Here is a 57,671-nt window from a genome sequence, read left to right as displayed (position 1 = left end):
CTTTCTGCAAGATCGTCACGCAACGCAAACGCGTTTCATCCGACAGGCATTTAAAAAATTGTACCGGGGTCATAGGCTATGGGTAATGTATATGCGCATAAGCATATATAAAAAGACGGATTGAGACAACCGTTTTTCTCATGCAATCCGCAATTTTTCGAGAGAGGCAAATACGGCTTGGCTGCTAATGTCGGGTGTAATCACCAATTCGAGCACGGTGACATCGGCAAGCGCCAAAGCGTGTTCTTCCGTCTCGATTGTGCTTCCATCCGGACTGAAATTCCATTGCTGACGCACGATCTCTTGAAATGTTTGGCCGTGATCTATAGACCAGCGCAGGACATACTCTTGCGTCCTTACGACTGCGGATTCCAAAAAACCGAGCTGAATTTTATGAATATTGTGCGGTTGTTTAAAAAGCAGCCGAATCGTCTGCGTTCCCGGTTTACCGGCCCGCCAGCCATGCCCCCTGTTGGGTAACAAAGCCGCCTCTATCGGATAGTCGCTATCTTCGGAGCTTATTTCTACGTCTGCAAGCGCCTCCAAATCCAACCAACTTGAAGTCGAGCTTTTGTTGCCGGGCAAAATATCATCAATCATTCGTTTTTTCATCTCAGCAGAGTACCACGAATAATTTGATTAATACTAAATCATTTTCTTAGGTTGTTGTAATAGCTTAGTGACTTCAATCATGATTTTTTCTTCCCTGTCCAACCACGCGCCGGATTGTTTTTTCATATGAGTGGATTACCCCGGAATTAACTTTAAATTTTGAGACGGAAAGTTGAATTTAGCCACACCGGACAGGGTCGTATTTATGCCCGTAAAGAGGCATCAATAAGCACTATTAGGAGAAGATCGATGATTTCAGAAATAGACTTGCTGAGAGACGACATCCCGAGGCTAGAGAGGAAATTTGGGCCGGGCGACCCCTTTGTTCAGGTTTTGAAAGCGCATTTAGCGGCTTTGCAAAATAAACAGCAGCAATTGCCGTCAAGGAAAAAATCTCATTTGGGTTTTGTAAACTTTAAAAAGTCTCAAATCCAGAAAAGCAGTGAAACTCCAAACAATCGGATGTAATGTTGGAATTGCTCGTATGCCTGGAGGCACCCCGTGTGCAGCCCTTTGAGCAGCCTATAACTATGCTTCACGCTTCTTGGGTAGCAAAACCCAGAGCACAGCTGCGATTAAAAATAGCGCAGGGACGTCACCGATAAGGTTTGCTCGTTCGTTTTCGTCCGCAATAGCGTGCACCAGCATGATTCCGCCATGCACGATACTTGAGCAGATGGTGAACCAAATCAGACTCAGGTGTTCCATGGGGTTTCTTGCGGCAAGAATCAGGAACACACCCAACGTGGCATATATCCCCATAATCATCTGTTCATATTCCGGCTGACGAGGCTCCCATCCCCAACCTTCCGGCCATATCCACATCATCAGGGGATAAACCCCGACTATGAAAATGGTCCCGAAAATCCGAAGAGACAGACTGAGGTATTTGAGTTTTTGATCTTGTGTCATTTTTACCTCCTCATGGTTGTATTCGGTTTTTGATGTGTAACGCCAAAGCACAGATGTCGGGCATAAAAAGCATGCCCCATCTACCCGGCTCTATACTGGCTTCAATTTTATTCCACGCTGAAACAGCGTAAAGTCAACGAATGAAGCCATCAGATGCTGAACAAGATTATAAAGAATAATCGGCAACATGACTTGCGGGTGATCGGCTAAGGCGACTGAAACCAGCACCAATCCCGTGCCGTTGTTATTCATACCTAGCCCGAACATCAGCGAAGCCATGTCTTGGCGTTTTGTGCGGAAGATTTGTGCCAGTAAATAGCCGGTAGCAAATGTAGCTGCGCAAAGCGCAACGACAATCACCAGCAGAATAGCGAGAAAGTCAATATCAGGCTGGGACAACGCCTTAGGCAGGCTGAGTGATGCGTTGGAATAATTGAGCAATAGCAAGATGCCGTAGTTGACCAGTTTTATATGGGATTTCACGTTTGTAAGAAGATGTTCACCGATCAGACGATGCGCAAGAATGCCAAGTAACGACGGCAGGATGACCCAAATCCCCAGAAACGAAATCACCCCATCGGAGGCGATTTCGTGCAAATCTTCAGAGTAATCTCCCTTCGTCACCAAGCCGACAGCATGGAGAACCAACGGCGTGAGTAGCGGACTCAGCAATGTGGAAAGCAATACCAAGCCGAGACTTAAGGCAAGATTTCCATTGGCGTTCTGCGACCATGCTGTGGATGCTCCGGCAATCGGCATGGAAGCAACCAAGGCGAGACCAACTAGAATATGCTGGACCTCTTCTGAATTATGCCAGAATCGCATGATGAAACTCAGGCCAATGATGAAGGCTAACGGCGTCACCAAATTACCTGACAAACCGCTGAACAGCACCAACGGCTTGCGTGCCAATTGACTGAGTTCCTGAGTCTTGACTCCCAGACCGGCATTGAAAAGCAATAACGCGAGCATTAGCGGTGGCAAGGCAAAATCAATTTTATTTTGCAATAAGACGATGCCGCCCAAATCAACTTCACGAATCCAGATGCCGAATCCCGGCAGCACGGCAGCGATAAAATAGGACGCAATAATTATCCATATGAAATAGTGATGGATGATGTGCGTGATGGTTTCAAGTGAGTTCTTCGTCGATTTCATGCTTTATGCCCCGTTACGACAGTCATTTCTCGGCTCATCGCTTAAAAGCTATGATGAGGATGCCGAATCCCACCATAAAAATCCCGGTCCACTCTCGGACAGATGGGCGCTCGTCAAGAAATAAAAATGCGAATAATGCCACCAGCACCAGGCTAAATTTATCTACCGGAGCCACTTTAGAAGCGTCGCCGATTTTCAGCGCCCGGAAGTAACAGACCCAGGAAGCACCTGTAGCCAACCCTGAAAGGATTAAAAACCACCATGTCTTTGACGAGAGATCAAAGGGATTATTCCATTTTCCGGCGAAAAAAACGAATCCGACCAGTACGGGCAAAATAATTGCGGTTCGAATCAACGTTGCAAGATCGGAGTCCACGCCTTGAATTCCAACCTTCGCAAAAATGGCCGTGAGTGCCGCGAACACGGCAGATAAAAATGCCCAGAAAAACCAATTAGAGACTACTGCCATTTTGCAACGCAGAAGGCATTATCATTTGGTCGGGTCACGCGACTCATTGACCGCATCAATGAGTCGCGTCAACTGGTTATTGGTGCGCCTGGATTCGGCAATCAGATCATCGAGGCGGCTCTTGACGCCAAACACTGCGAACGGCAGCAATGTCCATAAAGCGATTATCGCCAGGCCGAACAAAAAACCCATAATACCGAACGTGTCAATTAGGTCTTGCATAATGCATCCGATGTTATAACCGCTAATTATTTGATTATAGCCTCATAGGGTGGTGTATGTACGGAATCACAACATTTTCCGCTTCGATTTATTGGAGTTCCTAACGTCACCCCAACCTACGATTCTATTGAAGCCCCAATCCTCTTTTTTAAGTCGTATGCAAGTATTCTCGCCGATTTCCACATCTTCTCGGATATTTTGGAAAACATTTCTGCGTCTATCTGATCAAGGTGTAAGGCTGTGGGCGCGGCAGCAAAGGAATAAAAGTTTTCGCTCTCGGATATTACATTACAATTGGGGGCTTGTAGTCGTAATCTGAGTGCGCAACAACTTTGTTGCGCAGATCGAGTATTTGGACATGGCAACACAATTCTGTGCTATTGAATATTTTCTTAGGGCGGAGTGAAATGCTTTCTGAGCTTTCCTTGTTATTGCCCGTGGAGTTGCTTGAAATTGGGCGACCCTATGCGACCACGGCTGCTGATAAGAGAGCATATCTTGTGTGCCCCGATTTCTCATTCAAAGCGGCCTCCAAGTATTCGGTAGCCTCCCAGAAATCCTCGGAAGAGATCATTGCTCGAATAAACTGTTTCTTTTGCTTTTCGATCATTCTTCCCACCAATCATCAGGAACTTAAAAGAGACCTAATGTGGAGATAAGTGGCTGCGCGCTTTAGTGCAGTTCATAGTTCATTAGGATGGGCCAACGAAGGAAGCCCATAATTCGCGATTATAGGATATAGCAATGGCATCCCAAAAAACTATTCTTCGGCGAGCCATCCTTCCAGCGTATCAATAATACTCTGTGCCTGCTCCCGGCTGGAAATATTGAATTTGGATTTCTGCCGGTATTCGCCGTTTTGCTTCTGATAGCGGCGGATCGAATATTTGTCCGGACCGTATTCTTCCTTCGCGCGGTTCCATTCCTGGTAGCGGTACATCACCGTCGCCCAGGCGCCTTTGCTGAGGACTTTTTTGTCGAGTTCCTTAACGGTCTCTACGCCGCCGTCTTCATAGGCGATGGTTAACTCTTCTACGTTTTCTGCCATGTTACACCTGAAAAATATCAATCGTAGGGCACGCTGTGCGGACCCAATTCAGATTATTCCGTTGAATAAATCCACATAAAGGTACGCCAAGCGTACCCTACTTTGCAATAAACTGCCCAAACGCGCGGCTGCCATCGCCGGTTTTGATCGTATCGACGACCCGCAAACTCTTTGCATCGATCACCGAAACGGTGCCGTCAAACCAGTTTGCCACATAAACATGACGATCATCTTGATGGGTACTGATCCCTTCCGGTTTGCCGCCCACGTCCAGCACCGCATATTCCTTCAATTCCGCCGTGTCGATCACCGAGACCGAATCGCTGTCCTGATTGGTCACCAAAAGCCGGCTGTCGTTCAGCGCAAAAGCGGCCGCATAGGGGCGGCTTTGCACCTTGACCGTTGCCGTAACCTTCATCGAAGCGGCATCGATCACGCTCACATCGTCACTCTCGACATTCGCGGTATAAATGCGTCGGCCCTCGCTATCGACGGCCAAACCGAAAGGATGCGCGCCGACCTTGACGGTCGCCGCCACCGTCAAATGCTCAAGATCGATCTTCGAGACCGAATCGCTGAGCCGGTTGGCGACATACAGCCAGCGGTTGTCGGGGCTGACCGCGAGACCGGACGGCGACTGGCCGACCGTGATCGTGTTGATCGCTTGCAGGCTGTCCGCGTCGAGCACGGTGACGATATTCTGATACCAATCAGCGACAAACAAACGTTTGCCGGTCAGGTCGACCGCAACACCCAGCGCGCCGCTGCTGACTTTGGCTTCTTTGACAATCTTGCGCGTTTCCGCATCGATCGCCGCAATGCTGCCGCTTTCCGGCGCGCTGACATAAATCCGCCGGCCGTCGGGCGAAACCGCAACGCCGGCGGGCTTGCCTTTCACGGCAACAGTGTCCGCCACTTTGCCCGACTTCGTATCGACAATCGAGACAGTTTCCGCCAACTGATTGCTGATATAGGCAAAAGGCGCCGACATTGCCGGCAAAGGCAAAGCGGAAGCCGCGAAAACGGCTGCCGCGAGACTTTCAAAACGCATCAAACGCATGCTTATTTTTCAGCCAGCGTTTTCAGATTGGCCAGACCGGTTTTCAGCACGTTTTCGACCGCCTTGTTGGCTGCTTCTTCGTTCATTTCTTCCGGCGGGTTGTTGTTCATGTAAGCGCGGTAGTAAGCCGCTTTCCAGGAAACCTTGGACTTGTCCGCCCCTTGCGCTTCGACTTCGATGCTGGCCGCGTAGTTGTCAACCGGCAATACGGGCACTTTTTCTTCAGCGCCTGAGTAAGTGATCGTCTTCGCGGTGCTCATTTCGACGATTTTATACGAATAAGACATTTTCGCTTCGTCGTATTTTTTCAGTTCTTCGTTGATCGTGCCGCCACTGGCCAACGTCAATACGCGAACCGCGCCTTTCTTGTTGCCTTCCTGATTGGTCACGCTGCTGATACCGGGATGCCAGGACATGTCGCCGAAGTCTTTGATGATGCCCCAAACCTTTTCGGCCGGCGCATCGATTACGATTTCTTCTTCGGCTTTTTGACGAACCGGACCGTGCGCGACGGCAACAGACGAGAAAAAGAACATCGCGGCTGGAATGCTGAACAATAATTTTTTCATGATAACTCCTGAGTGGGACGTTAATAAATAAACCTCGCATTATATGATAATCAATCGCGGCTGGCACATGTTTAGCCGGTTTTTTCAAAATCGGGAAAAACTCCCGGTAAGCCGCCGCCCGTTCGGGACATGCAAATTGAATCGGCGCGTAGCTTTTACATTCCAGCCGGAGAGGTAGAGCGCAACATCAAGAAACGCCGGAAGCCTTTACCGATTCATCTATCGCGATTATCCTGTAGCCTTTTTGCATTCGATAACGGTCCATGCCGCTGCCCACTTCCAAGCTAGCCTGTATCCTGCTGCCGCTTGCGCTTTGCGCGGCCGCTGCCGTGGCGGACACTTCGCAGGCGAAAGGATCGCAGACACTTGTCGACCCCGGCCCACCGGCGCACCAGGAACCGTTCACACTCGAAAGCGCAATCAATCTGGCGCTAGAACGCAATCCCGACCTGCACATCGCCAACGAGCGCATCGCCCAGGCCGAAGCCGCGATCGGCGAAAGCCTCGCCGCATTTTATCCGCAGGTCAAGGCGCGCCTGAGCTACCGTTATAGCGATAATCCGGCAGAGGCATTCGGCATGATCGTCGCTCAAAAGCGTTTTTCTTTCGGCCAGGACATCAACAACCCGAAAGGTACGACCGATTTTCGCCCCGAAGTCGAGGCGACTCTGTCACTGTACCGGGGCGGACAGGATTATCAACGCAGCAAGGTGGCCGACCTGGGCAAGGAAATCAGCGAGCTGGAGCTTTCGTCGGTCCGCAACAACCTGATTCACGGCGTCAGCGAAGGCTTTTATGCCCTGCTGGTCGCGAAAGAAAATCAAACGATAGCGCAGCGCGCGATCGATGCGGTGCAAGCCGAACTCACGGAAACGAAGAAGCGCCATGCCGCCGGCACGGTGTTGAAATCCGATGTACTGTCGCTGGAAGTGTGCCTGGCCGCCGCCCGCGAAGCCGACATCCGCGCAAAAAATGCGATCGAGCTGGCGCGCACGGTGCTCCGAACCCTGATTGATCTTCCCGAAGTCAGCCCGATCGAACCCCACATCGAGGCGCAACGCGCGCTGCCGGCATTGCCGGCGTCGTTTGATGAACTTGAAGCCCAGGCGCAAGCCAACCGCCCGGAAACGCAAATCGCGCAAAGGCAACGCGAAACCCGGCAACTCGAACTCAAAATCGCCCAGGGAGAGCATTTGCCGCGTGTCGATGCCTATGTTAATTACGGGCTGAACGAGCGTTCGCCGGAGTTTTCGACCGCGCATCAGAACGTCGGCTCCGGCATTCAGGTCGAGATGGATTTGTTTTCCGGATTTGCGACCCATGCGCGCGTCAGCAAGGCGGAACGACGGCTAGCCGAGGCGGATGAGCAAGCCCATAAAACCGAATTGCAGATCAGGCAGGATGTCAAAACCGCCTTCCTGGAGTTGCAGGAAGCGCTGCAACGCGCCGAAGTCGCCAAAGCCGCGGTCGCAGCAGCCGATGAAGCCTTGCGCCTGGTCACCCTGCAGCACCGGGCCGGCACCGCGACGGTGACCCGCTTCATCGAAAGCGAAGTCGCGCGCGATCAGGCGCAGGCCGGTTGGCTGACCGCGCGCTACGATACGTTTCGCGCCGATGCGGCACTGCAACGCGCGCTCGGAGCCTGGCGATGACGAATCCTCTGCAAAAAAAATGGCTAACCTCGGCCGGCGCCCTGTTCGCGCTGCTTATCCTGATATTGTGGATGCTCGGCCTGATCGGCGGCGACAAAACCGAACCGGGCATCACGCCCCTGCCCGCTCAATCGACCGCCCCGAAAGAAACCGCGCGCGTCGAACGGCAAGCGATCCAGGAGGCGCAGTCCTGGCCCGGCACGGTCAGGGCGGTCAGCGAAACGCGGATCGCGCCGAAGATCAATGCGCGCATCCTCGCGGTCGCGGCGCATGAAGGCGACCGGGTTAAACAAGGCGACGTGCTTGCCCGGTTCGATGCGGAACAGAATCAGACCATAGAGCACGAAGCGGCGTCCCTGGCCGCCGCCGCCCAGGTCGAAGCGGCGCGCGCGGCGGCCGATCTGCAAAGGACACGCGGACTGTTCGAGCAGGAGGCTGCAACCCGCGAAGATTACGAGCACGCCGCCGCCAATGCCAGCAAGGCACAGGCCAGCGCCCAGGCGGCCGCGCACAGCGTGCAGGAGGCCAGGGTTCAACGCGGCGAAACCGTGCTCCGCGCCCCCTTCGACGGCGTGATCGCGAAGCGCCTGCATGAACCGGGCGAAATGGGGGTTGCGGGAGAGCCGATCGTGATCCTGCACGATGCGTCCCTGCTGCGCATCGAGGCTTCGGTGCCGGCTTACTGTGCGAACCGTATCAAAATCGGCGATGCCGCAAGCGTGCGCATCGACGCCCTGAACACCGCGTTAAACGCCAAGATCGCTGAAATCGTGCCGGCCGCCGACCCGGCCACCGGCACTGTGCTGATCAAGGCCAGTCTGCCGCAAACCCAGGGCCTGCAACCGGGCCTGTTCGGCTGGCTCGGTCAGACCTGCGGCATCGCGCACGATGCCCTGCTGATACCGGCTGCGGCGCTCAGGCGGATCGGTCAGGTCGAGGTCGTGACCGTGCAGGACGGCGCCAAACTAAATACCCGCCATGTGCGCTCGGGCTTCAGCCGGGACGGCCGGGTCGAAATCCTCTCCGGCCTGGATGCCGGCGAAACGGTCGTGATTCGATGACGATCGAGCACAAACGCGGGCTCAGCGCCGCGATCGTCAAAATCTTCACGATTTCGCATCTGTCGCCGATGCTGCTGATCGCGGCGCTGATCGCAGGCATCGCCGCGCTGCAATTGACCCCGCGCGAGGAAGATCCGCAGATCGTCGTGCCGGTGATGGACGTGATGATCGACTTTCCCGGCGCCACTGCCGAGGAAGTCGAAAAACTCGCCGCGACGCCGCTCGAAGCGCTGCTGAAGCAGATCGAAGGCGTCGAGCATGTGTTCTCCGCGTCCCAACCCGGCCATGCGGTCGTAACCGTCGGTTATGAAGTCGGTGAAGATCCCGAGGATAGCCTGGTCAAGACCTGGAGCAAGGTGATGTCGCACCAGGACCGGCTACCGCCGGGCGTGCGCAGCTGGAATATCAAACCGGTCGATATCGACGACGTGCCGATGCTGATGCTGACCTTGTCCTCGGCGACCGGCAAAACCGATGCGATGGCGCTGCGGCGGATCGCCGACGAACTCCTGGCGAGCCTCCGCGGCGTCGAAAATATCGCGAAAACCGACGTGATCGGCGGCGCGCGCCGGCAGATCTCGATTTATCCCGACACCGCCAAGATGACAGGCTATGATGTGACCCTGCTCGACATCATCAAAGCGCTCGAAGGCGCGAACGTCCATCTGCAAGCCGGACGTTACGCCAGCGGCAACAAAGAAACGATCCTGGAAGCCGGCACCCATTTCGAGTCGGCCAACGAGGTGGCCCAGTCCGTGATCAAGTCAGCCGGCACAAGGCCGGTCTATCTTCGGGATATCGCCCGCGTCACGGACGGCGAGGAAGAACGCGAACAGTACAGCCGGATCGGTTTCGGCCCGGCCGCCGCGAAGATGCGCACGGTCGGCCACGCCGAAGGACCTAAGGCAAAGCCCGGCGACGAACGCGAGATGGTCACGATCGCGCTGGCCAAGCGCAAGGGCAGCAATGCGGTACGCGTTTCTCAAGACATCCTGAAGCGGGTCGAGGCGCAGCGCGGCCTGCTGATTCCCCCGGATGTCGAGATCACCGTCAGCCGCGACTACGGCGCCACCGCCGACCACAAGGTCAACGAACTGGTCAAACACCTAGGCCTCGCGATCGCGATCATCCTGGTACTGCTTGCCCTGACGCTGGGCCCGAAGGAATCGCTGATCGTCTGCATCGCGGTGCCGGTCACTTTCGCGATCACCCTGCTCTGCGACCTGATCTTCGGCTATACGATCAACAGAGTCACCTTGTTTGCGCTGATTCTGTCCCTGGGCCTGCTGGTCGATGACCCGATCGTCGATGTCGAAAACATCTTCCGCCACTTCAAGCTGAAAAAGGAAGCGCCGCTCGAGGCGCTATTGTCCGCGGTAGATGAAGTCCGCCCGCCGACGATCGTCGCGACGCTGGCGGTGATGCTCGCGTTCATTCCGATGTTTTTCATCACCGGCATGATCGGGCCGTATCTTGCGCCGCTCGCGTTCAACATTCCGGTCGCGATGCTGATCTCGCTGATCGTTGCGTTCACGATCACGCCATGGGCGAGTTATTTGCTGCTGCGCGGCGAATACGGCAAGGACGCAGCCCCGTTCGATCTGAAAGCCTCGCCCGGCTACTGCTTTTACCGCAGCCTTTTGCAGCCGTTGATCGCCTCGCCGAAACGCAGCCGCGGGTTTCTGATCGCGGTCGGCATCGCCTTTGGGCTGTCGTCGCTGCTCGCGGTAACCCGCGCGGTGCCGCTGAAACTCTTGCCGTTCGACAATAAAAACGAATTGCAGATCGTGGTCGACATGCCCGCCGGCAGCACGCTCGAAAAGACCGACACGGTGCTGCGCGCCCTCGGCCAATATCTCGCGGCGGTCAATGAAGTGACCGATTATCAAAGCTACGCGGGGCTCGCCTCGCCGATCGATTTCAACGGCATGATCCGGCACTATTATCTGCGCACAGGCAGCCATCAGGGCGATATACGGATTAACCTGTTGCCGAAGGACGAACGCGTGCAACAGTCGCATCAGATCGCGATGCGCATCCGCGCCGACGTCGAACGGATCGGCAGGCAATACGGAGCGAAACTCAAGATCGTCGAATTGCCGCCCGGCCCACCGGTGCTGTCGACGCTGGTCGCGGAAGTATACGGACCGGCCGATGCGAGCTACGATCAGCTGATCGAGGCATCCCATGATGTCAAACAGCACTTCGCCAGGACCGCAGGCGTCGTCGACGTCGATGACCTGTCCGTTGCACCCGAAGCAACCGCGCTGTTTCGGATCGACAAGCAAAAAGCCGCGCTGCTCGGCGTCAGCCCCGCCGCGATCGCAGAAACGCTCGGCGTGGCTTTGGGCGGCGGCGATGCCGGCACGCTGCATGCGCCCGGCGAACGACTGCCGCTGGACATTCGGCTGCGCCTGCCGCGCGCCGAACGCTCGTCGCTGCCGGAGTTATTGAACACGAAGGTCAGAAGCAGTCAGGGCACATTGATTGCACTCGGCGAACTCGGCGCGGTCACGCCGGAACCCGGCGAACCGGTCATCCATCACAAGGATCTGGAACGCGTCGCCTATGTGATCGGCGACAGCGTCGGCCGCAGTCCGGTCGAGGCAATCATCGACCTGTACGCGGACTTCGAGGACAATCCCCTGCCGGAAGGTTACCGCGCCGAATTGAGCGGCGAAGGCGAATGGAAGATCACGGCCCTGATCTTCCGCGACCTCGGCATTTCGTTCGGCGCCTCGCTGATCATGATCTATGTGCTGCTGGTCGTGCAGACCGGATCCTTGAGTCTGCCCGCGATCATGATGATCGCGATCCCGCTGACGATCATCGGCATCATGCCGGGCTTCTGGGTGTTGAATGCGCTATTCGCAGAAAATGTGGCCGGCTTCACCGATTCGATCTATTTCACCGCGACCGCGATGGTCGGCATGATCGCGCTGGCCGGCATCGTGGTCAGAAACGGCATCATCCTGATCGACTTCATCGAAAGGACGCGCGCCCGAGGCGACTCGCCCAGTCTCGAAGAGGCCCTGATCGAAGCCGGCGCGACCCGGATGCGGCCAATCTTCCTGACCGCCGGCGCCGCGATGTTCGGCTCGGTCGTGATCATCCTCGACCCGATCTTTTCAGGGCTGGCCTGGAGCTTCATCTTCGGCATCTTCGCGTCGACCGGGTTTTCGCTGTTCGTGATTCCGGTCGTTTATTATCTGATCTACCGGGATCAGACAAGAAGCCTGACGGCGCGAATATAACGCTTTTATTGCCGAGGCTCCGGCTGCAAAACGCTTTGTATCTGCTTGACTGCCGCCTCGATCTTCAAGTCCAGCAGAATCTGCCCCAAAACCGGGCTCGCCTTGCCGGCATCGCCGTCCGCGCCGACCGAGGCAAAATCGGCGTCGCTATGATCTTCCTTAAACCGGCCTCTGACCCCCGCCGGCTGCACGAACATCAATTCGGACGTGTCCCTGATACCGGCATGACCGCCAATTTGGAGAGCAGTAAAACCTTGTTCCGCCAAATAGGCAAGCTGCCCGTTATGCTGATAATAATCATTGACCTGAAGCACACGGACACCCGCATCCCGCCATAAATGAGTCAACCGTTCGGCCACACGCTGTTGCGCGGCCTGATTGCCGCCGCTGTCGCCGACCAGCGCAATCACTTTAAACCCATGCTGTTTAAGGCTTTCCGCGGTAGCCTCCAACACCGTCTCGAACGTCGCTTCGGCAATCGAAAGCGTGCCCGCAAACTTCATATGGCCGTCCGGCGGCGAAATCGTCCCTTCCGGCACATAGGTCACAACCGGCGCAACCAGCGCATGGCCCAGTTTTTCGGCTATTTTGCCGGCGCTGTACTTGACGATATAGTTGTGCTTTCCGAGTATCGCATGCGGACCGTTTTGCTCGGTGCCTCCGGTCGGCACGATGGCGGTCGTCGAACCGGCCTGAAGCGCAGCGCGGACCTCTTGCCAGGTCATATCTTCAAGATAAACGCCGCCGGGCGCCTGCGCCAGCGCTTTACCGCCGTTATTCAAGTAAACCGCAGGCGCAACCACGACCAGAAAGACCAGCACCGACACATAGCGTTTCGGTTGCAGCAACATGCTCAGGCGGAAATTTTGCGCGAGATTAATAAAAGGCATCAGGTACAGGCTCCAGAAGGTAGAGAATTTTTCATTTTCTTTAGGCCCCAGGCCGAACGTCAGCACTTCCTTTGCCTTCGGGACATACAAGGTGCCGAATAAAGCGTCCCAAAACGCAAACGTAAAGCCCATATTCTTATCGAAATGCTGCGGCGCGGCGCTGTGATGAATCTGATGCTGGGCGGGGCTGATCGCAATCCGGCTCAACATCGGCCCCCAACTCCACCAGACATGCGAATGCCGCAAATTGTAACCCAGCAGATAAAACAGGATCAGGACGATATCGGTTCCGCCGACATGGTAAATAAAGACCGGATCCTTGCTAAAAAAAGACAGGCAGCCAAGCGCCGCGCCCGACAATAACCCGACCATGCCAAAGGCCAACAGATTATCGACCGGGTGCATACGATAGACGGTGATCGGCGTCATCACCTCGGCGGAATGGTGAACTTTATGAAACTCCCATAGCCAAGGGATCTTATGTTGCAGATAATGGCTAAAAAACAAGGCAAAATCCGTAGCCAGCGCCAACAATACGGTAGTCAGTATGCCGCCGTATTCCCCGCTCCAGCGCCCGCTAAAATCGGTCAGCCATCCATTTAAGCCGGTTTCAACCCTATGGGAAACGACAAAGGTCAGCGAGGAAAACAGAGCCCCGATGAAGGCGGCCTGCAACAGCATGCCGGTATAGAAATACAAGTAGTCGTTGACGGCGGAGCGGTGAAAAACGATGTCTTTGGGAAAAATAAACTCTAGCGTGCTAACTCCAGACTTTTCATAATCCTGCTTACGAATAAGGTACAAAAAAAAAGCTATCGTTAATGAGGTCAGCAGATAGACCCAATAGAGTCTATCGTTATTCGCCAAAAACAAGGCAAATGGAGAGATCAAGGTCTTGGCCAACTCCCAGATCGACTCGGAATGAGCAGATAAACTCATAGGCTATGCGTGGAGAGTAAAGAAAACACAGTCAAATTATAATACTCATCGCCATTCCGGCAAGGATTGCCGGATAAATCGTAAGCGTCCAACCCTACCACATAGCGAGGTTGATGGGGGCGTGATTTAATGTGATTTGCCGAAAGGCAGTAGTTCGTCGATACGGCTGTTAGGCCAGGTAGGCAGTTTTTCGAGGGTGTCTTTTAGCCAGGCCGAAGGATCGAGGCCGTTGAGCTTGGCCGTGCCGAGCAAGGTTTGAATCACAGCCGCGCGTTTTCCGGCGCGTTCCGAGCCGGCAAAGAGCCAGTTCTTTTTACCCAAAGCGATAGGTCGGATGCTGTTTTCAATCGGGTTGTTGTCGATTGGCAGATCGCCGGTTTCAGCATAGCGTGTGAGAGCGATCCAGCGTTTCAAGCTGTAGTCGATGGCTTTAGCGGTCGCGGTATTGGGCGCGGCGTGGGCTCGGGTGCGTTGCAGCCAGTCGTGCAGGCCGGCCAGTGCCGGCCGGCTTTTCTCGGCACGCAGGCGTTGGCGTTCCGCTGAACTCAGGCTTTGGCCTTCGGCTTCAATCGCATACAGCACCGCGATGCGCTGTAAGGCTTCTTGCGCAATCGGGCTCTGGCTGGCCTGGAACAGGTCGAAGAATTTCCGCCGCGCATGCGCCCAACACGCCAGTTCGATACATGGCTCAAGCCGAAGTCGAGTTTCGGGATGGGCGCGGGCGGCCGCAAACAAGGCTTTATAGCCGGCGTAGTCGTCGACCACGAGATGGCCTTGCCAATCGCCTAGAAACTGCCCGGCATGCCGGCCGCTGCGACCGGCTTGATAGTCGAAGACGATGATCTTGGGCCCCGGTTGTAGGTCATTGCTGCGGTAGGCCCACAGGTAGGCTTTCTTGGTTTTGCCGTTGCCGGGATCCAGTTGCGGCACCGGCGTTTCATCGGCATGAAGACTCGGCCGTTGTTGAAGATGCCAGGCCAGGCGATCCGCCAAAGGTTCCAAGGCGACGCCGAGACGTCCGACCCAGTCGGCCAGGGTGGAACGGGACAAGATCACGCCGTCGCGGGCGGCGATCTGCTCCAAGCGGTAGAGCGGCAGATGGTCCTGGAATTTGCTGATCATCACCCAGCTCAACAAGCCGACCGCCGCCAGACCGCCATCGATCACCGCCGGCGGAATCGACGCCGCCGTCACGGTCTCGCAGCTCCGGCAGGCATATTGCGGGCGGATATGGCGATGGACGAAGAACTTCGCCGGCTCGACATCCAGTTGCTCGGTCACATCTTCGCCGATCTTGACCAACTCCCGGCCGCAGTGCCCGCAGGTGCAGGATTCGGGTTCGTGGCGGTGTTCGATGCGCGGCAAGTGAGACGGTAACGGTTGCCGGCCGGCGCGCAGGCGTTTGGGGCGGACCACCGTGGTACAAGGACTGGCATCTTGCAGTTGCTCGACTTCCGCGTCGATGGCCGAAATATCCGTGTTCCAGGTTTCCTCGAACACATCCCGCTGCAGCGGGGCCAAGGCTTCGCTCTTGGTGCTGAAACGGATGCGCTTGTAATACGCCAACTCGTGGGTCAGCGCGGCGATTTTGACGTCTTTGCTCTGAATGGCTTTGGCATCCCGCTCAGCCTGCTCGATCAGCGCTTGAATCAATGCGGCTACTTCGGTTTTTGCCGAAGGCTCCAGGTTCAACTGATCGAGTTTGGCGAGGGGATTCATGGCCGTTATTATACTGCATAAACCCACTGAACGCCTTGATTTTACTAGGTTTCAATACCGTACCTTACACCCGCCATTCTGTTGACGGTTGTGCCGATAGCCGTTGCCAATCGACACCAGCCACAAGCCACTGCCACTGGGCCTGACTGAGCGCAAAGACCGGGTCAGAGGCTTTGGGCCAAACAAAACTGCCTCGATGCAACCGCCGCTGGCACAGCCAAACCCCATTGCCGTCCCACAGCAACAGGCGCAAGCGGTTGCCGGCACGGTTGCGGAAGATGAAGGCCGATCCGCAGCCAGGCGGGTGCCCCAGGCTTTGCTGGACGATTGCGGTTAAGCCATCCAGGCCGCGCCGCATATCGACCGGCGCCACCGCCAGCCAGATCTGTGCCGGACTCGCAATCAAGCCAGGCATCGCAACAACTCAGCCACCCAGCGCGCTGATACGGTAGCGGACAACTCCAGGCGGTGACCTTGGGCATGCGTGAAGACAATCGCGGCAGGCGCAGACGGCTGAACATGCACCGGTATTAAGGCTGCCGACTCTGGCTGGGGCAATTTGCGATAGTCGCTCAAACGCGCCGTGAAGGTACGGACATTGAGTTGCCGCTCGGCGCAATACGCGGCTTGTGATAGCCCGCTACGTTGCCACGCTTCAATATGCTGACGCCATTTCTCTGTGATAGCCATGCCAAAACTCCTGACAAAAAAAGGACAGGATGCGACAGACGAAAATTATTTTATAGGCGGTACGGTTGAACGCTTACGATAAATCGGCAAGATAGCCGATTTGCATTGAGCCGAAGGGCATAGAACAAAGATGTACATTGTGAATCCAGGTTCGATGGCTGGGTTCAGGCTTATCACCCATTGCGCTGAATGCCCTCGTATGGCGCGATGGCTTAAAATATGGCAAAGTAGAATTAAGATGCGATAAACAGCACAGCAACATCACTTGCCTCTCAAAAACCATGCAAATCGAGCACTCCAAAATGTCCAGCTATGAATTTCCGATCAAATTGCCGCCGGTGAGATTTATTTTGTTTGCAACCGTCGGTTTGATCGGTAGCGGCGTTCATCTGTTGACATTATGGATATTTCACCTAATGTTAAATTTACAGTTTATCTCGGCTCAGGGCATCGCCATCTTCGTTGCGATGACGAGCAACTACTTTATCAACAATAGCTTCACTTTTCAGGACAAGCGTATCAGAGGCATCAAACTCCTGTCCGGTTTGTTCAGCTTTTACCTGGTTTGCTCGGTTGGCGCAGTGATCAGTATGGCGTCTTCCTATTGGGTTTATCGCGCGCAACAAAACAACTGGATCCTGGCGGCAATCGCCGGAGCGATTGCCGGTTCGCTGTGGAATTATTACTTTTCATCGCTGCTGACTTGGAAAGACAGGAAAACCCTATAACGGCACAAAGCATGAAATCCTGCATGCCATACCTAACGACGCATTAATACGGATTATTAACTATGATTTCGATCGTCTGTCCATTCTACAATGAAGAAAAGATGGTTTCGATTTTTTTTACCGAAGTGTTTAAAACCGTTGATGCAATTAATGATGAAATAGAAATCATCTGCATCAACGACGGCAGCACCGATCAAACTTTGCAAAAACTGATCGAGCAAAAAAATACGGCGCCCAAGCGCATCAGCATTCGCATCATCGATTTTTCGAGGAACTTCGGCAAGGAAGCCGCCCTCACCGCGGGGGTAGAGCATGCCAGCGGAGACGCCGTCATACCGATAGACACCGACCTCCAGGACCCGCCCGAACTGATCAACGCCTTGATTGCCAAATGGAAAGAAGGCTATGAAGTGGTATTGGCAAAGCGCTGCGACCGCACCTCCGACACCTGGCTGAAAAGAAAATCCGCAAAATGGTTTTATCGCTTGCACAATTCGATTTCCAACCCACCCATCCCCGAAGATGTCGGCGATTTCAGATTGCTCAGCCGCGCCGCCGTTGACGCCTTGAAAAAACTGCCGGAACGCGAACGCTTCATGAAAGGCCTGTTTAACTGGGTTGGATTCAAAACGGCAAAGATCGAATATGTGCGTTCGAGCAGGAAAGCCGGCGAAACCAAATTCCCTTGGCTCAAATTGTGGAACTTTGCCTTGGATGGCATTACCAGTTTTAGCACAGTCCCCTTAAGGATATGGAGCTATTTGGGATTTTTCATTTCATTAATTGCCTTTGCCTACGGCAGCGCCATCATCGTCCGCACCCTGATACAAGGCGTCGATATTCCAGGCTATGCTTCGCTGATTGTCATTATTCTCTTTCTTGGCGGATTGCAATTGATAGGAATAGGCGTACTGGGCGAATACCTAGGACGAATTTACATGGAAACCAAAAACAGACCGATATACATCATTCGCCAAGAGCTTTAAGATGAATGACAGAACCCGTACACAGAGCACAGGAACAATGCTCATAAAAAAACCCGCCAATCGGAACTGAGTGAGTCAATTATGGATGTCAAAGAAGATCAAATATTAGGGGAGTCCGTCAATACGCACTGGTACTATGTCTCTAAAAGCAAAGCGATTCAAAGGCTTTTAAGCTCACTCTCAGTGGGAAATGTTCTGGATGTCGGAGCCGGTTCCGGAGTATTTTCCAAATTTTTGCTGGAGAATGATCTTGCGGCATCGGCTCGCTGTGTCGATACGGCCTACCCGTTCGACGATAAATCGGAAATACATCACAACAAGAAAATTAGTTTCGTAAAATCAGTTGATAACATTGACGAAGCAGTGATCTTAATGATTGATGTCCTAGAACATATAGAAGACGACCATGATTTTTTAAAATACTATGTCGATCGGATACCCGATGGAAGTTATGTTCTGATGTCTGTCCCAGCCTTCAAATTTCTGTGGTCTGGGCATGATATTTTTTTAGAGCACAAACGTCGATATACGCTCTCCGAACTTGAGGCGTTAGCCAAGAATTCTGGCCTAAAAGTGATACAGGGACGTTATTTCTTTGGCTTGTTGTTCCCGCTGATTGCTCTGATTCGCCTTATCAATCATCTATTATTGCGGACAGGTAAATTATCCGCAAAAAGCGATTTAAAACGATCGTCTGAATTTATCAATAAACTCCTTATCAACGTTCATAATTTTGAACTGAAAACCCTGTTTCACTTGAACAGAATGGCTGGATTAACTGCATTCTGTCTAGCCAAGAAATCATGATGCTAGTTTTATTCTAGTTGTCACCCTCTCCGCGCGGAGAGGGTATGATTAGAAGCCACCTAAACTAAAAAAGTGAAATTTCGATGCAGACCTCCACTGCATAAGCCAGAAAATCCTCAATACCGTGCTAATGAATGATTTCATATATATCAAAAAAACTTCCCCTGACCTTTAACTTAAGCTCTTTGATATTTATTATCGATAAATTATCAAATCGAATTGAAATCAAATAATCGAAATCTTTTTTCCAATCAGCCCAATAAACCACTCTACTTTGACTATACACATACCCATTCTTGGCCTGGGTATTCAACAAATAGCTTAAATTCAGCTGATCACTCAGTGGTGTATCAATTTTTTTTGTACTCGCACTTGGATAAATAGGTGTCAGGTTAACAGTAAAGAGGTTTGGCCAAAATGTCGAACGTTTAATAATAGACAATGCAGACATATGATGGTAGAGATGATCATCAAAATTATCAATATTCTTTGGCTCATCCTGAATAGTAATAATCTTGCTTCCAGATCTTACATATTGTAAAGAATTTTCAAATTCCTGATACTGACGATTTATACCATTCCATGTACTAGATATAAAATAAGCCTTAAAACACGCCATTGTTATGGCAATCAAAATAATACATATTCTGAAATTTTTTGTATTTTTGTCATCCTCATAAAATCTAACTGAAGACACAAAAATAAGCATAAAAATAAAAATAAGCCTTATGTCTACTTGATATACACCTGCGAACGTAACAGGCGTAACTATGGACATCAAAAGAAATACCAATAAAGGTAATTTCATATTATCATGAAAGCCAATCCTACAATGAAATATTATTCTAGTGATCGAGACAAACATAAAAAAAACGGGAACTGAGTATTTTGTATAATCGCTATAATCGAAGTAAATTGGTGATATCAAAGCTAAAACTTTGTCTACCCAACTACCATATACAAAAAATTCATCAACATGGTAATGAGGCAGCCCACTATACCAACCAAAAAATAAAATGGCCGGCAGTATGAATTGTGCTGCCGCCTTAGCAAGGTCAGATGCAACATAGCTGTCTCTTGAGTATATATACTGACCAATCTCATAACTTATAACAAATACACCATAAACCCCAAGAGCAAAAAGGTGACTAAAGAACAAGAACGTTGATAATGCCGAAAAAAAAAGTATATTTTTCAAGCCAGCAACATTTCTAAATTTGATCCACGCCGCCATTATAATTAATGCAATACCTGAGCTCACAAAATAATTCACCAGCCCCCAAAATAGTATATTGTTGAATAATAGAGCAAATACTGTCAATATCCATAAATCAACCCGCCTGTTTACAAACTTTCTAATTAATATAGCCCCTAGGCATATAAAAATTATTCCTAACAACACTAGTACTCTACCAGCCACAAATATGTCAAGATATCTTGCCAGCATACCACCCAGCGCCTCAACAATAAGATACGGCTTGATATGCCACTCCACGCTATAATTTTCCTTTAACAATGGATTATTATCGATACTGGCTTGAATAAAATAGCTAGCCAAATGATTGGGATAATCTATCAAAATTGGATACTTAAAAATCAGCAATGGAGATATAATTAACAAAAATATTAGAAAAGAAAAAAATATATATAAGCCATTATTATTGTATTGACTCGATATAATTTTATACATTTACGAACCCCTTGTGCTTTTATTTTTAGGAGATGTGAGTAATGGTCTTATCATTCAAACTTAGATTCAAGTGATAAATGCAATTCCAGCGCCTATACGGCTTTGCGAGCAAACTGCTCAAAAACAACTCCTAAGGTGTTTGGAAATTTATCCATTTGAAGAGCGATGGTTGAGTCGCTGCATGACGATGTCCACTTGTTGAAACGTAATATCGTCAAAACGACTTCCTTTAGCAAAATATGCCGAATGAGTCCATCGGTGTTCTCATTCACACCGCGTTCCCAAGAACTGTAAGGATGGGCAAAATAGACATCAGTGCTAGTTCCCGGCTCATACTTACATGGCCAGCAAACTATCTGACGCTACCCGTCTTACCCGTCAACACTTGGACGCGATAGAGTTAGAGCAACGCAATCGTGGTCGTGGTAACTTCCTCAAAGTATTTGCTGCCAACCTTTATTCATCCAGGAGCCTTGGAATTTTTTTCCAATGACCGCATGAATTTCCCAATCGCCAAGCCAACTGTTACTCCTGTTGCGGATGATAACCGAGCTGATCCGTATTACATTTTAATTCGCTGCTAATGGTGGCTTCCAAGTCGCCAACAAGATCCGCAACAGCCTTATTTAAGAAAACGCTGATTAAGTCCTTCGACAAGCTCAGGACGACGGTAAATTGTTGATTCCACTCGTGGTGAGCCTGTCGAAGCATGAGCGGAATCATGTTTCTTATGATTTGCTTAAGCTTTATAGCGCAATATGGTATCTTTGGACTTCGATCAACGGTTTAACAGATCCCCATTGCCCTTCCATCTTTGCCTGGATTGAAAAGGCGTGAAACTAAAGCAGTTGCCCTTAAAATATGAATTGCGCTTGTTAGTTGCAGAAAACGTATTATACTCACTATAAACTAGTATGACTTAATCAATTTTTACTGTAAAGAGCCTTCACCCGTGATTTCCATTACAATCCCCGTTCTCAATGAACAAGAAAACATTCTGCCTTTACACCAGGAAATTACGAAAGAAATGAAGGTGTTAAATACAGATTACGAAATAATTTTTATAAACGACGGCAGTTCGGATGACACACCAAATCGTCTGAATTCTTTAGCTGCCAAGGACAGCAAGCTGAAAGTAATCCATCTGAAGCGGTCATATGGTCAAACGGCTGCAATGATGGCTGGCTTCGATTTTTCCCGAGGAGACATCATTATTCCGATGGACGGCGACTTACAAAATAATCCTCAAGACATTCCAAAATTGATTGAACGCCTGGAACAAGGTTTTGATCTCGTTTCGGGATGGCGCGAAAACCGTAAAGACAATAAATTCAGCAGAGTCTTGATTAGTCGCATCGCTAACTTTCTGATCTCGCATATCTCCGGCGTCAAACTTCATGACTATGGCTGCACGTTAAAGGCCTATCGGCGAGAAATCCTCCAGGATGTAAAACTTTATGGCGAGATGCACCGCTTCATACCGATTTATGCAAAATGGGAAGGGGCTAAAATCGCCGAGATCAGTGTTAGCCATAGAGAGAGAGTACATGGCAAGTCGAAATACGGACTTAATCGCGTTGTTAAAGTTATCCTTGATCTCATTGTAGTCCAGTTTTTATTTCACTATTCGAAAAAACCAATCTACCTATTTGGCAGCTTTGGTTTGATATTGATTTTTCTGGCGCTGGCAGCCATCAGTTACGCCTTATTTCAGAAATTTGTTTTTGGTTTATCGCTGATATTGACGCCGCTACCCGTTTTAGCATCTATGTTATTCATTACCGGAATCACATCGATTTTGATGGGGTTGTTGGGCGAACTGATAACTCGCACTTATCATGAAACGCAAAACAAACCTATTTATTCTGTAGCTAAAAAAATTAATTTTTAACCATGTGCGGCATTGTCGGTTTTATAGGAGATGGAAGCCAGCAAGACATCATAAGGATGAATGATACCCTCAGACATAGAGGACCTGATGAAGCCAATTACTGGTATAGTAAAGATTTATCCACCAGACTGGGGCATTCTCGATTAGCTATTCTGGATATTAAACATGGTCAACAACCTATGACCAATATCCGGAAAGACCTGACAATCGTCTTTAACGGACAAATATATAATCATCAGGAGTTAAGGCAGTCATTAATCAAAAAAGGCCATATTTTCCAGACCTCCCACAGCGATACGGAAACTATCCTGCATGCCTATGCCGAATGGGAGGACTCCTGCGTTGACTATTTCAATGGCATGTGGGCCTTTGTAATAATTGACTCAAAAAACAAACGGCTTTTCGCAAGCCGTGATCGTTTGGGCAAAAAACCATTTTTTTACACTAAAACCTCCAACGGCCTTATTTTTGCCTCGGAACTCACTGCGATCACAAAACATCCTGCTTGTTCGTCCCCCCAAATCAACCCATTGTCGCTGCAAAAATTTTTCGCTTACGGATATGTCCCCGCCCCCCTGTCTATTTATCAGAATATTTTTAAACTTGAGGCCGGATGCAATCTCAGCTATGACTACAAGACCGATAAATTATCGACTTATCGCTACTGGGAGTTCAATCTCACTGTCGACACTCACTATTGCAACAGAAGTGAAGAAGAGCACTGCGAAGTCATTCGGGAAAAATTGCAGAGAGCAATAAAATTAAGAATGGCCAGCGATGTTGAAATTGGTGTTTTTTTAAGTGGTGGCCTGGACAGTTCATTAGTGGCAACCCTGTTGTCAAAACAAGTAAGTCGGCCATTCAAAACCTTCAGCATTGGCTTTGCAGAAAAAAGTTTTGATGAATCGACTTATTTTGAAAGATTAGCGCAAACCATAGGTTCAGATCAGAATACCAGGATATTAAACGAGCAAAATGTGCTGGAAATAGCCGAGACGCTTTTTCAAAAACTTGACGAACCAATTGGCGACCCTTCGCTGTTACCGACTTTCCTTCTATCTAGACATGCTTCAAAACAAGTCAAAGTCGTATTGAGCGGCGATGGCGCCGATGAACTATTTGCCGGCTACGATCCTTTTAGGGCTATAAGACCGGCGCAATATTACAAGCGTTGCATGCCGGCAAGCATGCATAAACGGTTGAACACACTTGTCCAAGGTTTACCCGTCTCACACAAAAACATGAGCCTCGATTTCAAACTCAAACGTACATTCCGTGGCTTAAATTACGACCAAAAACTGTGGCTCCCCATGTGGATGTCCTCTCTCGATCACGATGAACTGGAAAGCCTCACCAATACGCCTATTTGCCTGGAGGAATTATTCAGTGAATCATATGCTTTATGGGATAAATGCAAAACCGACAATCCTTTCGAACATGCTCAACTTTATTTTACCCAGCTTTATCTCCAAAACGGTATCTTGACCAAAATTGACAGGGCTAGTATGCTCAATTCACTCGAAGTTCGAAGCCCTTTTCTCGATATCGATCTGATCGACTATGCCAGCAAACTGCCGCTATCCTTAAAGTTTAGAAATGGAACCACCAAATTTATACTAAAAAAAGCCGCCGAGAGATTACTACCAAAAGAAATCATCTATCGAAAAAAGAAAGGTTTTGGTGCACCAGTCGGAAGATGGCTACAGAACGGATTAATAAATTTTCAATCGACTATAATAGACTACAACTCCGTTTTCATTAATCAATGTTACAAATCACATCAAAACAAAGAAAATAACTTTAAAGATCTCTTATGGTATCTTAATATAATTTCAAAATGGAGCAAGACTAAGGGCTAAACATTTTTTCATTTCTTGATTTTACAAAAGATTAGAGATCCTAAAATGGAAGAACATATCTATTCAGAAATAAATTCCCATGAAAAGACCCATTGGTGGTTTGTCTCAAGAAGAAAAATAATAGAAAAAATCCTGAGTTCATTTATTAATAAATCCCCATCCAAGAATATTTTGGAAATTGGCTGTGGATCAGGGGGCAACTTAGATCTCTTAGCAAAATACGGATCATTATATGCTATTGAATTAAACGATGAAGCCAGAGAAAATGCTCAAAAAAAAAATATCTGCCATGTAAAAAAAGGCTTCTTACCAGAGCACATCCCTTTTGATTTTAATTTTGACTTAATATGTTTATTTGATGTTTTAGAACATATAGATAACGACCATTTATCTTTACTACATATAAAAAATAAATTAACACAAAATGGTAAAATCTGCATTACAGTCCCTGCATATAATTTTTTATGGAGTGCGCATGACGATGTTAACCACCACAAAAGACGATATTATAAATATAATATAATAAAATAAAATTATTAGAAAAATCTGGCTTTAAAATAATATACTCCAGTTATTTCAATACATTTCTTTTTCCAGCAATATTGATTGCCCGATTCTTACAAAAAATTTTACATATAAAAGCCACCGACGAATACCACACATCAGATCTATTTAATAAAATTCTCCTAAAATTTTTTTCAAGTGAATCCTTGTTTTTACCAAAAATTTCGTTTGCATTCGGCGTATCTATTATAGTAATAGCCGAAAATACTAATTTATAAAAACAGCCAATATTAAACTATATGATATTACGAGAAAAAAGATTTGAATTTGGAAAAAACTGGCAGAGCTTTCTTACCCTCATTAAAGAAGAAAGAATAGAGGAAGCTAAAAAATCACTCGGCAATTTCCTAAATATCGACGATCTACAGAACAAACGTTTTTTGGATATAGGCGCAGGGTCAGGTCTTTTTAGCCTAGCGGCACGACAACTGGGAGCAAGAGTATTTTCTTTTGATTATGACACAAACTCGGTTCAATGCGTCAATTTGTTAAAACAACAATATATTCCCGACGATCCAAACTGGCAAATCGATCAAGGCTCAATTCTGGATAGAAAGTACGTCGAAAGTATTGGGAAGTTTGATATTTGTTATTCATGGGGTGTACTGCATCATACCGGTTACTTATGGCAAGCCCTTTTTAATGCTCAGTTACCAGTTGTCGACAATGGCTTTTTGATGATTGCCATCTATAACGATCAAGGTGTTATTTCATCCTGCTGGAAAACAATAAAAAAGTCCTATTGCTCAAATAAAATTTCAAAACTATTTTTAACCGCTATTTTTTACACCCTTTTCTTCATCAGCGGATTTCTCATAGATATTGTCCAAATCAAAAACCCTACAACCCGCTATAAACAACATATAAGAAAACGGGGCATGTCTCTAGTGCATGACTGGAAAGATTGGTTGGGGGGCTACCCGTATGAACCTGCCAAACCGGAACAGGTAATCATGTTTTATCAAAACCTTGGATTTACCCTGTGTAAATATGAGGCTACCCAACATGGATTCGGTAACAATCAGTTTCTTTTCCAGAAGCAATCACAGCCAATAGAGAAAGTATAGTCTTAATCGTTTCAACAACATGCTACTTCCAAAATGAAGAAAAGATGATTCCGCCTTTTTTACGGAGCATTTTAATGTGATCGGTCCTTTTGATGATTAAATAAAAGTTATCCACATCAATGGTGGAAGTCAAGACCAGATGCGATAAAAACTTATCGAGACTATTTACAAAAAATACTATTGGTTAGATTCTAACCACACTTTATTTTTAAATATTCCATACAAGAAACCCTCTCGACCAGACGATAAAGAGATTTTTGATTTTTCTATAACTCATTATACTGACATTTTAGAGGAATTTTTGTCTGTTTAAGCATTTTAAACACTCTCATGCATCCAGAATTTAAGAAAGCGTTTATATTTGCATTAGTAGGAATTTTGAATACAACAATCGGTTTACTATCAATATATATATTTCGAAAGGTGACCGGAGATGAAGTACTGGCTAATATTTCAGGATACAGCATAGGTTTTGTCATTAGCTACTACCTTAATGGAAAACTAACTTTTTCATCCAAGATTACTTGCTTAAAAACCTTTCTTAAATTTTTATTTGCATTCTTATTTTCGTGGTCGGTAAACATTACGATCGTATTATTTTTCATTGACCAAAAATACTCTCCCGAGTTATCACATGTCATCGGAATGCCTGCCTTCACTATAATTTTTTATTTGTTATCAAGATTTTACGTATTCACAAATCCGGAAGTACGCAAGAGATACAGGAAAATATAATGCTAATAATAAATCCGCGGCTTGTTAATAACTCATCTTTGAAAAATTAATTTACTTTGCTCTCGATCAAATCCGGCAAGCCGCTCATGCCCTGCGGGCATGCCACAATGAAGAATTAGAAAAAAAATCAATACTGTATCCTGTTTATCTTAAAATAAACTACTCCCCCGAACTCACGAGATAAAAAGAATGCTCACCGATACCAGTAACTCAATCGATAACTCACAATCAAAATCCAGGCTTTTTATTCTTGTACTTCTAGCCTATTTAACCTGGATGATTGCCGCCTTCTGCGGTACAGGTGACGACACTTACTGGCACATCAAAGTCGGCGAATGGATTCTGAACAATCGCCAGATTCCAACAACGGGCATTTTCTCGTATACCGCAGCCAATATGCCCTGGGTTTCCCATGAATGGCTGTCGGCCATCCTATTATATGCGGTCTTCAGCATAGCTGGATGGCCCGGACTGGTCTTTCTCGCGACCTTGGCAATAACCTTGGCAATGTGGCTATTGTTCGATTTCTTAGTTAAAAGAATCAGCATCAACATCTGCATTATTTTTGTGCTGTTCGCTTACTTTTTGCTGACGCCTCACATCATGCCCAGGCCGCACATCCTGATTTTACCCATCATGGTGTTTTGGACGGCGGAATTGATTAAAGCCAGCGAAAACCAAACGCATCCGCCCTATCCATTGGCGCTTGTGATGGTCTTTTGGTCGAACATGCACGGCAGTTTTATCATGGGCATTCCTTTTATACTCTATTTTGCTGCCGAATCCGTCTTGACCATAAAAGACGAGGCCTTACGGCTTAAAGAATTGCGGCATTGGCTGCTATTCTTTTTGCTCAGCCTGTCGGCACTGCTAATCAATCCCCATGGCATTGAGGGACTACTGCTTCCATTCAAGCTGACCGATCAAACCTATGTGATTGATCACATCGTCGAGTGGGCTTCTCCCAATTTTCATGGCTTCCAGCCGCTGGAGTTCTGGCTCTTGGGATTTATTGGATTTGCTTTATATAAAGGCTTGACCCTTCCCCCCTTCCGATTGATCTTTCTGCTGGGCCTGCTCCATCTTTCACTCAAATATATCCGTTTTGCCACCGATCTGCTGCCGTTTTTATCTCCCTTGATCCTGGCAACCCCGCTCAGCAAACAGCTGAATCGGCCGGCCGATTTCGCTATCGGCTCGCTTTATCCAAAAAATATAAAACATTGGTTAGTCCTTGGCTTATATCTGGCGGCTCTATCGTTCTACCTTCCCGGCAGAACGGTAGAGACCAAACAGAATGTCCACTTGGGGAATCTGCTCACCGCCTTACAAGATGAAAAAGCCGTTTTAGGTAATGTGTTAAACAGCTATTCGCTAAGCGTGTATTTAATTCACTACGATTACCCGGTGTTTATCGACTCACGCGGCGAACTGTATGGCGATGCATTTATTGAAAGACATTTTAAGACAACCTCGCTCGAAAAAGGAGCCCAGCCTCTGTTGGATATGATCAAAGAGTACAATGTCTCCTGGACAATTTTTGAAACCAATTTGCCGATCAATGCCTTTCTGGGCGAACGGCCTGAATGGCACCCCATTTATTCTGATAAATTCTTCACTATTTATTTAACCCAAAGTAAAGACATTAGCGAGCAGTCAAAATTGGAGTTACAAAAAATCAAAGACAGCCTACCCAAGGATGACGAAGCCAATGACTTGCCTTTATAAGCCGCAACGGCTTTAAATTCATCGATATCCCCCTCCCCTCCGCAAGCTGACGTGGAAATGTTGGGCAACGATACTGGAGATCAGGTTTTACTCGTTACCACGCGGTGCGCGGGAACCAGAAAAAATGTGGTACGCTGTGCGAACCCTTAGCCGATGCCTCACCCCATGCTCACTGACGAACACTACCAAAATGCAACGCAAACCTGGTTAAAAACGGTCATCATAGAACTGGCTTTGTGCCCGTTCGCCAAACGCGAACTGGATCGGGGCAGTATACGTTTCGCTGTCGTCCGCGACACGGAAGTGGAAAGCTGCCTGCTCAATTTGATCGATGAATGCGGCCGGCTGGATGCCGATCCCGACATAGAAACCACCTTGCTGATCTATGCCGGCGCGTTTGCCCGCTTCGACGATTATCTGGATTACCTTGGGCTCGCCGAGGCCCTATTAGCCGAACAAGGCTATGAAGGCGTTTACCAACTCGCCAGTTTTCATCCCGATTACTGTTTTGAGGGCGCCCCGCAGGACGACCCCGCCAATTACACGAACCGCTCGCCCTACCCTATGCTGCATCTGTTGCGGGAAAGCAGCCTCGAACAGGCACTCGCCCATTACCCACATCCTGAAAATATTCCGGAAGCCAACATTAAACTCACCCGACAATTAGGACTGACTAAAATGCAGGCCTTGTTGCAAGCGTGTTATCGGACCGGGAAATCATAGGCTCTGGAATTGCTCTTATGGCTTGAATCCAAGTCTTGATGCAAGATAGTTCCTGGCTTTGCTCAAACGGCTTAATGGCATCGGCCTTTTCTGGTTTACACGCGCCGGTCAAACATGCTTTTTATACCCGACTTTTTGATGCGTTGAGATGCCAATGCCTTTTGAATTCGGCGGCTGACTTCATTATCAGCCGTGGAAATGTTGGGCAACGAGACCAGCAGTAAGCGCTTTACGAGTGCATGGATGCAGGAGCAATTGCCGAGGCGAAGCCGTTGCCCAACTTAACATTACTTGCCGGAACTATGCGTTAAATAACTGGCGATCAAGTTGCGGTAGTCAGGAATATGGTTCGAAAAAAGCGCCCCCAGTCCTTCGACATCATTTCTCCAGTCGCGATGCAGTTCGCAGGCGACGCCAAACCACGTCATCAACTGCGCCCCGGCCGCAGACATTCTATCCCACGCCGCATTCCGGGTGATTTCGTTGAAGGTGCCCGAGGCATCGGTCACCACAAACACATCAAAACCCGCTTCAATCGCCGAGAGCGCAGGGAATGCGACGCAGACCTCGGTGACGACGCCGGCAATAATCAGCTGTTTCTTGCCGGTTGCCTTGACCGCCTTGACGAAATCCTCGTTATCCCATGCGTTGATCTGCCCAGGGCGCGCAATATACGGGGCTTCAGGGAAGGTCTCCTTTAGCTCGGCAACCAGGGGGCCGTTCGGGCCGTTTTCAAAACTGGTCGTCAGAATGGTGGGTAGCTTGAAATACTTGGCCAGGTCTGCCAATGCCAGGACGTTATTCTTGAACTTATCCGGATCGATGTCGCGGACCAGCGACAAGAGACCTGTCTGATGATCCACCAATAGAACGGCCGCATTGTCTTTATCAAGACGAGTATAAGGCTTTGCCATGATGCTTCTCCTAAATGACATATTGAAGTGAAAGTGGCCGAACGAGCAGTGGGTTAAAGACCCTCCCGTTCGGCGGGTTGAATATCTCAGTTAGAGGCAGGAATCCTGCCAAACTTGCCCGACTTGTAATCCTCTATCGCCTGCTGGATTTCGTCCTGGGTGTTCATCACGAACGGTCCGTAACCCACGACCGGTTCGTTAATCGGTTCCCCGGCGAGCACCAGCAGTTTTGCCTGATCGCTGGCTTCGAGATCCACGTAATCGCCGGCCCGGTCCAGAATAACGAGTTGAGCCTCTTCCGCAAAACGGTCGCCATTGATCCGAACGCTTCCACTCAAGACGACCAGCAAGGTATTCCACCCAGCAGGCACGTTTATCCTGGATTGGCCTGGAGTCAGCCATATGTCCAGCACGGTCATCGGCGAAAACGTGTGGGCCGGTCCGGTCGCACCGCCATAACTGCCGGCTATCACCCGCACTGTCCCTGTGCTATGAGGCAACTCGACCTCCGGAATGTCCTGATTCAGGATGGCTTGATAGTGTGGCCGAGCCATCTTGTGCTCGGCCGGCAGATTGACCCAGAGCTGAACCATTTCAAGCATGCCGCCCGCTTGGGTAAAGCTTTCGGAGTGAAACTCCTGATGCAAGATGCCGGACCCTGCAGTCATCCACTGCACATCGCCCGGCCCGATCACGCCGCCCTGTCCGGTCGAGTCCCGGTGCGCAACTTCGCCCTGATAAACGAGAGTGACGGTTTCAAAGCCCCGGTGCGGGTGGTCGCCGACACCGCGCGGCTTATCGGCTCTCTCGAATATCGCCGGCCCCGCATAATCCAGAAGAAGAAACGGACTTACCCTGGCTGTCTGGCCGGAATCATATGAAAACAACGAACGCACGGGAAAACCATCACCCACCCAGTGTCTTGAAGGCGAGCTTTGAATCGCGATGACTTTTTTCATGGCTTGCTCCTGATATATGTGATTGACGATTGCAGTATATTGATAAGACAGTGTATTGTGTAGATGGCAAAAATAGATTAAATCGTTCTATAAATTGGACAATAGAACCATGCAGGACCTGAACGACCTTTACTACTCTGTCAAAGTGGTTGACCACGGCGGCTTCGCCTCTGCCGGCCGGGCACTGGGTATCCCCAAGTCGAAGTTGAGCCGAAGGATCGCTCTATTAGAGGACCGACTGGGAGTCAGATTGATTCAGCGCTCGACCCAGCGTTTTTCGATTACCGAGATTGGACAAACTTATTACGAACATTGCAATGCGATGCTCATTGAGGCCGAGGCAGCTCAGGAATCGATCGATGTCACGCGCGCCAAACCGTGCGGAACGCTCAGAATGGCCTGCCCTCCGGCGTTGTGCACGCTCATGTCGGAAGCCTGCTTGCCGATTTTATGACCTTGAATCCCTTGGTTGCGATTCATCTTGAGGCAAGCAACCGCAGGGGCGATCCGGTCGGAAAAGGCATTGACCTGGCAATCCGGGTCCGTCAACCGCCGATAGAGAACAGCGATCTGGTCATGCGTATTTTCTCGGATCGCCGGCAATGCCTGGTTGCCAGCCCTGCCCTGATCGAAAGATACAGCTTGCCAAGCGCTCCGTCGGATCTGGCTGAACGGCCGAGTCTGTCGCATGGGACGCCTCAAGATGAACACGTTTGGATTCTGTCGGCCCCGGATAACGCACAAGTCTCATTTCGCCATAAGCCAAAGTTTATTGCGAACGACATGATTGCCCTGCGCTCTGCGGCCGTTGCGGGGATTGGGTAACTAAGCTGCCCGCCATGTTTATCCAGGAAGAACTGGCTGACGGGACGCTGGTCAAGGTGTTGCCGGAATGGGCGCCCAATCGGGAAATCATTCATGCGGTGTATCCATCGCGCAGAGGCTTGCTTCCCTCCGTGCGAGCGCTGATTGATTTTCTGTCGGAACGGTATGGAAATTTGGACGAAAAATAGGCGTAGAAAGTCCGGTCCCGCGTGCTCCTTCAATGATGAGGGAGGCAACGGTCTGACCTACATTCAAGCGGCTGAAGGCTGGTCGTATTCGACGGGCATCAAGGATCTACACTCGCGAGATTATCGGTCGGGTGCTGAGGCGCATGCCCCTTTCTGGTTCCCACGCGCCACGCCTGGAAATGCAGTAACGATGCGCCAGCGCCGCGAGACGGAACGCTGGTGCGTCCCGCCCTCGGTTACTACATGGAGCGCGGGAACCAGCAAAATGTTTATTTTTTAATTTTTTTATAGTTTTCCTCGCTTTCGCGCATCACTTTTTCACCTTCTGCAATCATTCGCCTACCTTCATCAATTTTATTTTGACCTTCGGCGACTAAAGTATTGCCGCGATCAACCAATTGCTTGCCCTGCTTCCATCTACCCCCCAAGCTGGCTATACCTTGGCTTTCGCGCAGCATTTCTTCTCCGGAAAGGATGGTCGCCGGAGCTGGTTCAGGATTAGATGCACAGCCGCTAAGCACTAAAATTAAGCTAGCGATAGTCAGATTAGGCCGGGTAGTGAAATGATTTTTCATGATCAGTTACTCTAAATGTTATGGACTTATAAAAAGGCAGTTAATTTTACAAAAAAAGCTTTGCCTTTGCAGGTTCGATTGGCCGTCCCGGACGATTGGCCCTAGACCCGCATAGACCACAATTGGGAGGCGGAACGCCTTGATGGAGAGCCGGTCTGGGCGCACACAGTCAAACACAGGAAGAGCGATGCCTTGCCAGCAAAGCCAGCACGCCTCAACCACATTCAGACCCCTCCGCGGGCAGTGGGCGAAAACGATCCCGATTGTTGACTGCAGGCCTGGTTATGAGAACGCAGTCATTTTCGACCAGTAGTAGCTTTCCGTCCGGTTGATGGATCCCCAACCCCGCCTCCTCAGAACATATTGAGCGCCTGAGGGCAAATTTTTCGTCGCGTACAGAGAACAGCTCTTTTGCGGCTGTTATGGAATCAGCCTATGCCACTAGATGTGACTCATTCCATTGAAATAGTAATTTTCATGAACTTGCCATAAAATATTAAGTCTCACTTACGCGGAAAGCTAATGGATAAATCGGAGATGATTTGTCTTTAAATAAGCGAACCATTATATGCTAAAGCGTTAGTTTGCAGATAATGGATTAATTTTTTTAACAAACTAAAAATGAGGTGTATTATGAAAATTAGACAAATAATAACGGCAGTAACGCTTTTGCTGTTGGCTACGGGCAGTGCTTTCGCCAGACCCGACTTCCGCCAACACATCCAGCGCGTGGGTTCGCACTCCATCCCGCACCCGCAAAATCATGCGCGCGGCAGTTCCAACAGCAGTAAGGGTGGAGCATCCTATACAGCACCAGAAATTGATGCGGTCTCCGGAACCAGTGCGATCGCTTTGCTAACAGGCGTTTTGTTGCTAGCGGGTGAAAGAGCTAGATCTAAACGCTCTTAACATTCCTCGGCATTAAGATTGGAAGCCGGGTCAGAACGCAGTTTTCTGACCCGGTTTGTCTTTAGTAAATCATGCTCCCTGTTGTTTCGACGAAACCATTCTTCGACAAGCGCTTTAGCCCCGAACGCAACGAAGGTTCAGACCTAAGGGAATCGATGTTTCAAGCGCCTAAATTATTTTATGCACATGGCTTTAGTGAATGAATTGTGATGCAAGGTTACGTACTCGCCCCCCCGAAGAAGTTTGTGATTCGCTGGATTTTGCTTCTGGTAATATTCGCACTCGAACTCGTGGTGTTAACCGCTCGGTATGAAGTGCCTCCTCTCTTGGCAAATGATGCCAATTGGTCAGCGTGGCTGTTCCATTTTTCGAAAGAGATTTGGCCGGCAGTTCTCTGGATTATCGGTGCTTATCTCATTATCCTCAGCCCTCGGCTTAGGATTATTCGCAACGATTTACTGAACCACCTGGTTGAATATCGCTGGCAGGTCTGGCTAGTATGCCACATCCTCGCTCTCGCTGCGTTCGCAGTTGTCACCGCGCTCATCTTTGAAACACCTACCAATCCCGCCCATCTTTCGGCGCCCTGGTTTTCTGGTTGGTTTGCGCTGGCAAGCGCAACACTGCTGTCATGGTTGCTCGCCCTAGCTCCTGGATATTTTTGGCTGCGGCTGGCTCGCCAAGAGTGTGCGGCATTGCTCTTGGGATGTCTATTGGGAATAGGCGCCTGGATTCTCATGCGAATGCTCGGTCAGTATGAAACTTCCATTCTCTGGCAAAATGAATTTTGGAACTCTCTGGCCATGCCTACCTTGCAGCTCGTCCATTCGCTGCTTGGCTGGTTTTATGCTGATCTCGTCTATCAACCGGAGACATTTCTTTTAGGCACAGACTCTTTCCAAGTAGAAATCAGTTACGCCTGTTCGGGTATCGAAGGCATATCCCTGATTACTATATTTCTCGCCCTCTATCTTTGGCTATTTCGCAAGGAGCTACGCTTTCCGCAAGTCTTCTGGCTTTTCCCTCTTGGAATAATCGTTATCTGGCTGGCCAACGCCGTGCGCATCGCCATGCTGATAGCGATCGGCGCATCCGTCTCCCCTGAAGTCGCACTCAAGGGATTTCACGCGCATGCAGGCTGGATAGCCTTTACTCTTATTGCAATCAGCTCGATTGCTCTATCGAACCGATTGCAGTTTTTTGCCGTTACCGAGCCAGACTTGCCCATGGTTAAAGCCAACAAATCTCTTGCCGCCGCCCTGATCGTTCCTTTCTTGGTTCTGATGGCGGTCACGATGATTACGTCAGCTTCCACCTTCGGCTTTGACATCCTATATCCCCTACGCGTTGTGGCTGTCAGTATACTGCTTTACTATTTTCGCAAGTCCTATAATAGCCTCAGTTCGAACTGGACTTGGCAAGCAACCGCCATCGGAACTGCTGTATTCATAATCTGGATGTTACTGGAGCCAAATGTTGACAGCAGCAAGACTCCCTTATCACAAGGCTTGGCGGAACTTACAAGCGAGTCAGCAGCCATTTGGCTGATTTTTCGTGTGCTCGGCTCGGTAATCACCGTGCCTTTGGCCGAGGAACTTGCCTTCCGCGGTTACTTAATCCGTAAGCTGATTGCGAAAGACTTTGAAAATGTACCTCCCGGACAGTTCACCTGGTTTTCGTTCCTGCTCACATCCATACTTTTTGGACTACTGCATGAGCGCGGGGTTGCTGGCACTCTGGCCGGGATGGGTTATGCTTTGGCCCTTTACCGCCGTGGGCAACTGGGAGACGCCGTCATTGCCCACATGACGACTAACGCGCTGATTGCCATATTCGTCTTGTCGCAAGCAAGATGGTCTTTATGGTCATGACAAATCACTCCTCTCCACAACTTTTGATCATAATGCTATGGGCTCACGAAAAACTTTTCTGATTGTCGGCGGTGGTTTGGTCGGATTAGCCACGGCTTATCGGCTCCTGGAGCGATTCCCGCAGGCAAACGTCACCTTGCTTGAGAAAGAGTCTGCCGTCGGTGCGCACCAAAGCACGCACAATAGCGGCGTCTTACACGCGGGTCTCTATTATGCACCCGGCTCAGCCAAGGCAAAATTAGCCGTAGCCGGCATTCAGCAAATGACAAAATTTTGCCGTGCGGAAGGTATCCCACATGAAATCTGCGGCAAGCTCGTTGTGGCCGTGACATCCGAAGAACTGCCACGGCTGGATGAATTACTCCGGCGCGGTATCGCCAACGGACTGCAAGGGTTACGGAAAATCGATGCAACTGAAATGCGAAAAATCGAGCCCTATGTCAATGGTATCGCCGCCGTGCATGTGCCTGAAGAAGGCATTGTCGATTACCGGCAGGTCTGTGATCGACTGGCTTTCCGTGTACAAGAAAGCGGCGGGCACATCGTCACGGGCGCAAAAGCCACAAGTCTCGAACGCAAAGCCAGGGGATGGATCGTCAGCACGACGAAGGAGGAATTCAATGGCGATTTTCTAATCAATTGCGCAGGGTTGCAATGCGACCTCGTCGCCAAACTGGCAGGCGAGCAGCGAGATATACACATTGTTCCATTTCGCGGTGAATATTACCTCCTCAAACCGGAAGCCCAGCATTTGGTGAAAAATCTGATTTATCCGGTACCCAACCCACAATTCCCATTCCTTGGCGTCCATTTCACACGGATGATTCAAGGTGGCGTGGAGGCCGGTCCTAACGCGGTTCTCGCTTTTGCACGCGAAGGATACCAATTAACAAATTTTGACACCCGCGACATGCTGGATACGCTGTTTTTCCCCGGACTCTGGCGTTTTCTCCGTAAATATCCGGCTATGGCATGCACCGAGTTGATTCAGTCATGCAGCAAAGCACATTTCTGCCGTGCACTCCAGCGACTGGTGCCAGACATTCGCACTATTGACCTTGCACCCGGCGGTGCGGGTGTTCGCGCGCAAGCGATGAAACCTTCGGGGGATTTTGTGGATGACTTTTATCTAGTAATACGGCAGGACGCCTTGCATGTGCTTAACGCTCCAAGTCCTGCCGCTACAGCTTCACTGGCAATTGGCGAGTACATCGTTAATCAATTGTCGAACTGAAAAATTCAATTTTAAAACGCTGCCAGTAAGATTCTCGTTCAGCGCCTACCGTATGCGAAATAGTTGCGTTACAAATAGACTAAACTTATCCAAGGGTTACCATGCAGGAAACTCATTCAGTCAGTTCTTGTAACAAAATATTTCTTCTATTGACTTCTAGCAATGATACCCTTATAAATTGAATAAAGACCTGCTCAAAAACGTACGGGAAGAAATTGGAAATTTTCCTCAGCAAACGCCTGCAATGCCTCGTGACACCAAGAGAAGCTATCGCAATGGGATAGGACACTAAAGGGCTGATTTTCCATCAGGAATCGGGGGTTTGAAATCTTGCAGCCCCAGCTTGTTGGTCAATATATTGTTGAATTTACACGACGATTTAGGATAACTAGCAAATGAATACGTCCACCTCAAAGAGCTTGATATTTCCATATAATAATGGCTATGTTTTCGCCTTTTTTTTCGGCTGCATACTGTGGCTGTCCAATCAGGCTTTCGCCCTGGCTGGTGACAGTTACCGCCTTAACCCAGGCGACAAACTGGAAATCACCGTTTGGGAAGAGGAAAAATTGAAACAGGAGGTCGTGGTGTTGCCTGATGGCACGATTTCTTTTCCCTTAGTCGGGCATGTCGCCGCTGCCGGCAAAACGACCGAGGAGTTAGCCAAGTCGCTGCGGGAACGTCTGACTAAATTTATCCCCGACTCCGAAATAAATGTCAGCCTGATGGCGGCCGAAGGCAATGTTATTTATGTTACCGGTCAGGTCACTAAGCCGGGGAAATTCATAATGAAAGGCCCCACCGATGTGATGCAAGCCTTGAGCATGGCTGAAGGCTTGACGGCATTTGCCAAAAAAAACAGTATTATCGTTTTGAGGCGTGAAGCAGACGGCCACACCCGCTCCTTTCCCTTCGAATATGGCGACGTGGAAGATGGCGAGAACATAGAATCAAATATTCTGCTGCAAAGCGGCGATACTGTCGTTGTACCTTGAATTATCCGAGAAAAGCATGTACTGCGACCGAAAAATAGCATTGCTTGTTGTAGCCTGTAGTGTTTCCGGGCAAGATGTAGACGCCGCCGAATGGGCTTTGGAAGGAGCCTTGGGGCAAGAGCTTCAGTATAACGATAATATTTCATTAAATCCTATCCGCAAAGATCCTGTTGTTGGATACCTTTTGACTCCAGGATTCCAAGCCACTCGAAAGTCAGGAGTGTTGGACCTTGCCTTTGGCGGACGGGCGGACATTCGTCGTTATGACGATCAGCGTTGGGATTGTGATAATTTTAACCTGGACGCTAACAACAGTTATCGGAAAAATCGCAGCGTTTTTAGCTTAACTGGGGGATACGGCGTGAGTTGCTCCTATAACCTACAGCTCACGGATACAGGCGTAATTTTGCCTAACAATCAGGCTGAAAACTACCGGCTGGCTCCTTCGTGGACTTGGCAATGGACGGCTCGCGATCAGTTGATCCTGGATGCTTCTTACTCCAAAACAAGCTATAGCAGTACACAAAGCGGCATCGCTTTAAACAATAATTCATCAATTTTCAGCGGCAATGATAACTACACCGTTCACTTAGGTGGAAAGCATGAATGGAGCCAACGCCTCTCCCTAAATGAGAAACTCTATTTTTCCAACATCCAATACACAGGGTCGAACACTTCGACACAAAATCTGTATGGTTTTCAACTCGGTGCGGATTACAAAATTGATCGCTTATGGACAGTTGGCGCAGGCGGAGGCCCCGTATGGGTTGACACCCAGCCCGGTTCGAATGATACCTCCTCTATACAGAATTCCTCGATGACGCTGGGTCGTGTCGCAAACATCAATTTAAACTACAATGGACAGGTGACTGACTTCTCTATCGGTTATTCTAACACCGTTAACCCAAGCGCTATCGGCCAAACGCTGCAAACCCAATCCGCCTTCGCTAATTATTCATACCATCTAACCCGGGATCTGATGCTGGATCTTTCTAGTAGCTATTCACTTAGCCAATCGATCGGCAAGTCGACTGATAATTCAAACACTCAGTTTAATCGCACTTACTTCACTGGGGCCGCCGGCCTTACCTGGGAACTCGAGAAACACTGGCAACTCAAAGGCAGCTACGTTTACCGTTGGCAGAATTACAAACAAGACCAGAATTTGCAAAATTTTAACGTAGGGACGAGTGATTCTAACCTCGTAATGCTTTTTCTAAACTATTCCTGGGATGGAATTAGAGTTTCCCGTTAACTTACCGATCCGGCCAGGCGCCTGCACTACTCCAGAGAAAAGATCAGCTTGACCCTCGGGCATTTTTATAACTTATCCTAACCACTTTACCGTGGAACTAAACTGCCTCTCTAACCCCGACGCAAAAACACCCATCCAGCCGGCCAGCTATAGATCCCTTGATACCAGTGCGCCCACATGGAAAACACCGTGCACATCATGAATGCAAAAATCAAGCGGTTTAGGTTTACTAACGCCTTATTTTCAACAACTGTGCCGCCTGTCGCCGCTTTAACCAATGGACCTAAGTCATTGTATTCGCTCAAACTAAAACTGATAAGACGGAACCACCCTAGTAGCTTTAAAACGGGTCTGGGAATCTGATCCAGGGAGATGAGATTGAGGAGAACTTGAATCGAGTAAACACCACTCAGCAAAACAGCCAGCGTACCGATACCCATCGCCAACAAGGGCGGCAATGCATAATAGCTACAGAAAACAACTGTGATTAAGGCAAGAAAAAGGAAACTCGTTTGTAAATTGGCATCAGTCCAGCGAAAACCGCTGAGCCTCCTCACAATTACGTAGATCATAAGTACATGAAACACATACGATCCAAAGAACGCGATACCGGCGCCTTTCAAACCGAAAGCACTTACACTAAGCCACGCAAGGCCAAGATAAACGACAGTCCAAGCCAACTCGGAAAATATAATCAGGTTTTGCACGCCTTTGGCCACGATAATGAAGCCCATAGGCCAAGAAATCACGCGCAGGGTCATACCCAAACATAGCCAGCGCAAAATTTCCACCGCCCCTTCGAATTTAGACGTATAAAAGAGTGCGATGACCAGTGGTGCGAATGTCAGGGTTCCTATCACACCCGGACCTGCCAGCAACAAACTGACATGGGCCTGCTCATTCACCACACGGTTGCATTCGCTGTTGTCCCTGGCGATTGCAGTTAAACGTGGATAAAAGTCCGCTCCCATAGCCTGCAAAATGAACCCGATATATAGACCTCCCAATGCCCAAGCCGCTTGGTACAACCCGGCAGCATCGAAACCGACCTTGCGAACGACGATGAGACGCACTACATAGGCAGCCCCGGTCATCAACAGACCACTGGCCATGAATGCGAAACCCAGCTTCAACATGGCGCCAGCCTCCTGTCTCACTTGGGAAGTTGATATTGAAGGTGTTTGTAATTGTATTTTCCGGCTATACCACCAAGATGCGATAAGCGACATTGCGGCAAGAAGCACCAGCGAAAGCACTAACCCATCTTCGCGAAAGAAATATACCACAGTGATACTGATGATCGCCCCGAAGAGCGTACCCCATACACCCATCTTAGCCATATCAGAAATGCAGCGCATCCCCTGAAGCAGTGCGCCCTGCCCTGCGGACACGAGACTGAAAAATACGGCAATTGACAGCAATGCGACAGCGGCCGCGTGTTGATCGTTGCCAAAAGTCAAGGTGGACACGGGCCCGGCAAATATGACCAGCACAGCGGCGCCAAGTAACCCGAGCAAGATTGATATGCGCCGCAGCACTACAGCAGTTCGCGCGATCCTATCAGTGTCGCTTGAACCAACCGCCTCGGCAATCTGCCGCACACCACTACTATTAATGCCCATGCCAGCAACGCTGATCGTAAGGTCCGAAATTGATCCATACAGGGCCATCAATCCAACGCCTGATGGCCCCAGCAACATCGCCATGACCTTGGTACGAACGATCCCGATGGCGATGTTCAGCAGAGATGAACCACCAATCACCGCCGAAGACTTCAAAATCTGTCCGTAGGTATGCTTCTCAGCCATGACGACTCCTGGTTAGCAAGATGATTTGCGGAATGGAGCCAAGCATCCGTTCGAAAACAGGTAACTATGGCTCCCACAAAAAGGCGCTTGCGAAATATCTTGGGCTCGCGGCGCCAGCTTTAGCAATGGTGAAAAGGAATATGACTTCGCAAAACGCATTTGTTGAAACCGAAGGTAATGACAAGTACAGCCAAGGTCAGTTTTGAGTCTCACCTGCATGCTATTGGTCCACACAAAACATGGAAAATCTTTGGGTTTGAATCTGTTAACGCTAATGCCTCGGGTACTGGCTCAAGGAATCGGTCACTGCTCCGGAACGGGGAGCACTGATGTGACAAAACACACATCGCTTGGACAGGAATGCGATTTATCGGCATGGCGCGTTCCTAATAAATTTCAGTATAGAGACCCTTTCCGGAGCATAGCATGGATAGTTAATCCGAATTATTCATAAAAATGGCAAGCTCCAATCTTAATGAGTGTTACACCCATAAAGCTTCGGAAGGAGCCATCCCATAAACTACCCTGTTTTCAGCCTGCTATCGGCCGTACAGCGTGCGCTTGCTTAGACAGCGGCGCGTCCTTCCGATTTGAGGCTGTTGCTCAAGCTCAGTATACATGGCCGCACCTTTGCCATAGCTTGCGGCTCGGCTCGGTAAAATGTTACGAAAAATGAGTTTCTTCAACAACCTATTTGCACGCAAGGACTCTATGCAATTTTGGATGGCTATGCAATCCAAGGATCCGTGATTTCCCCTAGCCCTGGCGCATCTGGGAACTACTCGACTTCCCGCCTCGAAACGAAAAATGCAAAGACGGTGGCATCAATCTCTGCATAATCAATTTTTTAATTTAAGATTTATTTAATGTTTGTATACTATCATCCTTCTTCAGAGATTATTAAGCTTTTTCTAATTTGTTTTTAAGGAATACACCTTATAGCCTTCTGTAAATGACTCATGCCGAAAAGAATACGCTTCGAGGACATGACGCACAGCCTGTGCAATGCCCCAATCCAGCATGAACTACGCTATTTCAAAGAAGCCAACGCTAGCAATCATTGGCCAATTCGACTGAGCGAATTCCTGATGGAAGACAAAAAAGAGATAGCGGCCACCGCGATTAACACTCAACCACCCAGATTGCTACGGCGAATTAGTATGGTCGAGCTTGCGTGGCTTTCCCGAAAGCCCGGCGGAACCAAAATAGAGACTCCGCCCGAAATAGCATCCGCCACCAACCTGCTCAAACGATTACGCGATTTTCGTAAAGAGAGTTGGCGGCTTCCTAAGCCTTCTATATCTTTCGCTCCGATTGGGAAACCAACAAGCGTCACGAAGGCTATCATTTCGCCCCCCCTGATATTGTTTTTGCCTAGTTCAGGTCGAATCGACGATGCGGGACTATCGATAAGCTGAAAAATTAAAAAACATGGGCAACCGCAGCAAAATTTTTGCTATGGATTGGCTTACCTAAAAAAATAACGTTGTATAGACACTCGAAACTAAGGTTAGTTTCAGATTGTTGATCCTGTTTTATGTCCTCCTGAAATGATCACGGTCGGCGAACAGGATCCCGGAACAATGGCTCTCAAATCATGATTGAGAACCTGGTAATCAAATTTTTATCGTATAGAGAGGTGTATAGAACTTAAATATTCAAGACTACCAAATCAAATCAAATCAAACCAAACTTTCAAAAAAATTCAAAAACATATTGATCTGATCCTTATTCGCCTCATCAAGGGATCCATGCCCTCCGTGATGGCTTTAGGTAAGTGCTTAACAACAAGCCGACCGGCATCGAGTTTCTGCCACGCGTATTAGCTTGCACCGTTTAAAACTATGCATGTGACCTTGTCGTTAAACGCTTAAAAATCACCAACCTCAGCCCGACTGATTTTATAAGTCTGGCATTCAGCTACTATCTAAACAATGAATATTTCCTTTAGTATGAGCACTTCCCTGCGTGAGCTATGCCCGCGCTTTTTATTAACCTTATTTGCCCTGTCTTTTTTCAGCGGCAATTTATTCGCGGGAACCGTAAACCTTGCCTGGGATCCCAGCACGTCCTCCAATGTAGGGGGTTATAAAGTCTCTTACGGCACCAGCAGCGGCAATTACACCTCAACCATCGATGTGGGCAACAAGACCAGTTACGCGGTCTCGGGGCTACAAGAGGGCGCTAAACTCTATTTCGCTGCAAAGGCCTATGATACGAACAAGACCACCGAAAGCGCTTTTTCCAATGAAGTCAATTTGACCGTACCTACCACGACGACGGCATTAACGGCGACTTTCACACCGGGAAGTCCCATTAGCGTGGTCCAAGGCGCGTCTATTACTTTCACGGATACCACAACTGGCACAGTGACGAGCAGGAAATGGGATTTACCCAACTCTAATGCTCCGAACTTCACTTCAACTGCCCAGGCTGTCACGGTGAGCTATCCTAACGTCGGGACATACAACGTCACTCTGACGGTAAACGGCAGCGCTAGCACGACCAAACCGGTTAATGTGACCGCTGCACCTACGACCTCAGGAACTACCTCAGGAACTACCTCAGGCACGACTTCAGGCACGACTTCAGGCACGACTTCAGGTACGACTTCAGGTACGACTACACCGACCAACGGTCTCGTAGCGGCCTTTGGCTTCGAGGAAACCAGCGGCACGACGGTTACGGACGCCTCGGGTAACGGCAATAACGGCACGATTCAAGAAGCCGTTAGAATCACCACCGGCCGTTATGGAAACGCGTTGGACTTTGATGGCGTCAACGATTGGGTCACCGTCAATGACAGCGCATCGCTGGACTTTTCAACCGGCATGACCCTCGAAGCTTGGGTGTATCCAATGTCACAGACAAATGGCGGCAACACGGTCATACTGAAGGAAACATCAGGGGCTGAGGTTTATGCACTCTATTCCGAAGAGGACACCAATCTGCCTGTATCTTATTTCAATGATGGCAGTTACCGTGCCGTCACCGGTTCGAACCGCTTGCCGGTGAATACATGGAGTCACCTTGTCGCGACCTATGATGGACAATATCAGCGGCTTTATGTAAACGGTGCCGAAGTCTCCAAGAGCGCAGCGAATACTCCGATTAAAACATCCAACGGCGTGTTGCGCATCGGCGGTAACAGCCTGTGGGGTGAGTATTTCGATGGCAAAATCGATGAAGTGCGGATCTACAATAGAGCCTTGTCGGCAACGGAAATCAGCTCTGATTTAAAAACTGCGGTGGGTGCTTCAAATAGTGTCTCTACACAGGAGAAATTTATCCTGGGTGACAAGAACGAAGAACCGTGGATCCAAAACGAACCGCAAGGTACTGCACAAGCGTTCCAGTCAACGCCCGCGCAGTCCGGCGTAGTATCCAGTGTTCAGATTTATCTGGATGTGAGCACCACCGCAACAAATTTGGTTGCCGGCATCTATACTGACAATTCCGGTTATCCGGGGACACTAATCGCAAAGGGCAATTTGAGCACGCTGAAACTTGGCGCGTGGAATTCGGTATCGATTCCTGATGCCTCTGTTACTGCTGGCAAACCTTATTGGCTTGCAATACTGGGAACAGATGGTCAAATTGGTTTCCTTGACCAAGTAGGATCGTCAACCGGTTTGATGGCACGCACCAGTCATCGTACGGTACTCACAGACTTGCCCGCTACATGGACAGCTTCGAGTTATGGATATAACACCAATGCGGCAGTGTCGATTTATGGCAACGGAAATTGACATCCGGCCATTGATCGCATAAACAGCATATAGGCATAGATGAAGCGGGCAGCACATTGGGTGAGGCTCGCTTCGAAGCTCAAACTTCACTCATACGCCTAGTTACCGCAATAGGTCTATTTAACAACTAGATCCGAATCATTTACCGAGGTAACGGTAACGGAGATAACTTATCCGCAATACAGACGAATTCAAAAGTAGAATTTTCTCGTATGATGAAGCGTAGGAGTGTTACTAACAAATATTAAATTACGGACATACCTATAAAACAGGGCAGTCTATTTTCTCAATACAAAGAAATACTTAAATGAATATTCATATATCAAAAAAAAATATCATCTTCTCGGAGAGCCTTATAAGGCGCCCAGAAAAGGAATTATTTTACTCTTTAACACATAGCTATACGAACATGAAAAGAACCATATTTTCACTAAAGTTTACAGCACTAATTTCTCTATGCATTTTGAGCTATGGCGCAGAAGCCGCAAATTGGTATGTAAGGCCCAATAGCTCAACTTACGGCACAGGAAATGGTAGCAGCTGGACCAACGCATGGAGTGGCTTTTCGGCAATTTCTTGGGGAAGCGTCTCATGCGGCGATACTATTTGGGTTGCAGGGGGAAAATATACGCAAAACCTAAGCCCTGCAAAAAATTGCACAAGCGGATCGCCTCTTACCATTGCCAGAGCTCGTAGCGATGCCTCGGCAAGTACTTCGGCAGCGGGGTGGAGCAGCAGCTTTGATTCAACAGTCGAACAGTATCTATCTTCTATAACTTTCGGCAGCTATAACTACATCACGGTTTCAGGTCGTTCTAGTGCAAAACCATCAGATTTCGGATCGTACGGATGGCTGATAAATTTCCCTGGCGTTACGCAGGGAAAAGGTATTGAATGGCCTAACGGTTCAACTGGCAGTTACATTACCGTCGAATACATGGAGATTCGAGGCCCAGACATCCTTGGATTTACTAATGACGGCCGTGGTGTAGATGATACCCCATTTTCAACTGCCACTAATCATACTTTTAGTCATGTAAAAATATCTGGATGGGAGTCAGGCTTATATGTTGCGGGAACAAATAACCATGTGTCAGAATATATGGATATATCCCACATACAATCAGATGGCGTAATGCACCCTAATATATACTACTTATTGGGCACTAATAATGGGATAATTAGAAACTCACGCATATATCATAATTGCGCCTCTGGTGTTGGAATTGGATTTAGTGATGGCGGCCCATGGGATAATTGGAAAATATATGGAAACACCTTCTACGATAATACTAGCGCGTTTTGTTCTGGCATTGGGTACGTTCTTGGGATTCAAGACTCACCCATTACTGGATTAAAGGTATTTAATAATACATTCAGCAACAATGATGCAATCATAAATCCTGGCCCTGGCTGTAGTAGTGGCTGTGAAGTTCGGAATAATATTTTTCATGGAAAGGGCGGCACTCTTAGTCTGGGTACTGCAACAAATAATATATCTACCAGCTCCGATATATTCGCAAACCTGTCTAAACAAGACTATCATTTAACGTCGACGTCACCTGCCATTAATGCGGCCACCAACATCGGGTCTCCGTATAATATTGACATGGATAACATTACCAGGGGCGCAGACGGCTCATGGGACATTGGGGCTTATGAGTATACAAGCGGAGGATCCACCCCTTCCGTCCTGCTTGCACCGCCTTCCAACTTGAAAGTCATGCCATAGAGCACTTTACTTTGACACCCGCCCCTCGCTTATTAATTAACGGCTATATCGGTTAATCAAGGCGGGGGGCATACCGAGAAATAGAATACGATTTTGTTACAGCCTGAAATATGCTCAAAAGATTTGGATGATGCATATTCAGGCTGTTTTTTTAGTCGATTTTATCAAATAATTACCTGGATTTTCATCAGTGATGAACGTCTCAGCTAACCCTGACCATATCTGTTCCTCATTCCAACATAAATTCCTGGGATCCAGTCGATAGACAAATCACCCAGACAACCTGGTGAGTCATTCGGAACCGCGGAAGTCGAAGCTGTACACTGAGATGCTACAAAATCCAAAGCGCTTGGTTACGAGCTTACAATTAACTTTTTCCACCAGTGTGAAATTTTCGAGAGTTGTTCTTTTCTTAAATAGACTATTTTCTCTGGCTGTAACAGAGGACTTCGACCTGAAACGTTCCACCAAACATACCCACAGAAGCGGATGGCGCTGCCGATCAATACTGGGCTTTCCGCAATACGCCTCGCACACTTGAAAAATTCAAAGAAGGGATGAGACCCGAAAGAGGCATCCATCATTCCTAACCGAAACAATCCTCGCCATCTTCCATCCGAACTAGATGTCGGTCGATAGTGAAAAACAGGTAATTCTGGGCAGGCTATAACCTCCCAGCCCGCTATTTTTGCATCCACTTGGGCCAGCCAATCCTCTCCCCCGAAGTGCATTGGGATGTATCCCCCAATCTGCTCATAGCAACTGCGGCGGAACATTTGTATGCCACCTGCGACAGAATCCGGTGAATTGCTTTTTCGGCAAGCCCAACCACTCTTTGAGCGTTCATAGATGTAACCGCCAGCGATACCAAGTTTTATGTTACCCCCAAACTTGCATAGAATTTTCTCGTAATAATTTATCTCCTCAGGTGCGATGTCTGCATCCTGAACACCAATGAAGTCAAATTCGAGTTGCCGCGCCAGTTCGTATGCCGCGTTGATTGCCCTATCCTTTGATCCGAAACTACGCTTGCCAATATTATTAGTGGAGTAAAGACGAATGAAAGCATACGTATCCGTATAACTCTGCACAATCTCTCTAGTTTGATCTACGGAACCATCATCCATTATAAACCATGCCAGCGGAAGTATGCTTTGACGCAGTACCGATTCAATCGCCTTACTGATATATAGCTCCTCGTTTTTAGCGGCCGTCAATAAAATATAATTGCCATACATTTTGTCACCTGAATATGAATATATACCTAGATTATTGTTAAGTTACTACCATCAAGAACTACTCTATCACTCTTCCGATCACTTAGTCGCCGCGAGAATAGCAACGTGTGAGGCTAAAAAGTTAACTTTCTGCAGCGACAATGGACTTCAGCCCAGTCCTAAGCCTTCGTTCTCATCGGTTAGGGAAGTAAAGTCATCGAAACCGTGGAAAACCATGAATGACTTCGTAAATCCGAAAACCCTTTCCCTTACAATTGTTGCTTCAGGAAAAAGCGTGCGCAGTTCACGATATCTAATATTACGAACACAGGCAGACCATTGGATCGCCTTAGAATAGGGTCTGAGACGACCAAAAGACGTGATAGGCAAATGATATAGCAATCGTGCGCGGAATCGCATCGGCAAAAAGTGGAAGAAAGGGATTAAAGTCCGCCAGTCAACTGGGAAATAGTGATTAGGCGTCTGAACAAAATATCTTTGTCCTATGCGTCTGATCTCGTTTGCCATTCTCTTCTGGTCATCGAATGAACCGACATGCCCTATCACAGAATTTGACAGCACAACGTCGAATTCGTTTGAAGCATACGCTTCCATACTAAGTGCATCGCCTACCTGTGAGCAAAAATTAGGCGGAAGATTGTACTGCCGAAATAGATTCAGAAGAGTGACGTGAATCTCCCCAAGGTGAGTGTAGTCAAGTATCTCCCAGAAACCGAATTCACCACCGACGTCAAGAATCCGTATCGGAGGATGGAGTCTCTTGAGCAAATGCGCAAGTAACCGGAATCGATTTTTGCGGCAGCGGTTTTCAAACTGTGTAACAAACGTGGGTTTTTGCATGCGAGAAGGACCTCACTTTACCTTGCTATTGGCAGACCGAGCTGTCGGATTACAAACTGGCATTATGATCACTGGTATCCAACATCATCCGGTCCAGCCTCACCGTGTATTAATTGTATCAGTTCAAGTCTATAGTCCAGGGTCATTAACGTTTGAAACCGAGATCATTGAACTTGCACACAAATTGGTAGAATGCCGTTAGAGTCTTCATGGACTATGGAAGACGTTATGATAAGAGTTCTCAGCAAAGTCTGTCCCAGCAGAGACTTGTCGACCTCCCTCCATCCCGATGCACAAGGACTCCCCTCCTGCTTTTACTCCTTATCATACAAGTTTGTCGAAAGGGGCAAATATGGCTTGGACAATCTCATCCGATCGGAGTTTAAACTTTAAAGTGCCAAATCAATAATCAAATGGGATGTTCCACTTAATCAACTGTTCAACTGTTCAACTGTTCAACTGTTCAACTGTTCAACTTTTCAACTTTTCAACTTTTCAACTTTTCAACTTTTCCAATCCACCTCTCGAGACGGGCCTAGGCAAGTAATAGACACTACCCGACTGATATTGAGTAAGTCGGCCTGACGGCTAATTGACAATTTCGCGTGACGGTCTATCATCGCTTTGCGGTCAGCAATCCAGCCTAATTGAGCGCGTCCTCTAAAAAAATCATTTTCCAGCGCCAACTGGCCGATCTTGGCATGCAACGCCTGCAGATCGATAGCGGGCGACGCCGATTCTGTGGGTTTACCAAAGACCTCTGGCGCGCGTTCCGGTCCGTCAGTTGCCGTTTCCCACCACAAGGGTGGTCTAGGGACAGTCGGTTATCTGGTTCGGGTGAACCTCGAATTCCTGCGTGAGTTGCGCCTGGGGTTTTATCGCTCGCCAGCGCTGCCATGGCGACTTTGGCTTTGAAAGCCGGTGAATTTGCAGGGCAATTGCACGAACAGAATTTGCTAATATACGCTGAACGAGAGAACATAAGTTTCTGCAAGACTAACCCGTATTTTGTACAAATTCTGCGCAGAATAATCTTCTGTTAAGACTATGGATGGCATAAGAAGAGGCTTTTGTAGCTATCTATATTAGCAATCACTGTTCATGCAATCGCCCTGGGTGAATGTGTTCTTCTCGTTTTGATTGACATCTTCTGCTCCGTTTTACCGTCCTTCTGGACATTCAAAAGTAGCAGGTGTTCCACTTAACCGGCTGTTCAATTTTTCCGGTACCACCTCTAGTGTAGCCATATCACAACTCTGAACTAACACAACTTAAAGTGGTCTTCCTTGTATGAATAGTATTGTCATAATATTTCTGCTGGTTGATGCGGTCGCGCTATTACTGGTAAGCCGACGGTGGGCGCCCCTGCCGCTTTTAGTAGGAACATGTTACATTCCTGCATACTTGAATATTGACCTGGGGCCATTCCATTTTACCGCTGTTAGAATCCTGATTGCAGTTGGTCTCGTACGAATGATATTGAGACAAGAATTCCCTGTACGTCAAATCAATAGTCTAGATCGGGCTATGATAGCTTGGGTCGCCTGGCTATTGTTTAGCGGTTTTTTCCATAAGGATCCTAGCTCTGCCTTCATTTATCGCATTGGTCTTGTTTATGATGCATGTGGAATCTATGTGCTTATTAGAAGCTTTTGCAGAAATTTGGAGGATATTAATGGCGTTTGCCAACTTACAGCGATCCTTTTAGCACCTCTTGCGATGGAAATGATTAATGAAAAGATAATGGTAAAAAATCTTTTTTCTATTCTAGGCGGCGGTGACATACCCCTCATCCGCGAAGGCAAAGTCAGAGCCAATGGACCTTTCGCACACCCCATCCTTGCTGGTACAGCAGGGGCTGTTTGTCTGCCTATGATGATAGGACTATGGCATCTACATAGAAAAGCAGCCTTAATTGGCATTGCCTCCTGTATTATTATTATTTTTTCTAGCGCCTCTAGTGGACCCATTTTGAGTGCGATGGCGGGGATCTTTGCACTTTCCCTGTGGCATTACCGGTACTTAATCCCATTTCTTCAGCGGTGGGCTATACCGGGATATGTTGCCTTGGATTTGTATATGAAAGACCCTGCTTATTTCATTATTGCCCGTATCGATTTGGCCGGTGGAAGCACTAGTTGGTATCGATGTAGACTTATCCAATCAGCCATTGAGCATCTTTCTGAATGGTGGCTAACTGGGACGGATTATACTCGCCATTGGATGTGGGTAGTTGTAAATTGGAGCCCTAATCACACAGACATTACCAGCCACTACATTCAAATGGGCGTGGTGGGAGGTCTGCCGCTATTGCTGCTCTTCATGTATGTTTTGTTTATGGGATTTAATGGCGTAACAAAGGCCTTACAAAACGAAGACAATAATTTGCCTAATTCCCAATTTATGATATGGGCACTCGGAGCCTCTCTATTTGCCCATACAGCAACATTTGTTTCAGTTTCTTATTTTGATCAATCTTTTGTTTTCATTTACTTGACTCTTGCAGCAATAAGCTCAGCAAGTACTATTTTTATAAAAAATCAGAATTTAAAATGGGATAACCACCAATTTTCTTCTATAAAAAACCTAGCAATATCGTCGAACAGAAGTAACAACGGATTATTAACCAATCATCCACAAGATAAAATCAGTTTGTTTAGCCGACAAAAAATCCGCTAATACAATTAGGTCATATTTTTTATTTCATTAATTTAATATAGACCAGGCACTTTGAGAAAAAGCAAAATTTAATGCTTTATTATTTTATTTACACATAATATGGAAGCGTAATGAAACGAATCGGTATTTCAGCACCTTTAATATCACAAGGACATTGGAGAATGTTTGATGCTTTAGGCGAAATTTTTGGAATTCTCTTTGAGGAAGGCAAGCTGACCAAGGATAACCATTATGATGCGTGGCTTCACCTTGAAATTAATAGAGAATCGATACTACGCATTCAAAGTAGCAAGCTACCAAGTTATGCTGTTATGTCTGAAAAACATACTACCTATTGCGGAGAATTCTCTTCCATTAAATTTAATACTCACCTTTCCATCCCAGAAATACTTCGTAACCGCGAGATCCGTTCGGATGAAGCCATTCAGGTAAAAGGACTCCCTAACTGGTTGCAAAATACTGCAACTCTTGCGTATAAAGCAGACTCTCCAATATGGGCAGTTCATGAGCATCAAGACTGCCATCATCATTATGTCACATTAGCAATACCGGAGTTGAATAGCGATGATGAACCCGTCTTTCATCACTTTCAAGGCAATAAATTTTTAGCTTTACTACCATTTCTGACATTTTTACGCCATCTAACCGATGAAAACCGGTGGGATCCCCCTCCTTTACAAGCATGTTTCATGTTTGATGATCCGAATCTGCATTGGCCGACTTACGGATTTATGAATTTTTCAGAAATAGCAAAACACGCTGAGTTACATAATTATCATGCTTCTTTCGCAACCATCCCATTAGATGCTTGGTTTGTTCATAAGCAAACAGCTAGTCTGTTTCAAAAGCAGCACGATAGACTTTCATTGCTAATGCATGGGAATGACCACATCGCGGATGAGCTTGCAAGAAAAATACCGAATGATGAACTTAATAGGATGCTAAAACAGGCACTTTTTAGAATTGAAAAACTGGAAAAGTGTGCAAATATATCTGTTGCTCGGGTAATGGCACCACCACATGGAGCTTTCTCTGAGGACACTCTTAAGGAAATGTCATTAATTGGATATGAAGCTGCATGCGTATCCAGAGGATCCTTGATGCACCACAACAAGCAGGCTAGTTGGGTTCAGACTATTGGAATGCGCCCCTCTGATAATATCCTTGGCCTGCCGGTTTTTCCAAGATTTCGGATTTCAATGGATTGTCAGAACTCAATTTTAGTCGCAGCCCTTCTTCATCAGCCGATAATACCCGTTGGACATCATCAGGATGTGGCTGAGAATATGGATTTGTTAGCGCATTTATCGAACTTTATTAATTCGCTCGGAGAGGTGCGATGGACGAACATGACTAACATTTCCAGATCGCATTATTCAGAACTGATCGATAAAGAGATTCTTCACTTAAAAATGCACTCAAGGATAGTCGATCTTTCAATTCCAGAAGGAATTAAACATATTTTAATTGAGCGACCATGGCTGAAAGAAGGAACAATGGAGCCTTTGCTTATAACAACAACTGACGGATCCAAGAACATAGCACCTATTGAATTCAAAGAGCCAATCTCCATTTGCCCAGGCCAAAAAATTCAAATTATTTCCTCGACGATACCACAATATCAAGAGAACTGTGGCTCGCTTAATAAATTTAAGCCTTGGTCAGTTGTTCGCAGAATCATTACAGAAGCCCGAGATCGGATAACTCCATCCATACAAAGAATATCGATAAGATAATACCCATATCAATAACTGCTTTGCTGGTTAGTTATAACTCTTGTTAAAAGCCTGAACTTCTATGAGTCAAATGTTAACATGTATGCATGTTTCTTGCAGAAATAATAAACTCCTGCGCCCATAAAGATTGCAATAGCCCTAAAGTATACGCGTTAAAAGTTTTCCATCTTCCACCTGTCACATACTCTACTCTTTCGACAAAAAAACCTGTCGATCGCAGCCAACTACATACAACTCTACTCGAAGTAATATGAACTCCAGACTTTTGATAATCATCTAGCCCTTTAAGATCCACCTGCCCCATATATCGTCGAACCCGAACCCCTATGTGTTTCAAATTTGGACAGCTCACGATAATAAGCCCATCATTTACTAGTAGTTTTTTATACTCATGAAGCAAAGCTTCAGGTTCATCGACTAGGTGAAGTAGTCCAGAGAGCAATAGGACATCATATTTTTCGCTAGCAAGAATTTTTGGCGCGTTCTCAAGAGATTCAGGAATTACGCGAATGCCTTTAGTCTCAGCAAGCTTACCTATCACTATATCTAAGGGTATTGCAGTGACTAAGACATTTTTTTTCATTAACTCTTCTTCTGTTTTCCCCCACCCGCATCCGATGGAAAGGACCCGTCCTGTTCCGTTTGGCACCATTGAGAGCATATCTTCTCTGGAAGACTCATAATAAGATTTTATCCAGCGCGTTCCAGGTAGCTTGCTCTCGACACACATTGGATTTGGGACGGGCTCGCCCTTCTTTGCAATTTCGAGCAAAGCACTTACCTGTATATCCACTTGCGACTTTTCGAGACCTGTACGACCAATGTACTTATTGGTAAGATGTTTGCAAGTAAATTCCTCTAACCGCGTAAGACAAATTAATTTTCGGAATCCGCATTGCGTATAAGGATCTGTTGCAGCACTAACGAGCATGTCATATTTCCCCTCATGAGGCTTAACATCAAATCCGCCTGAATTGATTGAGCGAATAAGCTGATCTTTTGTAAGAATATAACAAGCGCCATGCTCATTTGTGAAAAAGGCAAAAATGTCATGTCCACGCTGACAAACTGATGTAGGATCCCAGTGATAATGGCTATGAATGGTCGAATAGTAAACGGTATGATCTGGCGCTTCTTCGGTTCTAAGAAAACCTGCGATCTCATCGGGTTGAAGAATATCTGTTACTTCTAAAAAAGCTTCGATATTCCTTTGAGAAAGGAGAGTGTCGTCTTCGGAATAGATGAAAAGATCATAACTATCCGCGCGTTCAACAAAAATTCTCTTATGCGCAAACGGTAGGGACCAGGGGTTTTTTGAAGGAAGACCAACAACAACTTCAACCTTCTCACCAAGCTCTTTTGAGATGTTTGATACAACAACAATATCAACCTGGTAAGGCATTTTTAAATATTCACCTATCAGTTGCTGAAGATACTGATCATTGTTAGTCCCGTAACTTGCGATGGAAACTAAAACTTTTATTTGACTATTAGGTAGATTCATGATAGCTAGAACATCCAAATAAGAGATTAACAACAAATAGGCTATATTGCGGTTTCAGAATCACTGCGTTACCTGGCATTGGTAATATATAACACCTGTGAAGTTGTTGTAAGGCACTAAGACGCAATCCTTTTCGGATAAAATTATCATTGCGCAGACTTCTACTTAATTATAGCCAAGTTTATTATTTATAATAAAATTTTATAATTTTTTTTTATTCCTCTTCCTATAACTTTAATAATAACATCAAATAGTGGCGGAAAAAGATTTAAATAGCATAGACCAAAACCCTCCATATAGAGCCACCACGTTAATCTTAATCTCAATTGATAAGGCAGAGTACCAATGAAATCTCTAATAAGTTGACGATTGTGCGTCCCTCCTTGAACTTGCTCATAAAGTTGTAACAATGCATAGTCTAGTTTTCCCGGATTAAATAGATCTTCGTTTTCTAAAAAACATCCTTTATTATCAATTTTTAGAACATTTTCATAAAGCTCATTGATAATAAATTTCCATTTATTACCCGTGTGCATAGATATTATTTCCTTTTTTATATTCTGCCCTTGTAGCAATCTATAATTCTCATCCTGAATTAATTTATTTAAGGTATTATTATATGTTTCCTCATCATCGGCTATTAACATTACATTATCAAGCCCTGGCGCTCCAGGACCCAAAATGCCTAACTCTTGGTTCGACGAACGAAAACCCAAGAGTGGAATCCCATAACTTCCTGCTTCAAGGCAGGAGGTAATAGAAGAAAAGGGTACAGAATCCAAATAAATATCGGCTGCTGCGTAAAGAGTCTCGTTGTCCCACCTCCTTCCTAACGCAACTATTCTGCCGTTTGTTTGATCGCTCATTATTTTCCATGGACCTTTATGCTCAGGCCCCACTGCAATTAAAATAACATGAGGAAAATATTTCAAAGTTGGGGCAATTAGTTCTAGGAATGAAACTTGCTCACCTGCAAAATACTTGAATGGCGATGCGATGGTTAATAGAATAATATTATGAGGGGAAAATCCTAACAGTCGCTTGGCTTCCGCACGGGTCTTTGATAGGTTCGACGGGATAATTGGAATTGGAAGAATTGGCATATGGTCATCCCTTAAACCTCGCCGCATATTTATGAAATCTACATTCTGTTGACGTAAATGCACTACAGCATGTGCAATGCTGGCTCCAACCCAAAATGTATGATCGGAATGATTTATGAAAACAACCTTGACAAAATCACAACCTGCAGCCAAAGCTAATATAGGAACAATATCATAAGGATATAAGTGCAAAATCACAAAATCTGCATTTTGGCACAATTTTCTAAGCTCAAGCGCTTTACTCAAAGGGTTCGATGCAGGGGATTGCAAAGCCTTAACGAATCCACCTGAGTGTTCGGCTGATTTAATAAAGATATCAGGAATATCGTACTTATTATTTATATCTGCCTGCGATGTAATAGCCAAAGAATGCTGACTTTTATTGTCTTCCTGCATCCAACGCCAGACGAATCTACTATCACCTCCTATTGGTTTTGCATAGCTTAATATATGCAAAACGCGTCTAGGAATTTTTGCTGGTAGCACTTTTTCAGATACTATCTTTGGGTTTATTTGCTTTCCTATTTTAAGGAGTAATTGTTCAAGACGGGGGGATCCGAACAAGCCGGCATTCACAGGAAATGCACTAAATGCGGCCAACTGCGCGAGTCTGACTGCTACCAGTAAATTTTCCTCCTCATAAAATTGCTCTGCTAATGTTAACAGACGATTGAACCTGGAGTTCGCTTCGCTAAGGCCAAACATATTTGACATACCAAAATAAGTCACAAAAAATTTTATCTATCCTGAAGGCTGGCCATTTTGATAAATTTGAGTTTGCATAAGTCTGTGCGGATACGAGACAACCGACCCCATAAGTTATATCATTAGATATGGATATCATCAAGCCCGTCGGGAAGCGGCTACCCAGCACCAAGGATAGCAAGATCAAAAGTCCCTATAGCCTGAATTCCTGCCGTAATGACGGACTTGTGTTTACGCTTGTATCCATAAGCATCATCATCTTATTATATACAAGTTTTACTGACTCTCTCCATTAAACACTCAGAATGCCTTCCAGAATGAATAGCAAGCATTACAATGATAGATAAATCAATGACTTGTGATCAATAAACCTTCCTCCCCTACCGAAATGTGTATAACAAGATGACTCTAGCGGGTCAAAAACAATAAATTGATGTATGTCCACAAAAGATCTGAATTATATTTCAGACATTACTCGCAGCAACTATCTGTTTGAAACAAATTCAATCATTAGAAACTAAAGTTACCAAAAACTCCGAAGTCAAAACGATTAGGTTGGTTAGCCACGAAATTAAGGAATAAACTGAGACTACGCTCATTATACTGAGTAAACAATTTCGAGTGGCCAATCAACACAAATGGAAGATCATCCGTCAACTCTCCATACTCTGCATCAGCCCGTTCTAGAGCTCGGATCAATTGGTGACCAGTGCACTTATTGAAATCAGCTTTCCAAGAGTGCAGACGAAATGGCATAGCTAACTTGGCAAGAAGCCGTTTGGGTACAGCAGTCATTGATAACCTAGTATCAATCCCGTCAGTAATAGTGCTTTGAATGGGGTGATTGCGTGTCATACTCACACCATGGATCCGACTTGTTGAAAGAAACGCTCCAATCCAGCGCCTTTCTGCGTAAATGGGCACTTCGGTGATCAGGCTTGTATCACTACGTTTGCATATATCATTCACATCAGCAGGCCAAGGAATTAGGTTACTAGGCGCATTGGAATAATCGAAGCTAACGATTCCATCACGCCGACCATACTTGAATACTGATGTTTCGATCGAAAACCCATTATTTACCAGCGCACGAACAACATTGTGAGAAGGACTTACCGCCCAATTGGCTGCGCGAAACGCAATGCACTGGTAAGTTGGTGAAACTGGTTTCAACAATTCTTCCAGATAATGTTTACCACTGCGAATCATATAGTCCAAGCGCTCAAAAGGAAGACCCGCTAAATTATACTCTTGCCAATCCTGAAGCCAGCGACCATTTTGATGCCTGGCGTTGAAGTAAGAGGGGTGGATGTGGAGTTGGACATCGTGACCGCGCCTGACTGCTTCCCGAAGCTGCTCTGCAATCGCTTCGTAATGGTAATCGTCCGAGCCATACTCCTCCTTATATTCTTTGAATTTTAAAATCTCCGCTACTTCAGCCATGATAGTGAGTTTGGCGTCATAACGGTCAAATAAATCCAATATCCTGTGCGTAGGCTCAACCATCAATGAATATGGACATCCGTCACCGTTGCCGTGAATTTCGTAATCGACTGTAAATATAACTTTAAACATGGGAATCTAGAATCAGAAGCATTGCCCTAACTAGCATGGATGAGAGAGGCAACAATGCGCTCAGATGTTCGGCCATCCCAATAAGGTGGTATTTGCCCTATCTCGGTGCGGCGGTTTAAAACTTCATTGATATCCGAAGCAAGCACCTCTATATTTGTCAATTTGTTGGAGCCAAGTGTAACTGTAATTGGGCGCTCCGTATTCGGACGCAATGTTAGGCACGGAGTTCTGAAGTATGTGCTCT

General features: G+C 47.5%; 49 protein-coding genes and 1 pseudogene (2 of these 50 running past the window's edge). 25 read left to right on the top strand and 25 right to left on the bottom strand.

The window, feature by feature from the left end; translation table 11 throughout:
• Both METLA_RS0101265 and METLA_RS0101260 read right to left on the bottom strand, forming a co-directional pair.
• Positions 1-73: the beginning of a metalloregulator ArsR/SmtB family transcription factor gene (locus tag METLA_RS0101265; protein ID WP_024296819.1), read on the bottom strand. 275 nt of this gene lie to the left of the window's left edge; the window shows 73 of its 348 coding nt (coding positions 1-73); the start codon lies at positions 71-73; the stop codon falls past the left edge of the window.
• A 65-nt stretch (positions 74-138) separates the two neighbouring features.
• Complete coding sequence (locus METLA_RS0101260) at positions 139-600, bottom strand: carbohydrate-binding protein (RefSeq protein ID WP_245598712.1); 462 nt, start codon at positions 598-600, stop codon at positions 139-141.
• Between the two features lie 261 nt (positions 601-861).
• Between METLA_RS0101260 and METLA_RS0101250 the strand changes: the two genes are divergently transcribed.
• Positions 862-1,080 carry a hypothetical protein gene (locus METLA_RS0101250; RefSeq protein WP_024296817.1) on the top strand — a complete coding sequence of 73 codons (219 nt, stop codon included), beginning with the start codon at positions 862-864 and terminating at the stop codon, positions 1,078-1,080.
• 60 nt (positions 1,081-1,140) lie between these two features.
• On the opposite strand, the gene METLA_RS0101245 is transcribed toward METLA_RS0101250, so the two are convergent.
• The 7 genes from METLA_RS0101245 to METLA_RS0101210 all read right to left on the bottom strand — a co-directional run bounded on the left by METLA_RS0101245 (position 1,141) and on the right by METLA_RS0101210 (position 6,050).
• Positions 1,141-1,524 (bottom strand): DUF6632 domain-containing protein, encoded by a 384-nt coding sequence (locus METLA_RS0101245; protein WP_024296816.1) that lies wholly within the window; start codon positions 1,522-1,524, stop codon positions 1,141-1,143.
• 90 nt (positions 1,525-1,614) lie between these two features.
• Positions 1,615-2,682: a bile acid:sodium symporter gene (locus METLA_RS0101240; protein ID WP_024296815.1), complete on the bottom strand. Its 1,068-nt coding sequence runs from the start codon at positions 2,680-2,682 to the stop codon at positions 1,615-1,617.
• A gap of 34 nt (positions 2,683-2,716) precedes the next feature.
• A complete protein-coding gene (locus METLA_RS0101235; RefSeq protein ID WP_024296814.1) occupies positions 2,717-3,151 on the bottom strand; it encodes an EamA family transporter in 435 nt (144 codons plus the stop codon).
• A 21-nt stretch (positions 3,152-3,172) separates the two neighbouring features.
• The gene (locus METLA_RS22350; protein WP_036281338.1) at positions 3,173-3,373 is read right to left on the bottom strand and encodes a hypothetical protein; all 201 of its coding nucleotides are present in this window, start codon (positions 3,371-3,373) and stop codon (positions 3,173-3,175) included.
• 760 nt (positions 3,374-4,133) lie between these two features.
• A complete protein-coding gene (locus METLA_RS0101220) occupies positions 4,134-4,421 on the bottom strand; it encodes a hypothetical protein (RefSeq protein WP_024296812.1) in 288 nt (95 codons plus the stop codon).
• A 97-nt stretch (positions 4,422-4,518) separates the two neighbouring features.
• A complete protein-coding gene (locus METLA_RS0101215) occupies positions 4,519-5,481 on the bottom strand; it encodes a YVTN family beta-propeller repeat protein (RefSeq protein WP_024296811.1) in 963 nt (320 codons plus the stop codon).
• A gap of 2 nt (positions 5,482-5,483) precedes the next feature.
• A complete protein-coding gene (locus METLA_RS0101210; RefSeq protein WP_024296810.1) occupies positions 5,484-6,050 on the bottom strand; it encodes an SRPBCC family protein in 567 nt (188 codons plus the stop codon).
• 263 nt (positions 6,051-6,313) lie between these two features.
• Here METLA_RS0101210 and METLA_RS0101205 point away from each other — a divergent pair, with 263 nt between their 5' ends.
• The 3 genes from METLA_RS0101205 to METLA_RS0101195 are packed head-to-tail and all read left to right on the top strand — an operon-like array spanning position 6,314 to position 12,017.
• Positions 6,314-7,702, top strand: a complete 1,389-nt coding sequence (locus METLA_RS0101205; protein ID WP_024296809.1) for a TolC family protein — start codon at positions 6,314-6,316, stop codon at positions 7,700-7,702.
• Positions 7,699-8,763, top strand: coding sequence for an efflux RND transporter periplasmic adaptor subunit (locus METLA_RS0101200; RefSeq protein ID WP_024296808.1), 1,065 nt, complete (start codon positions 7,699-7,701; stop codon positions 8,761-8,763). The genes METLA_RS0101205 and METLA_RS0101200 overlap by 4 nt, the downstream gene beginning before the upstream one ends.
• Positions 8,760-12,017: an efflux RND transporter permease subunit gene (locus tag METLA_RS0101195; RefSeq protein WP_024296807.1), complete on the top strand. Its 3,258-nt coding sequence runs from the start codon at positions 8,760-8,762 to the stop codon at positions 12,015-12,017. The genes METLA_RS0101200 and METLA_RS0101195 overlap by 4 nt, the downstream gene beginning before the upstream one ends.
• A 5-nt stretch (positions 12,018-12,022) precedes the next feature.
• Here METLA_RS0101195 and METLA_RS21215 read toward each other — a convergent pair whose 3' ends face one another.
• The 4 genes from METLA_RS21215 to tnpA form a co-directional block, all read right to left on the bottom strand.
• Positions 12,023-13,846, bottom strand: a complete 1,824-nt coding sequence (locus tag METLA_RS21215; protein ID WP_024296806.1) for a creatininase family protein — start codon at positions 13,844-13,846, stop codon at positions 12,023-12,025.
• A 126-nt stretch (positions 13,847-13,972) separates the two neighbouring features.
• Positions 13,973-15,565 carry an IS66 family transposase gene (gene tnpC / locus METLA_RS0101185; RefSeq protein WP_024296805.1) on the bottom strand — a complete coding sequence of 531 codons (1,593 nt, stop codon included), beginning with the start codon at positions 15,563-15,565 and terminating at the stop codon, positions 13,973-13,975.
• A gap of 64 nt (positions 15,566-15,629) precedes the next feature.
• The gene (gene tnpB, locus METLA_RS0101180; RefSeq protein WP_024296659.1) at positions 15,630-15,980 is read right to left on the bottom strand and encodes an IS66 family insertion sequence element accessory protein TnpB; all 351 of its coding nucleotides are present in this window, start codon (positions 15,978-15,980) and stop codon (positions 15,630-15,632) included.
• Positions 15,968-16,255 carry an IS66 family insertion sequence element accessory protein TnpA gene (gene tnpA, locus METLA_RS20430; RefSeq protein WP_036281336.1) on the bottom strand — a complete coding sequence of 96 codons (288 nt, stop codon included), beginning with the start codon at positions 16,253-16,255 and terminating at the stop codon, positions 15,968-15,970. The genes tnpB and tnpA overlap by 13 nt, the downstream gene beginning before the upstream one ends.
• 350 nt (positions 16,256-16,605) lie before the next feature.
• Between tnpA and METLA_RS20425 the strand changes: the two genes are divergently transcribed.
• The 3 genes from METLA_RS20425 (at position 16,606) to METLA_RS0101165 (ending at position 18,776) form a co-directional block, all read left to right on the top strand.
• Positions 16,606-16,983, top strand: coding sequence for a GtrA family protein (locus METLA_RS20425; protein WP_161635371.1), 378 nt, complete (start codon positions 16,606-16,608; stop codon positions 16,981-16,983).
• A gap of 62 nt (positions 16,984-17,045) precedes the next feature.
• Entirely contained in the window at positions 17,046-17,969 is a 924-nt protein-coding gene (locus tag METLA_RS0101170; RefSeq protein ID WP_024296803.1) for a glycosyltransferase family 2 protein, read from the top strand.
• An 81-nt stretch (positions 17,970-18,050) separates the two neighbouring features.
• Positions 18,051-18,776, top strand: a complete 726-nt coding sequence (locus METLA_RS0101165) for a methyltransferase domain-containing protein (RefSeq protein ID WP_024296802.1) — start codon at positions 18,051-18,053, stop codon at positions 18,774-18,776.
• A gap of 127 nt (positions 18,777-18,903) precedes the next feature.
• Here the strand turns inward: METLA_RS0101165 and METLA_RS0101160 are convergent, their stop codons facing one another.
• The gene (locus METLA_RS0101160) at positions 18,904-20,466 is read right to left on the bottom strand and encodes a hypothetical protein (RefSeq protein ID WP_024296801.1); all 1,563 of its coding nucleotides are present in this window, start codon (positions 20,464-20,466) and stop codon (positions 18,904-18,906) included.
• 952 nt (positions 20,467-21,418) lie between these two features.
• Here METLA_RS0101160 and METLA_RS0101150 point away from each other — a divergent pair.
• From METLA_RS0101150 to METLA_RS0101125, 7 genes are all read left to right on the top strand, one after another.
• On the top strand, positions 21,419-22,357 hold the full coding sequence (locus METLA_RS0101150) for a glycosyltransferase family 2 protein (protein ID WP_024296799.1): 939 nt from the start codon (positions 21,419-21,421) through the stop codon (positions 22,355-22,357).
• Between the two features lie 2 nt (positions 22,358-22,359).
• Positions 22,360-24,216 carry an asparagine synthase (glutamine-hydrolyzing) gene (gene asnB, locus METLA_RS0101145; RefSeq protein ID WP_024296798.1) on the top strand — a complete coding sequence of 619 codons (1,857 nt, stop codon included), beginning with the start codon at positions 22,360-22,362 and terminating at the stop codon, positions 24,214-24,216.
• A 45-nt stretch (positions 24,217-24,261) separates the two neighbouring features.
• Positions 24,262-24,747: a class I SAM-dependent methyltransferase gene (locus tag METLA_RS21675; protein WP_084480034.1), complete on the top strand. Its 486-nt coding sequence runs from the start codon at positions 24,262-24,264 to the stop codon at positions 24,745-24,747.
• Between the two features lie 272 nt (positions 24,748-25,019).
• Positions 25,020-25,847: a class I SAM-dependent methyltransferase gene (locus METLA_RS0101140; protein ID WP_024296797.1), complete on the top strand. Its 828-nt coding sequence runs from the start codon at positions 25,020-25,022 to the stop codon at positions 25,845-25,847.
• Positions 25,848-26,177: 330 nt separating this feature from the next.
• The gene (locus METLA_RS23885; RefSeq protein ID WP_024296796.1) at positions 26,178-26,582 is read left to right on the top strand and encodes a GtrA family protein; all 405 of its coding nucleotides are present in this window, start codon (positions 26,178-26,180) and stop codon (positions 26,580-26,582) included.
• A 189-nt stretch (positions 26,583-26,771) separates the two neighbouring features.
• Entirely contained in the window at positions 26,772-28,310 is a 1,539-nt protein-coding gene (locus METLA_RS0101130) for a hypothetical protein (RefSeq protein WP_152539344.1), read from the top strand.
• Positions 28,311-28,463: 153 nt separating this feature from the next.
• Positions 28,464-29,033 carry a DUF1415 domain-containing protein gene (locus tag METLA_RS0101125; protein WP_051459723.1) on the top strand — a complete coding sequence of 190 codons (570 nt, stop codon included), beginning with the start codon at positions 28,464-28,466 and terminating at the stop codon, positions 29,031-29,033.
• 287 nt (positions 29,034-29,320) lie between these two features.
• Here METLA_RS0101125 and ycaC read toward each other — a convergent pair whose 3' ends face one another.
• Positions 29,321-29,947, bottom strand: coding sequence for an isochorismate family cysteine hydrolase YcaC (gene ycaC, locus METLA_RS0101120; protein WP_024296793.1), 627 nt, complete (start codon positions 29,945-29,947; stop codon positions 29,321-29,323).
• 86 nt (positions 29,948-30,033) lie between these two features.
• Complete coding sequence (locus METLA_RS0101115) at positions 30,034-30,906, bottom strand: pirin family protein (protein ID WP_024296792.1); 873 nt, start codon at positions 30,904-30,906, stop codon at positions 30,034-30,036.
• 109 nt (positions 30,907-31,015) lie between these two features.
• Here METLA_RS0101115 and METLA_RS23090 point away from each other — a divergent pair, with 109 nt between their 5' ends.
• Together METLA_RS23090 and METLA_RS23085 are read left to right on the top strand one after the other, a co-directional pair.
• Entirely contained in the window at positions 31,016-31,360 is a 345-nt protein-coding gene (locus METLA_RS23090; protein ID WP_206740942.1) for a LysR family transcriptional regulator, read from the top strand.
• Positions 31,357-31,919 (top strand): annotated as a pseudogene (locus METLA_RS23085) (LysR substrate-binding domain-containing protein). The gene METLA_RS23090 and the pseudogene METLA_RS23085 overlap by 4 nt, the downstream one beginning before the upstream one ends.
• Before the next feature lie 269 nt (positions 31,920-32,188).
• Here the strand turns inward: METLA_RS23085 and METLA_RS0101105 are convergent.
• A complete protein-coding gene (locus tag METLA_RS0101105) occupies positions 32,189-32,494 on the bottom strand; it encodes a hypothetical protein (RefSeq protein WP_024296791.1) in 306 nt (101 codons plus the stop codon).
• A 621-nt stretch (positions 32,495-33,115) separates the two neighbouring features.
• Between METLA_RS0101105 and METLA_RS23880 the strand changes: the two genes are divergently transcribed.
• The 5 genes from METLA_RS23880 (at position 33,116) to METLA_RS0101085 (ending at position 38,758) form a co-directional block, all read left to right on the top strand.
• Positions 33,116-33,403: a VPEID-CTERM sorting domain-containing protein gene (locus METLA_RS23880; protein ID WP_084480033.1), complete on the top strand. Its 288-nt coding sequence runs from the start codon at positions 33,116-33,118 to the stop codon at positions 33,401-33,403.
• Positions 33,404-33,612: 209 nt separating this feature from the next.
• Positions 33,613-35,274: an exosortase E/protease, VPEID-CTERM system gene (gene xrtE / locus METLA_RS0101100; protein WP_024296790.1), complete on the top strand. Its 1,662-nt coding sequence runs from the start codon at positions 33,613-33,615 to the stop codon at positions 35,272-35,274.
• Positions 35,275-35,311: 37 nt separating this feature from the next.
• Positions 35,312-36,508, top strand: a complete 1,197-nt coding sequence (gene lhgO / locus METLA_RS0101095) for an L-2-hydroxyglutarate oxidase (RefSeq protein WP_024296789.1) — start codon at positions 35,312-35,314, stop codon at positions 36,506-36,508.
• Between the two features lie 395 nt (positions 36,509-36,903).
• The gene (locus tag METLA_RS0101090; RefSeq protein WP_024296788.1) at positions 36,904-37,503 is read left to right on the top strand and encodes a polysaccharide biosynthesis/export family protein; all 600 of its coding nucleotides are present in this window, start codon (positions 36,904-36,906) and stop codon (positions 37,501-37,503) included.
• 16 nt (positions 37,504-37,519) lie between these two features.
• A complete protein-coding gene (locus tag METLA_RS0101085; protein WP_024296787.1) occupies positions 37,520-38,758 on the top strand; it encodes a hypothetical protein in 1,239 nt (412 codons plus the stop codon).
• Positions 38,759-38,868: 110 nt separating this feature from the next.
• On the opposite strand, the gene METLA_RS0101080 is transcribed toward METLA_RS0101085, so the two are convergent.
• Entirely contained in the window at positions 38,869-40,566 is a 1,698-nt protein-coding gene (locus METLA_RS0101080; protein ID WP_024296786.1) for an O-antigen translocase, read from the bottom strand.
• Between the two features lie 1,934 nt (positions 40,567-42,500).
• Here METLA_RS0101080 and METLA_RS0101065 point away from each other — a divergent pair.
• Together METLA_RS0101065 and METLA_RS22345 are read left to right on the top strand one after the other, a co-directional pair.
• Positions 42,501-44,315: a LamG-like jellyroll fold domain-containing protein gene (locus tag METLA_RS0101065; protein ID WP_024296784.1), complete on the top strand. Its 1,815-nt coding sequence runs from the start codon at positions 42,501-42,503 to the stop codon at positions 44,313-44,315.
• A 307-nt stretch (positions 44,316-44,622) separates the two neighbouring features.
• A complete protein-coding gene (locus METLA_RS22345) occupies positions 44,623-46,047 on the top strand; it encodes a right-handed parallel beta-helix repeat-containing protein (RefSeq protein WP_152539343.1) in 1,425 nt (474 codons plus the stop codon).
• Between the two features lie 353 nt (positions 46,048-46,400).
• Here the strand turns inward: METLA_RS22345 and METLA_RS0101060 are convergent, their stop codons facing one another.
• From METLA_RS0101060 to METLA_RS23875, 3 genes are all read right to left on the bottom strand, one after another.
• On the bottom strand, positions 46,401-47,285 hold the full coding sequence (locus tag METLA_RS0101060) for a glycosyltransferase family 2 protein (RefSeq protein ID WP_024296783.1): 885 nt from the start codon (positions 47,283-47,285) through the stop codon (positions 46,401-46,403).
• Between the two features lie 147 nt (positions 47,286-47,432).
• Positions 47,433-48,125, bottom strand: a complete 693-nt coding sequence (locus tag METLA_RS0101055) for a class I SAM-dependent methyltransferase (protein WP_024296782.1) — start codon at positions 48,123-48,125, stop codon at positions 47,433-47,435.
• A 503-nt stretch (positions 48,126-48,628) separates the two neighbouring features.
• Positions 48,629-48,928 (bottom strand): hypothetical protein, encoded by a 300-nt coding sequence (locus METLA_RS23875; protein WP_084480032.1) that lies wholly within the window; start codon positions 48,926-48,928, stop codon positions 48,629-48,631.
• Positions 48,929-49,529: 601 nt separating this feature from the next.
• Between METLA_RS23875 and METLA_RS0101045 the strand changes: the two genes are divergently transcribed.
• Positions 49,530-50,804 (top strand): hypothetical protein, encoded by a 1,275-nt coding sequence (locus tag METLA_RS0101045; RefSeq protein WP_161635368.1) that lies wholly within the window; start codon positions 49,530-49,532, stop codon positions 50,802-50,804.
• 110 nt (positions 50,805-50,914) lie between these two features.
• Positions 50,915-52,540: a hypothetical protein gene (locus METLA_RS0101040; RefSeq protein WP_152539342.1), complete on the top strand. Its 1,626-nt coding sequence runs from the start codon at positions 50,915-50,917 to the stop codon at positions 52,538-52,540.
• Between the two features lie 73 nt (positions 52,541-52,613).
• Here METLA_RS0101040 and METLA_RS0101035 read toward each other — a convergent pair whose 3' ends face one another.
• The 4 genes from METLA_RS0101035 to wecB all read right to left on the bottom strand — a co-directional run.
• Positions 52,614-54,044 (bottom strand): class I SAM-dependent methyltransferase, encoded by a 1,431-nt coding sequence (locus tag METLA_RS0101035; protein WP_152539341.1) that lies wholly within the window; start codon positions 54,042-54,044, stop codon positions 52,614-52,616.
• Between the two features lie 188 nt (positions 54,045-54,232).
• The gene (locus METLA_RS0101030; protein WP_161635367.1) at positions 54,233-55,852 is read right to left on the bottom strand and encodes a glycosyltransferase family protein; all 1,620 of its coding nucleotides are present in this window, start codon (positions 55,850-55,852) and stop codon (positions 54,233-54,235) included.
• A 510-nt stretch (positions 55,853-56,362) separates the two neighbouring features.
• Positions 56,363-57,427, bottom strand: a complete 1,065-nt coding sequence (locus METLA_RS0101025; RefSeq protein ID WP_024296777.1) for a polysaccharide deacetylase family protein — start codon at positions 57,425-57,427, stop codon at positions 56,363-56,365.
• A 26-nt stretch (positions 57,428-57,453) separates the two neighbouring features.
• Positions 57,454-57,671, bottom strand: the 3' end of a protein-coding gene (gene wecB, locus METLA_RS0101020; RefSeq protein WP_029646302.1) for a non-hydrolyzing UDP-N-acetylglucosamine 2-epimerase. The gene runs 898 nt beyond the window's last position; only the last 218 of its 1,116 coding nucleotides appear in the window; the start codon falls outside the window, past its right edge; its stop codon occupies positions 57,454-57,456.

The sequence above is a fragment of the Methylomicrobium lacus LW14 genome, from assembly GCF_000527095.1.
Taxonomy (GTDB): domain Bacteria; phylum Pseudomonadota; class Gammaproteobacteria; order Methylococcales; family Methylomonadaceae; genus Methylomicrobium; species Methylomicrobium lacus.
Note: the sequence above shows the minus strand (reverse complement) of the source record. Positions and strands in the feature narration are given on the sequence as shown.

Excerpts from the sequence above, each read along its gene's own strand:
- METLA_RS22350 (WP_036281338.1), bottom strand. The coding sequence starts at position 3,373 with ATGCAAGACCTAATTGACACGTTCGGTATTATGGGTTTTTTGTTCGGC.
- METLA_RS0101160 (WP_024296801.1), bottom strand. The coding sequence starts at position 20,466 with ATGTATAAAATTATATCGAGTCAATACAATAATAATGGCTTATATATA.
- METLA_RS23880 (WP_084480033.1), top strand. The coding sequence starts at position 33,116 with ATGAGGTGTATTATGAAAATTAGACAAATAATAACGGCAGTAACGCTT.
- METLA_RS0101025 (WP_024296777.1), bottom strand. The coding sequence starts at position 57,427 with ATGTTTAAAGTTATATTTACAGTCGATTACGAAATTCACGGCAACGGT.
- METLA_RS0101080 (WP_024296786.1), bottom strand. The coding sequence starts at position 40,566 with ATGGCTGAGAAGCATACCTACGGACAGATTTTGAAGTCTTCGGCGGTG.
- METLA_RS0101105 (WP_024296791.1), bottom strand. The coding sequence starts at position 32,494 with ATGAAAAATCATTTCACTACCCGGCCTAATCTGACTATCGCTAGCTTA.
- METLA_RS0101140 (WP_024296797.1), top strand. The coding sequence starts at position 25,020 with ATGATATTACGAGAAAAAAGATTTGAATTTGGAAAAAACTGGCAGAGC.
- lhgO (WP_024296789.1), top strand. The coding sequence starts at position 35,312 with ATGGGCTCACGAAAAACTTTTCTGATTGTCGGCGGTGGTTTGGTCGGA.
- METLA_RS22345 (WP_152539343.1), top strand. The coding sequence starts at position 44,623 with ATGAATATTCATATATCAAAAAAAAATATCATCTTCTCGGAGAGCCTT.
- METLA_RS0101260 (WP_245598712.1), bottom strand. The coding sequence starts at position 600 with ATGATTGATGATATTTTGCCCGGCAACAAAAGCTCGACTTCAAGTTGG.
- METLA_RS0101210 (WP_024296810.1), bottom strand. The coding sequence starts at position 6,050 with ATGAAAAAATTATTGTTCAGCATTCCAGCCGCGATGTTCTTTTTCTCG.
- METLA_RS0101205 (WP_024296809.1), top strand. The coding sequence starts at position 6,314 with ATGCCGCTGCCCACTTCCAAGCTAGCCTGTATCCTGCTGCCGCTTGCG.
- METLA_RS23885 (WP_024296796.1), top strand. The coding sequence starts at position 26,178 with ATGCATCCAGAATTTAAGAAAGCGTTTATATTTGCATTAGTAGGAATT.
- METLA_RS0101245 (WP_024296816.1), bottom strand. The coding sequence starts at position 1,524 with ATGACACAAGATCAAAAACTCAAATACCTCAGTCTGTCTCTTCGGATT.
- METLA_RS21215 (WP_024296806.1), bottom strand. The coding sequence starts at position 13,846 with ATGAGTTTATCTGCTCATTCCGAGTCGATCTGGGAGTTGGCCAAGACC.
- METLA_RS23090 (WP_206740942.1), top strand. The coding sequence starts at position 31,016 with ATGCAGGACCTGAACGACCTTTACTACTCTGTCAAAGTGGTTGACCAC.
- METLA_RS0101170 (WP_024296803.1), top strand. The coding sequence starts at position 17,046 with ATGATTTCGATCGTCTGTCCATTCTACAATGAAGAAAAGATGGTTTCG.
- METLA_RS0101055 (WP_024296782.1), bottom strand. The coding sequence starts at position 48,125 with ATGCAAAAACCCACGTTTGTTACACAGTTTGAAAACCGCTGCCGCAAA.
- METLA_RS0101215 (WP_024296811.1), bottom strand. The coding sequence starts at position 5,481 with ATGCGTTTGATGCGTTTTGAAAGTCTCGCGGCAGCCGTTTTCGCGGCT.
- METLA_RS0101235 (WP_024296814.1), bottom strand. The coding sequence starts at position 3,151 with ATGGCAGTAGTCTCTAATTGGTTTTTCTGGGCATTTTTATCTGCCGTG.
- tnpA (WP_036281336.1), bottom strand. The coding sequence starts at position 16,255 with ATGGCTATCACAGAGAAATGGCGTCAGCATATTGAAGCGTGGCAACGT.
- METLA_RS0101090 (WP_024296788.1), top strand. The coding sequence starts at position 36,904 with ATGAATACGTCCACCTCAAAGAGCTTGATATTTCCATATAATAATGGC.
- METLA_RS0101085 (WP_024296787.1), top strand. The coding sequence starts at position 37,520 with ATGTACTGCGACCGAAAAATAGCATTGCTTGTTGTAGCCTGTAGTGTT.
- METLA_RS0101195 (WP_024296807.1), top strand. The coding sequence starts at position 8,760 with ATGACGATCGAGCACAAACGCGGGCTCAGCGCCGCGATCGTCAAAATC.
- tnpC (WP_024296805.1), bottom strand. The coding sequence starts at position 15,565 with ATGAATCCCCTCGCCAAACTCGATCAGTTGAACCTGGAGCCTTCGGCA.
- METLA_RS0101240 (WP_024296815.1), bottom strand. The coding sequence starts at position 2,682 with ATGAAATCGACGAAGAACTCACTTGAAACCATCACGCACATCATCCAT.
- ycaC (WP_024296793.1), bottom strand. The coding sequence starts at position 29,947 with ATGGCAAAGCCTTATACTCGTCTTGATAAAGACAATGCGGCCGTTCTA.
- METLA_RS21675 (WP_084480034.1), top strand. The coding sequence starts at position 24,262 with ATGGAAGAACATATCTATTCAGAAATAAATTCCCATGAAAAGACCCAT.
- METLA_RS0101130 (WP_152539344.1), top strand. The coding sequence starts at position 26,772 with ATGCTCACCGATACCAGTAACTCAATCGATAACTCACAATCAAAATCC.
- METLA_RS0101065 (WP_024296784.1), top strand. The coding sequence starts at position 42,501 with ATGAATATTTCCTTTAGTATGAGCACTTCCCTGCGTGAGCTATGCCCG.
- xrtE (WP_024296790.1), top strand. The coding sequence starts at position 33,613 with ATGCAAGGTTACGTACTCGCCCCCCCGAAGAAGTTTGTGATTCGCTGG.
- METLA_RS0101030 (WP_161635367.1), bottom strand. The coding sequence starts at position 55,852 with ATGTTTGGCCTTAGCGAAGCGAACTCCAGGTTCAATCGTCTGTTAACA.
- METLA_RS0101035 (WP_152539341.1), bottom strand. The coding sequence starts at position 54,044 with ATGAATCTACCTAATAGTCAAATAAAAGTTTTAGTTTCCATCGCAAGT.
- asnB (WP_024296798.1), top strand. The coding sequence starts at position 22,360 with ATGTGCGGCATTGTCGGTTTTATAGGAGATGGAAGCCAGCAAGACATC.
- METLA_RS0101040 (WP_152539342.1), top strand. The coding sequence starts at position 50,915 with ATGAAACGAATCGGTATTTCAGCACCTTTAATATCACAAGGACATTGG.
- tnpB (WP_024296659.1), bottom strand. The coding sequence starts at position 15,980 with ATGCCTGGCTTGATTGCGAGTCCGGCACAGATCTGGCTGGCGGTGGCG.
- METLA_RS0101220 (WP_024296812.1), bottom strand. The coding sequence starts at position 4,421 with ATGGCAGAAAACGTAGAAGAGTTAACCATCGCCTATGAAGACGGCGGC.
- METLA_RS0101125 (WP_051459723.1), top strand. The coding sequence starts at position 28,464 with ATGCCTCACCCCATGCTCACTGACGAACACTACCAAAATGCAACGCAA.
- METLA_RS0101060 (WP_024296783.1), bottom strand. The coding sequence starts at position 47,285 with ATGTATGGCAATTATATTTTATTGACGGCCGCTAAAAACGAGGAGCTA.
- METLA_RS0101115 (WP_024296792.1), bottom strand. The coding sequence starts at position 30,906 with ATGAAAAAAGTCATCGCGATTCAAAGCTCGCCTTCAAGACACTGGGTG.
- METLA_RS0101250 (WP_024296817.1), top strand. The coding sequence starts at position 862 with ATGATTTCAGAAATAGACTTGCTGAGAGACGACATCCCGAGGCTAGAG.
- METLA_RS0101200 (WP_024296808.1), top strand. The coding sequence starts at position 7,699 with ATGACGAATCCTCTGCAAAAAAAATGGCTAACCTCGGCCGGCGCCCTG.
- METLA_RS0101165 (WP_024296802.1), top strand. The coding sequence starts at position 18,051 with ATGGATGTCAAAGAAGATCAAATATTAGGGGAGTCCGTCAATACGCAC.